We start from the raw sequence: 57,671 nt of genomic DNA, 5'->3' as shown, positions 1-57,671 counted from the left end.
GATCGACTGGTAACGCTCGACGCGACCCGGACGATAACGGTCGAGGGCGTGTGGAAACTGTTTTCTTATCGCTCAACACAAGCCCACCGGCCTGATCGATCGAGTTTGATAGATCGGGCGCACGCTAACGTAACGTATTGAGCGCAACAAAGCCCCTCGGGGCCTTAGCTTTCAGCCATCCTCATCGCCTTTATCGCCCCGTCAACCCCAAGTATATTCATGACGCGCTTCAGGTTGTAGGCCAGTACCTGAAGACTCATTTCAGTGCTCACCCTTCCGAGCGTCCGGGTCAGGAAGTGCGTGGCGCCCATCCAGTGCTTGAGCGTACCGAATACGTGCTCAACGGTACTTCTGCGGATGATCATTGCATCTGGCTTCCGCTCAAGCCGACGCTGCATGGCTTCCAGCACGTGTTCGTGTTCCCACCGTCGGATTCGACGATAGTCGCTGGGAGAACATCTCTCCTTGAGATGGCAACGCGGGCAGGCACTGGGCCAGTAGACCTGCAGAGTCATGTCATGCTCAACAGTCGTGAATCGACGAATTGCACGCTCGCCTGCGGGGCATTGATATTCATCGCTCCTCGCAACGTAGACGAAGTCTCGCTTGGTAAAGAGCCCCTTCTTCCCTTGATGCGGAAGTGAGCGGTTTAGGGACATACGTTTTGATGCCGGCAAGCTCGCACGCACGGATATCCGGGCCGCTGTAGTAGCCCCGATCAGCCAGGACTTTCAGCTTCGCCTTACCCATCGTGTTCTTCGTCGATAAAGCCATCCTGCTGAGTTGCCCGTGATCGCTTCCGATATTCATCACCTCGTGCTCAACAATCAGGTGATGTTTCGTGTCCACGGCGGCCTGAACGTTGTAGCCGACCGTTCCGGTTCTTTTGCCACCGCTGGTCATGGAACGAGAATCCGGGTCGGTAAGCGACAGCTGTCCGTCCGGTTCTTTCTTCAGCTGCGCTTTGATTTGCTCGATCTCACGCATCCGCTGGCGCAACAGAGCGATCTTCTCGTACAGGCGCACGGTCTTCACATCGAAACCTGTCGGACTGGTCCGGTCTGCGGTTTCAATCATGTCGAGATATCGCTGAACGCTTTCCTCAATCTGCTGCTGACGCTTGTCGATCTTGCCTGCCGTGTAGTTCCTGTCACGGCTGTTCACAGCCTTGAACTTGCTGCCGTCGATGGCCACCATGTCACTGGATAGCAGCTTCAACCCGCGACACAGTTCGACGAAACGGCGGCACACGTCGCGAATGGCTGGGCCGTTGTCGCGACGAGAGTCGGCGATCGTCTTGAAGTCTGGTGCCAGACGTCCTGTCAGCCACATCAGTTCGACATTACGCTGGCATTCGCGCTCAAGACGCCGGCTCGAAGGTACACGGTTCAGATACCCGTAGATATATAGATCTTGAGCATCACGCCAGGATGATAGGGCGGGCGGCCCGTGAGCGCCGGCGTGGTGCCGCTGAAACCAAGTTCCGCAGGGTCCAGTTCGTCGACGAAGGCATCGATGACCCTGACCGGATTGTCCTGTCCGATGTAGTCATCGACGGATTCGGGAAGTAGTGCGACCTGCTTGCGGTCATCGCCTTCAACGAATCGCTTCATGAGTCACCTGATCTCAGTGCGTTGATTCAGTTTAGGCGATCATTGCGTTTTCACACGCCCTCGGCCAGAGGGCGATTCCGGCGCCACTATCCCGCTCCCCCGGCCGGCGACAACTCAACGTTTGATCAGGAAATCGTCGGCCGTGAGTCTGACCACTTCGCCCGGATGCAGACGGACTTTTCTTTCGGCGACCGCGACAATGCGACGCCGTCCGTCAGCAAAAGCCTTGAGCATGCGGACCTGGTCAGCACCGGCGGGTAACCAGAATTGCGCTTCGAGCGCTTCCCGCGTGATCGCACAGGCAACCTCGCTGCGCTGACCTGCCAGGCGAAATGAGATTTCGCGTCGGTCCGCCGTCACGGCTGGCATCAACTCAATAAGGTCCATGATTAGCTCCCAAATCCAGCTGCGACCTTGCAACCTGCTGTCCCTTTTCCCGGAATGTAGCAGAACAGGCGGCGAACATGTGCCGCGCAGGCGCCCTGCCGTGTAGCCCGCTGCGGGCCTGATGGAAAACTGTAGTGGTCAAGCCTCTTTGGACACCAACAAAGGGGTTTTTCAATAAATCGAAGTTTCGTACCGCAATGGCGGCAGATTGTTTGCCGCCGAATGAATGCGCCGGTAGTTGTAGAAGTCTGCGATGCCGCCCTTGACCTGTTCGTCCACCGGACTGCAATGGTGCGAAGGATGTCTTCCGCACGTATCGCTAGTCTTAGGGGTTGTTCAATAACGAAGAAGCCGGTCGACCGCGTGTTGATCGGGTCGGCCCGACGCCGTCGTCATCGGTGGCAGCGTGCACAAACCTCATAGAAGCGCTCAAGGCTCGCAGCAAAGGACGAAACCGGCTCCCGATAGTATCCGTCCTCGGTGGCATACGCGCCGATCTGGAATAGCGCCTCATACTTCTGCTGTCGAGGATCTACTAACGCCTGATCGCCTCGCGGGCACTCGGAAACGTACCGCCCACCGTCGGTAAACTCCCACGTACTGGGTGGCTGACTCTCGTGCGGCAATCCGTCCTCGTCGTTGCATTCGAGGCAGGAAATAGAAATGGCGGGGTTTTCACAAAAAATAACTCCTGGGGCGGTGGTGTTAGCGTAGCTGACCGGAGAAGGGCTTGAAACAAAGAAGAAAGACTTTTCCGTCAAAAAAGAGGCCCGCCTTACGAGGTCGGCGGGCCGAAAATTCGAGGGATGGAGTTCGCCCTGAGAGATGCGGTCCCTCGAATGGCGTCGGAGAGTGTAACCAGCCGAATCCCAGTTTTCCTCCACCCGGCCGAATAGTTCCACCACTTGACGGAACCGCACAAGAAAAAGCCCACCGACGCGAGCTGGCGGGCTGAAAAGACAATTACATAGACCTGATGCCGAAGCCTGATGCAGCAATGGCCGCTCGCAATCTGGCCGTCGCTTTCGAGCATTACAACGAAAGGCATCCGCATAGCGCGCTGCGATACCGCTCGCCATGCGAGTTCCGGCGCAGGACCGATTCATCGACCTTGGTCTGAGGTGGTGCGCGGTATTACAGGGGCGACTCCAATCAGCTTCAGAGACCTGGTATGTTTAGACCGGTCTAGTCTGGCTACGCCCTTTTTCGTGTCCCCTTCGGTCAAGAGCATGACCGCAGCCGCCGCATGCGTCCGCCGCCAGCTCCGAACGACTAAGCTTAGCTTCGGTCGTTGGAGGCTCGCCTATCTCAAGCCAAGCCCACCCTCAATCTTTCAGCCTACTGATCCCTCGGGCGGCAGATTCTTCCTCGTGGACACCTTCAATATCGCGCGTTATGGATCACGTCAGGGACTACTCGTGTGAGGATCGGGAAACGCCGCAGATACCGTCGCTCCAGAAGCTAAATGACAGCCCCGCGCATGCTCCGGTCCATCCACGATGGTAGCCGCGGTCCACCGCCGTGGACGAAATAAAATTCCGCTACCGACGGACAATCACTTGACGTTTGCGAGGAAATCATGCCGTTACCAAAGGTAGACAATTTCATCAAAAACCAGCGAAACGGCGTCACATACAACATCTGCGCCTATCGCAAACTTTCAGCTGAAGAGATGACGCGCGCAATGCAAGTCTTCATTCAGCAACAAGGTGAGCGTCAATCGAAGCAAGGATCAGTCGTCAAGATCTTCTCGCTGGTCGGTCTTTTCGACCATTAGTCGTGGTGAAGCCCCAGACGCAAGTTAGCGGAAGTCGGGCAGAACGAGCGGCCGGTTGTGCCGCTAACTGTCAAAGCACCTGAGCGTCGCATGATGATGCATCGTTTTTGCCCATCCAATCAGGCTCCGACTGCATCTGAACGTACGGCGCCCGCTAGTCGAGCATTGAAAGAAGATCTGCAATGCTCGTGTCAGGCAATCGCTTGGCAAGCATGTCCCAAAAGATCACAGCGTGCATCGCGCTGGCATCTTCGGCCGTTTTCCACTCGCGCGCTCCGACGATAGAATCGGCCGTTTCGCGAGCGGCGGAAACAATTGTCTGAATGTCTTGTTTGTACATGAACTTGTTAACGTTCGTGCGCAAAGCTTTGTTAGCCTCAAGCACATTCGTTTGCTAAGATTTTTTCTACCTCAACCCTGCTTGAGACAACCCCTGTGGGCGAACAACAAGCTGAACGAGGCGCTTTACATCATACAAGCGCGCCGCGTGCGCAAAAAGGCAGGAAACTTCTTACTCGCAAACCCGGGCAAATCGCGCACGAACACCGAATGAACGATCGCAGAAGGCACGCGCCCAAAAGGGCACAATGCGTTGGTTCGCGTGGCTCCCTATCGTCGGTTAGTCCGGAAGGCGATCGACAGGTTGAAAGCGTGAGCCCATAACGACGCTCTGTCCTCCTACCCGTAATCGCCAGGTTCCGCGCCAACGGGGAGAGTCAAGTCGGCTCGCAAGTTGTCACATTGAATCAATGCGCCGGCGACCGTATCCCGGGACGCATCTAGCTGCAGAGTCTTTGCAATACAGACAAGGCACCAGACTAAGGTGGGCAGGCGAAGATGTACGCGTGCACGCTTCTGCAAGCGCATCTCCTGAAGGACCGGACATCATTCTAACTCTTCCAGTGTGCCGGGTCGCTTTACGGCGGTTATCGGGAAGCTTTTGTCGGAGAAGACCAAGTCGTTGACTTGTCGCGTGCTCCAAATGGCTTCGTATTACAGCCGTGTGCGACACGTGTCGCACACGGCTGTAATACGAGGAGGCCCGTTCAAAAATAACCCTGAGGGTTGTTTGCTTTTCCGTAAATCGGCTAATCTTGGGCGCCTGAACAACGGACCAAGGAATCCCAGCACCGATCATTGATGACGAACTGCGTGCACTGATCGAAGCGCTACATTCGCCGGCCAAACTGCGACGAAGGCGATATCCGGGGCGCCTCCCAGCCTCGGACCGCACAGCGCTCAATGGCATCCTGTTTGTGCAGAAGACAGGGATGCACTGGAACCATCTACCGACCCAGTTGGAATCCGCTCGGAAGTGACCTACTGGCGTCGGCTGCACGACTGGCCGCAGGCTGGGGCGTGGGACAAGTTGCGCGAATCTGGCCAGCTCGATCTCTTATGCGCGCTCGTCGGCTCATCGTCCGAGCGATCCCGACCGGCGCGAACCACAAAGATGTTACGCAATTGCCGCCGCTGATCGATCCCATCCCGCCAGTTCTCGGCACACGCGGCGGCCGCGTCGCAATCCCTAAGTCATCTACGCCAACCGACGCTTCGATTCCGTTGCGCATCGCGCCGCCTTCGCGATTGCGGCATCAGGCCGATAATCGCAAGGCGCCGCACCGAACACGGAAGCGGCTTCGGAAAATGCCGTTGGGTCGTCGAATGAACTCACTCGCGGCTTCATGGTTTCCGTCGTCTTCGCATTCGCTTCAAACGTCGCGTTGACATTCATGACGTATTCCTCAAGCTAGCCTGCGCGCTGATTTGCTGGGACATCTTCAGCCGCGCTGAGCTGCCTTTTTTAACTCACTTCTAAGTGAAAAATATATGCGCTATACATTCCGTCTCGGTTTTGTCGAGACGTGCGCCAGTGCATTGGAAATTTACCTGTTCACAAAGGCCGAATCAAACGGCCTGCAGGCTATGCGATATCTGGCCGCCCTGTGTCGTCAACAGCCAATGTGTTGGCCAATTCGGCCATGAAATATTGCGGCGAGAATCAACCGTATAGCATGCGGCAATAAGAAAAATACAGGGTCTTGGGAGAAGACTTTGCAGACCACACATTTCCGGGGAAAAGTAAAATGGACTTGGTACATACTCTGCCGCACAGCTCGCGGCAAAGTGCCGCGCCGGCGCGAACGAGCTCTCTGACTCGCGTCGACATCGCGCTGTTTAACGGATTCGCATTGCCTACAGTCGCGGCAATTATCGAAATTTTCCAGAAGGCGAACTCCCTCGCCGCGGCGCGATCGGGCCGCGCACGTTACGACGTCTCGCTGCTGTCCGCCGCAGGCGGCCGCATCGCAAGTTCGTCATCGGTATTTGTCTGGACCGACGATGTCCAGTCGCACCGAGGCACGAACGACACGCACCTGTTGTACATCGCCGGCGGCGTCGGGGTAGAGCAGGCATCCCGCGACGAGCGGTTGAGCAACTGGCTGCGCCGCAGGCATCCGTTCAGCGAGATCGTACATCCAATCGCGGAAGGTCAACTGCTGCTCCAGACAGCCGGGCTGCCCGGGCGCTACTGCCCGCTACTTTACGACGGCAACGAAGCACACGGGCGGCATCCGGCGCGGTCGCTGACACAAGCGCCGGACGCCGTATCGACGGCGCTACGGATCGTCGAAGAGGATCTCGGCGCCGATTTGGCACAGCAGGTGACCGAGTCGGTCGCCCCTCAGGCCAAGGCGCCGGTTAGCTCGTCAATCAAGCTTGGCGTGACGCCGCAGATCAGCCAGAAAATCCTGGCATCGGCGCGCTGGCTGGAAGCGAACGTCGATCGCCCCATTTTAATCGACGATGCAGCACAAGTTGCGGCGATGAGCGAACGCAACTTCCTGCGCCGCTTCAAGAGCGAGATCGGTATGACGCCTTCCGACTATCTGCTTCGCGCACGTCTGAATATGAGTTGCCGGATGCTCGTTGAGTCGCGTCTGCCAGTCGACAAGATTGCGCGCCGCTGCGGCATCGGCAGCGGCGCGCAGTTGTCGAAGCTGTTCAGAAAATATCTGGCGACGACTCCGACGGACTATCGGATTCGTAACCACGTGGCCCTGTAGCAGCCTCAAGCATACGCATCGGATCAACGACACGAGCCCAATCCAAGGAGCACCACTGCCGTACCTTACTTTGACATCGCACTGCACGGCGCACTGAAATTCCAAACAGGTTTGCTTACTGAGCAGGCACCCCACAGCTATCGCCGACCTTGAGCCTGCAGACCGATTTGTTGATCGACGAACTTGCTTATGACATGGCGCTTACACGATGGGTGACGATATCATCGAGCAGCGTGCCGAAATCAGCGCGCTACTCGTCTCTCCGCGTCGACCGAGAACACCGCCCTTTACGTACACGGTACGCCGTTGTCGAAGTACTTCGCCAAGCAGCTAGTGCGTATCGGTGTTGTTTGACGCTATTTTTCAACGAAGCCGGTAAGCACTGCGGCAGCCCCCTAACATAAATGGGCGCCACAGATCCCCTGCTCGATTACTGCCGGCGACAGTCTGCCGAGACTAAATAGAGCCTCTTCACATTCGCGTTGGTAACCAAAATCGGACACGGTCAACACGTCCGAGAAGCTTGCACAAAGGGCGCATGCCGTCTACGGACGGTAGATATTGATTATATCGGCCATTATCGTGGTTCATTCAGCCGAGTCGTCATTGCACGGATACGATTTCGGTAACATCAAAACCAGTCAACTCGTTCGTCGACCCAAAGAAGGATCGTCCTACACGGTCCGCCGTCCGATGGCAACGTTCGAATCGGCGGCTTTCAACTTCAGGCTGATTAACCTATCAATGTGCAGGGAGTTATGGGCGAATTTATTCCAGAGTATCTGGTCCGCGAACAGGCGGCTGTTGGCGCGATGGTGTTGTTCAGCATTCTACGCATCGTCGCCGCTGCTGTCGGTTTCGAGAAGGGCTGGCGTTTGGCGATCATACAAGGCTATTGCATCGTGATCGCCGTACTCTACTGCCTGCCTCAGCTATTTGACCTCTTCACATACTCGTATGGAATGCAGGCCGCAGTTGCGGCCGCGGAGCTCGAGGGCAAGGCTGCGGGCTCGGCGATGGCGCTCTTTTTCGCGCCCATTTTGAGTCACAAGCTCGGCTACGAGTAGTTAGCTTTCATGTCTCAAACCTATGTGACTCCAGCTTCCTATCAATATGCCGCACCGATCGTTCAACCAACGCTGGCCAACAGCGATGGATACGTCGGGCTCAGTCTGCAAATAGCATTGGCAGTGGGGTCGCTCCGTATGCGCCTTGTCGTGACGCTACGCATCAGATCAAAGATAGCGTTACCAAACTCATCGAGGGGTTGTAAGTGGTCGAAAATTTTATGCAAAGACATTTCAGAATGTTGAGCGCACGCAGCCGCACACTTTCGAAGGATAGTTCATGATTCTGGTAACGGGCGGCGCCGGTTTTATCGGCGCCAATTTCGTGCTCGACTGGCTCAATGCGTCGGACGAAGCGGTACTGAACGTGGACAAGCTGACGTACGCCGGCAATCTGGGTACGCTCAAGTCGCAACAAAACAATCCGAAGCACATTTTCGTGCGCGCGGACATCTGCGATCGCGCTGCGCTCGACGCGCTCTTCGCTGAGCACAAGCCGCGTGCCGTACTGCATTTCGCCGCCGAGAGTCACGTGGACCGTTCGATTCATGGCCCGGCTGATTTCGTGCAAACGAACGTGGTGGGCACCTTCACGCTGCTCGAAGCGACTCGACAGTACTGGAGCGCGCTCGGCGAAGCCGACAAGGCCGCGTTCCGCTTTCTGCACGTTTCCACCGACGAAGTATTCGGCTCGCTCTCCGCAACCGATCCGCAATTTTCCGAGACCACGCCGTACGCGCCGAACAGTCCTTACTCGGCCACCAAGGCAGGTTCCGATCATCTGGTGCGCGCCTACCATCATACGTATGGCCTGCCGGTGCTCACCACGAACTGCTCGAACAACTACGGTCCGTACCAGTTCCCCGAGAAACTGATTCCGCTGATGATCGCCAACGCGCTCGGCGGCAAACCGCTGCCGGTCTATGGCGACGGTCAGAACGTGCGCGACTGGCTATACGTCGGCGACCATTGCAGCGCGATCCGCGAAGTACTCGCGCGCGGCACGCCGGGTGAGACGTACAACATCGGCGGCTGGAACGAGAAGAAGAACCTCGACGTGGTCCACACGCTGTGCGACCTGCTCGACCAGTTGCGTCCGAAGACGGGCGCGTCGTACCGCGACCAGATCACCTATGTGAAAGATCGCCCGGGCCACGACCGTCGTTATGCGATCGACGCGCGCAAGCTCGAACGCGAACTCGGCTGGAAGCCGGCGGAAACGTTCGAAACGGGTCTTGCCAAGACGGTCCAGTGGTATCTGGACAATCAGGAATGGTCGGACGAGGTCGCCTCGGGCGACTATCGCAAGTGGGTTGAGACCAACTACGCGCAGCGCGCGTAAGGGCACGGCAATGGCGCGCAAAGGCATTATTCTCGCGGGCGGTTCGGGCACACGCCTGTATCCGATCACGCACGTGGTTTCCAAGCAGTTGCTGCCGGTTTACGACAAGCCGATGATCTACTACCCACTGTCCACGCTGATGGTGGCGGGCATTCGCGACGTGCTGATCATCTCCACGCCGCAGGACACGCCGCGCTTCGAAGCGATGCTCGGTGACGGCAGCCAGTGGGGCATGAATATCCAGTACGCGGTTCAGCCTTCGCCGGATGGGCTCGCGCAGGCGTTCATCATCGGCCGGGATTTTGTGGGCAACGATCCGTCGGCGCTGATTCTCGGCGACAACATTTTCTACGGCCACGATCTCGCGAAGCAACTGGAGCGCGCCAACGAGAAGGCCGACGGCGCCACGGTCTTCGCGTACCACGTGCACGATCCTGAACGCTATGGCGTGGTCGAATTCGACAGGCAGTTCCGCGCGCTGTCGATCGAAGAGAAGCCGGCCAGGCCGCGCTCGAACTACGCGGTCACGGGTCTGTACTTCTACGACAGACAGGTCTGCGACATTGCTGCGGACATCAAGCCGTCGTCGCGTGGCGAGCTCGAAATCACGGACGTCAACTCGCGATATCTCGCCAACGCCGCGCTCAATGTCGAGATCATGGGCCGTGGTTTCGCGTGGCTCGACACTGGTACACATGATTCGCTGATCGAAGCCGCGACCTTCATCGCTACGCTGCAGAAGCGCCAGGGTTTGGTGGTCGCGTGTCCGGAGGAAATCGCTTACCGGCAGCAGTGGATCGACGGCGAGCAGTTGCAGGCGCTCGCCAGACCGCTCGCGAAGAACGCTTACGGCAAGTATCTACAAAACCTTCTTACGGACCAAGTGGCATGGCCATCCAAGTAACCGCAACCGCGCTGCCTGAAGTCAAGATCATCGAGCCCAAAGTGTTCGGCGACGCGAGAGGCTTTTTCTTCGAGAGCTTCAATGCGAAGGAATTCGCCGAGCAGGTCGAGCCGGGCGTCGAGTTCGTGCAGGACAACCATTCGCGCTCCGCGAAGGGCGTGCTGCGCGGGTTGCACTACCAGGTCCAGAATGCGCAGGGCAAGCTCGTGCGCGTCGTCGAAGGTGAAGTGTTCGACGTCGCGGTCGACATCCGCAAGAGTTCGCCGAATTTCGGCAAGTGGGCGGGCGTGGTTCTGTCGGTCGACAACCATCGACAGTTGTGGGTCCCGCCCGGTTTTGCGCACGGTTTTGTGGTGCTGTCCGAGTCCGCGCAATTCCTCTACAAGACCACCGACTACTGGTATCCCGAGCACGAGCGCAGCATCGTCTGGAACGATCCGGCCATCGGCATCGAGTGGCCGATCAAGGAAGAGCCGCTGCTGGCGGCGAAAGACGCGGCAGCCAAGCCGTTAGCCGATGCTGCCGTGTTCGAATAAGGTCCCAGAGCGTGAGTCAATATCATATGGCGAGGACGGCAACACAATTGCAAACTGGAATGAAATTCCTGGTCTTGTCAGGAGATGTAATGAGACTGTTGCACGCTTGGCTTTTGTGTCTTTTGGCGGTGTCCGCCTCCGGCTTCGCTCAGAGCACATCGAGCCGGCAATCGGCTCTGTCGACTTACTCCACCGGTGATGCGAGCGCATTGGACTATACGTCGGTTGATCCAGCCACATTGACTTCTTACTCGTCGACTGGCTTGACAGTGTCAGATGATTCGGACACGTCGAAATTGGGGCACTACAAACGTCGCTACGCCGGCCACCAACGTCGACGAGACCTCGACGACAGGAAGGAGGCCAGCAGTTCGCCTTACGAGCCACCAAACCTGACCAAAGAAGCGACCCTAGGGAAAGATTTGATAGACGAGCCAGATTACCTCACCAACATGATGCTTGAATCCACATCTGAGACTGGCGACAATCTTGCCCTTGGCGAAAAAAACAAAAAAGGGCGCCAACTAAGGTCTCAAATGTCAAAGAAGCAAGCGCTTAAGTCGTCTCTTCTATCCCAAGGCCGCTCCGCAGACACGAATAACGTTAGCTCCTATTCCGAAGCGACTTCATCACTTGACACCACTGAGGCGTCGCCCAGCTACAAGCGCTTCAGGCTAAGCCCCGCAATGAAGTCCTACAAAGGCATGCTAAGCGGTGCGGATGCCAACTGACAGGGTGTTTACAGGTTCGTACATACCCCCATTTCATCTCCGCATATATGGGGACAAGCGGATCAATACCGCTTCCTTTGGTATCCGCAATCGCCGCTCGCAACGACCGGCCTTCGGCCTGAAGGCCCAATGTTTCGCACAATAGTTTGCTGGGGCCTTGTCGAACGCTCGGTTCCAAACTGGTAGACTATGGCGCTGCCTGCTTTGGAGCCATCGTGCGAGATTTGCCAAGACTGACACGCTTAAGAAACATCGGCGAGAGTCTCGCCCTCGTGTTCCTTGCCATTGCCGTTTGCATTGCCGTCTTGATCAGCAAGATCTGCGGCAGCGTCGGCGCCGTGTGGGGATACCGTAGGCATCGCCACCAACAACAGAGCGGCGAGATGGACGGATATATGCGGTCGCTGCATGAGGCGCACACCAGTAGCACGTCTGAGAATCGGGCAGAACATCGTGTGAGAAAACGTCACGAATCCAATCAACGCCTCGAGCGCCGTGCTAGCGAGGAGAATGCCTCTGCCCCTCCCTGCCCGGCAGAAGACGCTCACAGCCGAGACTGAACGCGAGACCACAAGCCCGCCCTGCGCGTGCCGACGCCGGAAGCGAATCTAATTATTTAGAGTCGGCGCGTCGCGTAGATCCTGAACAACATTATCTTCCACAGAAACCCTCATTGGATTATCGGTGCGGATCCAGGCATTGATTCTCGCCACGTTTTCCTGTCCCGTTTCACCAGAAAGGAAACGCACAGACCGGGACGTGCCAGTCGAAACAAAAATCCGGTTCCTTGTGACCTGCCATTGTCTGGACAGGCTTCCCGGACCAACCCAGATCGCGTAATAGCAATCGCCAACCAACTCATTCTCGTAGATTCGACCGAAATTCCATCCTTTGCTCGCCGAGTTGGCACCGGTTACAACGTGACTGCCTCGCCCCAGCATCTGCTCTTTTCTCACCCTTCCGCCCGCGATCCATTGGGGAGAAAAACTTTTATTCTCGTATATTTCAGCATTCCCAGCGCAATAAAAATGAATATTATTGCATTTATTCAAAATATTATTCATTACGCGGATGCCGCGATTTCGCTCAGATATCCAGATCCCGCCCACCTCTGCATATCTGCTATTTGACGCAATAGCGCATTGATTCAGCGAGTTATGGTGAATATCGACGTTCAGATTCGAATTATTCACACCGTGAGCATAAAAGAATTCGGAAAACTGGTCCACAGTATCTCTGGCTAGCAGAATGCCAATGGCATCGGTTCTCGAAATTTTGTTGAAGGAAACTTCACCTCCCGACACGCCGCCCAAGAAAATTCCTCTAGCGGCACCATCCTCGCAAGTGTTATCCGAAATTGTGACGTTCAAGCTATATCTCTGGCCTGAAGTATTCCCAACGTATGATTCATCATTTCCCGTGAACCAAGTTACGGCAACACAATCGTCCCCCGTGAAACTCACGCGATTTGAAATGATTCTTATGTTGGCTCCGCAACCCTGACAAGTTATGCCGTCGGCTTTGGTACGATGGACATAATTGCCGTGAATATAAACATTGGTCGATTTTTGCACCCAGATCCCGGCCGACCAACTTCCATCGATCTCCATTTCTGAAATTTCTATCCCTTGAACTCCCTCCGCATATATTGCAAAATTATTGTCGATCCGTGTAGCGGGCGCCGATACGTAAGCAATTTTTCCATTTCGCAACTGCAGATTCTGGCATCCGCCTAGCCCGGACGAAGATTTGAATGTGAGCCCCGACGGCGAAGGACCTGTCGGGGTAGGCCGGTCTATCAGGAGGGTTGAACCATTCAGATCCAATGCGGCGTTCTTTAGATCAACGAATACGAGGGGCTGGACGCGATAGACCTTTCCCTTTCCCGCAACGACCTCGACATTGGAATGCAAGGCTCGCGTGAAATAATCGGTATCGTCGTCAACTCCGTTACCCCTCGCACCCGTCTCGTCGATACGAACGATAGTTTCGTTGCCGTTCAGCCCGGAAATGCCAGACGAAACAGCTAAACCGTTTTTCGCAGTACGTCCCAAGGATGGCAGCAGAAAAGACATGCCGCTCAGGATAGCTTTCACAACGGAGCGTCTTTTCTCCGGGCGATCAACCAATTTCATCGGCTCTCCCCCGACCGCGAACCAAACGTCTCCGCCGACGGAACGGCGCCGTCGCCCGATCCGTCAGCTCGCTCGTCCATCGTCGGCGCTACTGCGTCATAAACCCTTTCATGTTGGGCCGCTATCTCGTCCCAAGTAGGCGCAATATTCCTTCGTACCGGTGGGCTCCAAGGCCCGGTCCAGTCCAGAATCCTTGCCGCTATATTTGCAGGATCATCGTCCGCGGCAACCAGGAGCACACGCTCGTCACTCGAAGGCTCATACCCCGTTCCACACTGCTCGAACTCGTCCTCCGCGTTCGGAAATGTGGAAAGAACCCGCGTTCCCAGTTCCGCGGAATACCAGAAACTTCCTCGTCTCGCTGAAAGACCGTCAGAAAATAGCTGAAGAACCATGTCACACGCAGAAAGCGTTAAAGCCAGTTCATCCGCCCGCTCGATATAACCACATAATTCGACATTGCTTTCCAGCCCATACTCCGCAATTTTCCCACGAAAATTTTCCCGTTTCTCGTCGTGCCCGTCCGGAAAGTCGCCGCACATAACCAGTTTCACTGCGCAACCTTTGCTGAGCAGTTCCTTGACGATATGCAGCATTTTTTCCGGCTGCTTCCATTCATAGACGAATCCGAAAAAGCCTAGCACTAACTGCCGAGTGCACCCGCTATCGTTATGCCCGCTTTTTTCGACGCACAGGCGCGACAGCGCATTTTCACGTGCTGCCAGAATACCGGCTGCTTCAAGTTCTGGAATATCGACATTCACGGCGATCGGAATGACAAACTGCTGTTGAACACGTCTTATATACTTCGCGATTCGTGAACTCAAAAACGCTTTCCGCTCCCGTTCAGAGGCAAAGATGAGAACGTCTGCCAGAAGAATGGTCAAGCAAACACTTGCACGACGCAACACATGCATGCTTCTCCATTCGTGCAATGTGACGGCCAGGCGGCTCGATCGAAAAAACATCCGACCAATGACCGGCATAACACCTGGCATGACAGATGTTCCCCACCCTTCAACCGGATATTGAATATGCACGATATTCGATCGGCTAAAGAATCGAAGAAATCCAAGCCATTCAAGAATATTCCCTGGTTTGAACCTTGAGTGAACAAAGCCAATCCTGGTGCCAAGAGGTGCTCGTCGGCCTAGAGCTGCTGCCACCTGTTCCGCATAGTCTCCGATACCGTCACGATCAATTGCGGGGTCGTGACCAACCACGTAGTCGACATGAATCATATAATCCTCGATAAATCTGGCCAACTACTCCATAAACCCCGCGGTGCCCACCGCCTCTGAGTCCGGAATTACTGCCTGATACATCTGCAGCATTTTTTCGTTCATTGCCTGCGATTTAAAAACGCTGGTATAGCGGTCACGCGCTGCGCGCCTCAAGAGGGTCAGGTTTTCAAGCTCCAGGTCCGAGAAAAAGGCGACCGCCTTCTCTCCGTTTTCAAAATCGAGGTGATAGCCGCTAATTGCGTGTTCCACGATATCCGGCAACGCTCCAGCCACATTGCATATCACCGGCGTGCCCGCTCTGAGTGCTTCAACGGCAACGAGGCCAAAGCCCTCCCAACGCGAAGGCACCACAAGAGCGTCCGCGAGTTCATAAAAAATCTGCAAAGCATCTCGTTCCTGCCAGCCGATGATTTGCACGTTCTCAGGACACGATCCACGGACCTGAGCCCACCAGCCGGAATTGACGACCGCCTCCCCTACCACCGTCAATTCGATATCTTTTCGTGCAGCCAGTCGAAGCGCGTTGAACAACAGATCGACACCCTTCTGATAGTCCAGCCGACCGACGAATAACAGCCGTATTACGCGGCTTTGGGATGAGACACACTGATTCCGCGGCGCGTCCGACACGACATCGGAGATCCCGCTTACGATCAGTTCAAGCTTCAGTTTCGGCAAGCCGGCGTCGAGTGCAGCGTTATACTCGTGTTCGGAAATGCAAACGATCTTGTTACACGCCAACGCGAGCATAGTTTCGATCTTCTTCCACAGCCAGTTCGTGCCCTCGGCACCCTGGCGCAGATACGACCAACCGTGCGGACAATAAATTACCTTCGTCTCCTTCCGTACTGCCATCAACACAACACGACCAATGGCGCCGGCAAAAGAGCTGTGCAGGTGGATGACGTCCGGCCTTTGTGTCCTGACGATCTTGAGAATCGCGAGGCAGAGATTCAGCATCGTAGAGAAGGAACGCCCCTGTCTCCTGAATTCCCAAGCAACGGCTTCGTGGAACTCGCTTCGCCTCTCATCTCCTTCGCGCGGGACGATTATGTGGACATTGTCCGCTCCGTACAAACCGACCTGGTACGGAATAATTTCCGCCAAATACGATTCGATGCCGCCCTTCAGGGTCTCGCACACGTGCACTATTTTCATTAGGTCCCCCCGATTGCATCTCGAGCCAGAATCAAACTCACTTGCTGGTCAATGTAGTTTTTTGAGGTCAGCGTTTCGTTGCGCGCGCGATAGAACGCTGCGCGCTGATAACTCCTTCGTGCCGAGACATCCGTGGCAAATTTCCTGACTTGCGAACCAAGCGATTCGGCACTTCCGGTCTCGTAGTACATGATTTCGCCTTCGTCAAAATAGTCAGTCAGTCCTCCGGTATTTGCCGCGATAACAGGCACGCCCAGGAACGCCGCCTCCAGTACACATGTAATGCCGGACGCATGCATGTTGCTTTTAAGCGGCACGACGACGAGGTCCGCCCAGGCATACGCATCCTTGACTTCAGCCAGCGAATTCGCGGACTCTATTTCCCAATCGTCTGGATATGACGCGACAGATTTCTTGAAGGTGCGGCTAAGCACCCGGATGCGGACGTCGCGCGCCTCGGACAGAGCAGCACAAAACGTCTTCCAGTCGCGATGTTCGTCGTTGCCAATTGCTAAAATTCTCAGCGCCGAGTCGTCCCGTACAGCCGGGAGTTCCTCAGCCGAAAAGCTGTCATGACAAATGCCGAATTTCACCGACCTTGCGTTGATCCGGCTGTCGAGTTGATTCAGCCAGTCCTGGTTCTGGCTCGACAACGTTATCACCAGATCTGCCTTCCTCAAAACGGCTCCGAGGATCCTTGCGCCGAACTTACTTTGCTGTTTCAGTAGGTCTGGGGACCAGATAATCTGGCATACCGTCTTTCCTTTTATCAGCCACGGGAAAACTGTCCTCAACAGTAGAACAGAGAACGTTTCTCTATCCGTGTGTGTAAAGATGTAGTCGGCCTTTGCCATGCCTCTGATATTTCTCACAGCATGCACAAGATCAGCCCGAAAAATTCTGGAGATACTTTTTCTTATAATCCTGGAAAGGTAGTTTTCGTTAACTGATTGCGAGTAAAACACATCGAATCCAGACTCCTCCAGATAATGATATCCATAGGGAGATCTGTCCGGTCGAATGCCTTCTTCGAAGGATTTCTTCCAGTTCTCAACGGAAATCTCGGCCCAAAGCAATACGAATGCTTTTCGCACGACTCACGCTCCGTTCTCAGCGAGAACCACATTTGGGAGCGCCTTCGTCCAGCATTCGTAATAACCAGAGTTTTTGCCGTACGAGTTATCAATCAAAACAATTTGCTTGTCTAGCAAGGCACCGAGAATATGCCCATGCAATCTCGACGTCACAACGCGCTCATATTTCGAGAAGAAATTCACATTCGCTTCGATGATTGAACGCACCATCGGCAAGTACATTTTCCACGGACGAACTAGCCTGACCGGAGCCATCCCGGCAACCCGATGAAATTTGCTCGACCATTGCTCGAGAAACGGTGCCGAAAACTTTTGCAAATCGTTCCAATCCCCTTGGAAATCCATTGCATGAACCGGCAATTCCGAGACAGGTGAAGCCTGCGGCTGCTCTTTGTCTCCACGAATGAGCCAGAGCGTCCCTTTCGCGGCGCCCGGCATTGCAGGTTTGAATGGCGCTGACCCGTAAAGCCAATGCGCCATGTCCGGCAAGAGATAGACCTTGTCGCTCAGAAAGTCCAACGCAAACTTGTGGCTTTTTTCATCTCTAACGCAGATGTGCAGATTTTTATGACTTCGGAAAATTGCCGCCGACTCCTTGGCCTTGGCAATATCAGAAAAATGAATCGTCTGCGGCAAGAGAACAATTTTATTATTGGAGAATCGCGTCACGATTTGTTCACGGAACGATTGATGCCACGGATAAAGGTCGCCGAAATTACCTCCTCCCTGCAATACGATAGTTCTGTTGCCAACCGCGCTTCTTGAAAGTTGCGACTTCTCCTTCAGACTAAATCGGTCGTCGATCACAATATTGTTATCTCGAAAGAAATTCTCACTTCCCTGAAATATCAAAAGATCCCCGATATTGAAGTAAACGGGATAGTCGGCAAATATTATGTGCTCGCCCTGCGGAATGATTTCCAGCAACGACGTCAGTTTGCATTTAATTGAATTCATTTAGCCTACCCGTTTAAAAAACTCCAAGGCCCCACCCCAGTCGGTTCGTGAAGGCATCCAATTTTCAGATCCGGTCTCAAAAGCACTCTTAAACATCACCCACGCTACAGTGAGTTTTAGAACGGAGGACATCAGAATCCCGGTCGCGACGCCCACGACACCAAGCTGCAACCCGAGAAAATACGCGAATACCATCGCGGACAAACCGCCCACCAACTGGCGGATCGCCCCCTTATGCGGTTCGCCTACCGCACTGAATGCCTGAGAAACAATCAGGCTTCCTCCGGCCACACAGGAGTCCATAGACAGAATGCACAGCACCTTGACAAATCGGGAAATCTCCACGTTCGCGATAAAGAACGACGACAGCATTACCGGAGCCAGGCAGCCCACCATTAGCACAGACAAAACCGTGATATATCGGAAATTAACCGCGGTTTGTGCCACCACTGCACTTCTAGATTTTCCGATTGCCTTTGCCAGAAGCACTTGACTCAACGAAATTGGGATCTGGCCGACGCCTCGCGCAATTGCTGCGACGATCGTATAAACGCCCACCTCCCGCATTGGCATGGACAGTGCAATCAGCGCGATCTTATCCACCTGCCAAACCAGGATATTCATTACATCGCCAATCCAGTACAGCGAGGCCAGGCGGCCCAGCTCGCGAACGTCCTTGCGGCCCACCACTCCTCTACTTTTGTATTCCTTGACGCAGATGAGCATCGCATACGCACTGCTTACCAGCGATCCTGCGGCGTAGGCAGCGAGATAAGCTTGCGTTTCCACCACCGAAAAAAGACCGAAAACCAGAATTCCCAGTGCCGTCACTGCGGGCGACATCAATCGCGAGACACTAAATACATGGAACAGCTTTTCGGTTTGGCATGCTCCCGAAAACAGCGCGTAGAGGATCGTCGAATCGGTCAGAACGATTGTCCAAATTGTTACCAAATTTCTATCGGCCGAAATTTTGCTGGCGATATATGGCGCAACTTTCAGGCTTAGGAGCGTACCCGCACCAATGGAAAAAATGGCACAGACAATCAAACATCTAAAAAGACTTTCCGCGCGCTCGGGGAATCGTTGCGTCAGGTAAACGAAACCCAAATGAAGACCGAAGCAGCATATCGAAGCTAATAATGGCGGATAGGCCATGATCGCCGTAACTGCGCCGCGCGTGCTTAAACCGGCGAACAGTGACGTAAGGGCCACGTTCCCGAAATTCAGCCCCAATATCGCCACGTTCGATCCCAGCGCCTGGCGAAAGAGTGAGTTGAAGTGTCGCGTCATATCCGCACTCTCATTGAGTTCCCGGTAGCTATTCGTCTGGAACCGCGGTTAAACACCCACTCAATCAAGGCAACGAAAATCACCAGGAATAAGTACCGGTTGGTATAAAACACCGCCAACACCGGGTCACCGTTTCTAAATAAAAACCAGCAATACATGATAAAAATCATGTAAGCGCTCAGGAAACTCCAGTTTTTTCGCGTTCTGCTCTTCAGCCATCGATCAACCCGGCCGATAAGGTATCCGAGCGCAATCCCATATGGAATCAGGCCAAGCCACCCGAACACGAGAAAGGCGTAACCAAAAATCGTCGGCGGAATTCCCCAGCCCGAAATTCCCATCGATCGCTCAACCAGAATGTGGTCTAGCGGGACATATGAGTCGAACGGCATGAACGGCGAGACAAGCGCCGTGACGTGAAGCCAACCATAATCGTAATCAGTCAACGCGATGCCCTTCTGGTACACATTCATGATCTGATCGAGTACCCAGAATTCGGACGTGTCGAGTAAAGCCAAAGGAACGGCGGCAGCGTCGCCAGGCTGAAATCCGGATCTGACGAGAAACAGCAGGAAGAGCATTCCCGCCGCTGCGAAGCCGATTAGTGCGAGCCTTTGCAGTCTAACCACGGACTTCCTTGCAACCAGCGTGACGATAATCGCCATCAATACGTCGAACGCATACTCGCGCTTGATGAAGCAGACCGCCATCACCAGCGAACTCCCGCACAAAACGGAATAGAAAATCACCATTTTTCTAGATTTCTCGAGCGCAAACAGCGCTGCACTTACGATAGCGAATCCCGAAATCAGCGTGTAAATCGACCCGTTCTTGCTCGCGGAACCCACCTCGTCCTGAGTCGCCGCGAAATAAGTCTCCGCGTTGTAATTGGCGATCAGTCCCTCCACCCCACCGACAGCCTTTAAATAGCTGACAAAGAACAGGATGGAACAGGCAATCATGAATAGACTGAGGATGACCGCCAGCTTCGAACCCTTTGCCGGTGCACCAAGGGGAACGCTATCTGTCCCACTAAGCTTGGTCCCAGACAAAAACGCGTAGACAAATAGAACTGTTCCAATGATCCATTGGTTGTCGTCACTGAGATCGAAACCCGAAAATTTGTCGATCGCACCCAGCAAAACCAGGGCGGCGCGCGGCAGCACGTAAAGACTAAATACAATGAGCATCACAAACGCCGGTCCGGCGAGATTCTTCTTGGTCGCCTCCAATAGCGAACACGCGATCGTCACCAAACAAATGATTCCGAAAACGGGATAAATCTGAGCCCCAAGCGCGGCAAAAAGCGCGCTCAAGCCCAATAGCAAATTTAAGGGGAGTGCCCTTCGCGGTGTCGAATATGTTCCAAAGGTTGCCATAGCGGTTCGTCAGCCGGGACGCCGAAGTTGACCTGACAGGCCATGTGCCACCCCGGTCGCAATCGCTACGGCTCCTGCGTAATTTCCCCTTATGACACGGCGAGCGAGCCTGCCCGACAAGGAGACGAGTAGCGGAACGACCCAGTGATATTTGAAGTGGCTTCTAAGGAAAATGACCGAGCCGCGAGAAAAGAAGTAGTCAAATCGAGGGCTTCCTTTGCCGACTGTGTTCGACTCCGCATGCATGACGATCGACTTGTCGGCAAAGGAAATCGACCAGCTCTTTTTCGTCAACCGGAAACAGTAATCAGCGTCTTCCCAGTAGAGAAAGTACTTCTCTGAGAGCGGCCCGATGTCCTCGTACGCATCCCGGCGAATCAGACAACTTGCCCCACACAGGTAGTCCAGCTTTGTGTCGGCCGTAAAATTTTCAACGTGCATCGATCGACCGGTAATACGGTTGATTACTCCGCCGCCGGCACAGATAGTCTTTTCGACATCGTGCAGATGGACAATCCGCGATCCGACCGCGCCTATGGCATCACTCTGTTCTGCGACCGACACGAGCTCCGACAGCGTGTCTTTGCGAACGATGGTGTCGTTGTTCAGCAACCAGAAGTATTTGACCGCCGAGTCCCGCAACGCATTCATCGCCAGATTGCATGCAGCGGCGAAGCCGTCGTTGGAATCCGAGTGTATAGCCTTGACCGACGGTTCAAGCTCCATGAATCGTTCATAGGAGCCGTCGCCCGAACAATTGTCTACAACGACTATGGAATAAGAGCCATAATCGAGTTGTTCAAGCGATTCGATACAGCGCAACGTATCCTTGGCGTTTTTATAATTCACAAGGACCACAGCGACGTGATGAGCGTCGGCCAACGTGCTCGACGGAGGACTTTTTCCGTCGTGACGACGCGTGCTGATTGACGAGATCTTGTTCATTTCGTTAGTTGACCGTATTCATACGCGTAGTACCGCCCATATCTGCGACCGTAGCCGAGCGCGGTGCGAGGCAGATCGTTAAGCAATGCGCCCTTCAGTGCAACCCCGCCGTGCTGCAGTCGCCGAACGGACTCAATGATTTCATGCAGCGGATGCTGCGCATAACGCAACGCCAAAAGTGTTGTCCCGGCATGCTTTCCGATAATCGCGGCATCCGTCACAGCGAGGACTGGCGGACTGTCCACGATCACTAGGTCGTATGAAGTACGCAGTTTCTCCAGCATTTCCCCGAATCTCGCGTTGGTCAGCAACTCGGACGGATTCGGCGGCACGGTTCCGGTCGAAATGAAATCGAGCCCCGGAAGAACGTCCCGCTGAATAACTTCGTCCAGACTGATCTCGCCCAATATGCAGTCACTCACTCCTGGTTCCCGTGCCAAACCAAAGCAATCGTGCACGTGTCCACGACGCAGGTCACAATCTATTAACAACACCTTCTTACCGGAGGATGCCAGTATCGTTGCGAGGTTGGCGACAATGAACGATTTGCCCACGCTAGGGCTCGGACTCGTGACCATGGCGACATTGTTCTCAGCTTCGAGCATGGCGAATTGAATTGCCGTTCTCAGGCTGCGCAAACTTTCGACTGTCGTATCCGCGGGATTCTGGTGAGCAAGGATATGAAAGCCTTTTACGCGCTGACGAACCGCATCGTCCAGCGCGCGTTGCTCTTCGCTGTGTGGAATCGTTGCAAAGATGGGCAAACCAGTAGCGCGCTCAATCGCATCACCACTCTCAACGCCACCAAAGAACGCTTTCCGCACAAACGCGCTCGTCACGCCGAAAATGGCGCCCAACACAACACCCATTGCGATCACTAAAGCCTTCTTCGGCTTGATCGGCTCTTCCGAATCCTGTGCAAAATCGACCACGCGCACGTTGCCGACTTTGCCCGCCTTCAAGACACGGAGCTGCTGTGCACTATTCAGAAGGCCCGTGTAGAGATCCGTATCGACAGCAACATCGCGCATAAGACGCAAAGCGCCCTGCTCCAGGTTGGGCAAGCGGGAGATTCTGCCGCCGAGCGACTCAGTTTGACCCTTTGCGGACGCAATCTGCTTATCGAGCGCAACGACACTCGGATGCTCCTCCGTGAAACGCTGCCTCAACTCGAGCCGTCTTTGCTGCAACTCGAGAAGGGCGGTGTTCGAATCCACGGATTGTTGCAATATGAGCTTCGCTTCTTCACTCAGATTGACAGTGCCTTTCTCATTTCTAAAACGGTTGTACTTGGCCTCCGCATCGTCAAGCTGGCTCTTCAACTGAGGGAGCTGGCGGTCGAGAAACTCGATGGTTTGTTGTGCTTCCGCCGATTTCAACGCAACGTTTTGCGTCACGTACTCGTTAGCGACCGCATCCAAAATACTTTTGGTCTTCTTTGGATCCGGTCCGTTCAGGGTGACGCTGAGGATACCGGACTGCTTGCCCTTTTCTTCTATCTTGAGATCGTCCTGAAGATCCTCCACCGCCTGAAGTTCGGAACTGCGCTTGAGAATGAACTCAGTTCCTGGACGAGCAGCCAGCCTCGCTACGAGCAGCGTGACTTCACCGTCGTCGACCCGGCCTCTGGCGACACGATTCAACTTTCCTTCGAGCACGAAGTCGCCCGAACTCTTCAATATGTAAGAGTCACGACCGGTAGTTACCAGCGTGAATTTTCGCTTCCAGTATGTTTTTGGAACGTCGAATTGATTGACCTGAATGCTCTCACCGCCCCAGGCAAAGCGGTTCAGACCGAGAAATGACGGCGCGATTTCGGCCGGCTCGGGCCCCGACATCCTGCTCTCGTAGCGATTGCTCACCCATCCGCCAATGATCGGAAAATGCCTGGGCGTGGCGTCGATAAAGAGCTTCAAACTCGAAACCGCGGACCCAACCACAAGTCGTGATCGCAGAAGTTCGATCTCCGCGGTGGTTGCAGATTTGGCGTCCAGGAGTGGCGCGAGATCGCCAAGCAGATTCTTTTCGGAGAGGTCGGATTCTTCGACCTGAATCAGAATATTAGCTTCGTAGATGGGGCGAGCGCCGAAGGCGTAGATGACGCTGAGCGAGACCACAAACGCCATGATTCCCGCAATGAGCCACCGCCCTTCGTATATCAACGAAAGGTAATCGGCAAACGAAACGTCGTCATCGGCACTGGTAGCGTCAAGCGACGCAGGTAGATTAGCAGCCATTTGTTACCTATATTTATACGTTCAATTCTTCCAGCGCGTAAGACCAACGCCTCAAGCCGGTTTCGATCGACGCAAACGCATTCTCAAACTCAGCTTTGCCTTTCTGGTAAGGGTCAGCCACGTCGAATTGTTGGAAATGGCCCACTCGATACGTTCGGCCTGTTGCGAACCTGTAGGTGTCCTCAACCCTCTTCTTCTGGTCGGCGGACATGACCAGAATCATGTCCGCAGCCTTAACCATGGACCAACTTAGTTGTCGGGCCACGTGCATCTCCAGACAGAGCCCTCGTTCTGTCATAACCGACACGGCAAACGGATCGGCCTTTCTTCCAATCAGCGCGTTCAATCCCGCGGAGCTAACATGGAGTTGTGGAAACAGATCATTAGCCAGCGCCTCGGCCATAGGGCTTCGGCAGATATTCCCCTCGCAGACAATCAGAATGGAATTGACGCTCATTTCGTCACAATTGCAGTGGTTAGACCGGCGTTGATCGCTGGCAAGAGCAGGCTCAGAACACGGCTGAATCGGACAAGCCCGCTCCCATCCACATACACCACGTCCTTCGGATGCAAGTGGAACTCGTTCGCCAGAATCATTGATACGGGCGAGCGGGCGTCCAGGTGGAAGACTTCGGGCTTTGCACCTCCGGAACTGCGTATTACGTAGAGTTGCGCTGCGTCGGCAGAATTCGCGTTGATACTTCCCGCCTGAGCCAGAGCTTCACTAAGCGTCAGCGCGCCGTTTCTCGACGGATAGGCAGTAGACGGTTTATTTACTTCGCCCATGACATAGACGCCGCTTTCGTCTCGCGAGACGACTCGCAGCAGATCACCGTTCTGCATCAAGATCTTTGAAGGGTTCTCTCCGCGAGCAAGCATCCTCGCGAGATCTATCGGATAGGAGACACCGTCGCGCACCAATAGCAATCGGCTCTGGTCAGCGCTGTCAGCGAGTCCACCTGCTCGAGTGATCGCCTCGTAGAGCGTCATCGGAATGTCGGTTATGGATACGGCTCCCGGATTCCTGACCTGGCCGTCGACGTAGACCTCTTTGGCACGGTAGGACGCAACCCTGACCGTGACCTGTGGATTCTCGAAGACTCGCCTCAAGGCGGCGGCAATGCGATCCTGGGCCTCCCCAACTTGAAGGCCGCGGACAGCAATCTTTCCAGCGTACGGAAACCGAACCGTACCGTCTTTTTCGATAACGAAACCGGCTGCCGGATCCGTACTGCGTTGTACGTTTGTCTGGGTCTGCTGCATGCCCTGTGCAACTGCAAGTTCAGGATGATCCCAAACCGTAATCTGCAGTACGTCGCCTACTCCAAGCGTATATCCGGAGGTGTATGCGAAAAGCTTGTTGCTTTCAACCGCGGTCGGTTGCCCCACTTCATCTCGCATCGTCCTGATCAATGCGGTATTGATGTCGACTATCGGAACCTGAAGATCGACTGGCGGAGTCTGCGCGTCGCCACTAGTCAGCGGTAACGTTGCAGGTGTCGTCATTCGCATTCCAGGAGCGACCGAGCAGGCCGACAGAATTACGCTTGCAGCTACTCCGGCCAGCAATTGAAAACCGCGACGGCAATCAGTTCCTTTACAGCCAACGGCCCACTTCCACAATAATGCCATCAGATAATCCTTCAAATGCTTTTCATTGATTTCGAATTCGGCGGCAGCGTCAATTGCAACAAATCGCACGATCTCCCCGTGAATCGTGTATGAAAATGCGTTGCCCATTTCCGCCTGCGGTTCGATTGACCGGTAGATTTCCGCACAATCGACACGGTAACCGTGCCGAGGGTCCGCACACGCCCGGCGGCTAATGCTTCTGTGCGCCGACTGAGGATCACGCGCGGACTTATATGGAACCTGCTCGGGTTGCTGATTCGTTAATAGGCGTTGCTGCTCACCAGTCCCTTAACCATCGTCGCAATCACAATTCGCATGTCCAATCCAAATGACCAGTTCTGCAGGTAATAGAGATCATGTTCGACGCGCTTCTGCATCTTCTCAAGTCGATCCGTCTCCCCCCGGAACCCGTTTATCTGCGCCCAACCGGTAATGCCAGGTTTAATCCGATAACGATGGATATAACCATCAACAACCTTTTGATATATTTCGTCATGCTCAATCGCATGCGGCCGTGGCCCAACCACCGACATGTCGCCGCGGAGCACATTAAAAAACTGCGGCAGTTCATCGAGACTTGTCTTGCGCAGGAGCGCGCCTGCTCGCGTGATGCGTGGATCGCCCTTGGTCGCCTGAGTGACCACGCCAGCTTTCTCGGCATGAGCACGCATAGTCCGGAACTTATAGATCCGGAACACCTGCCCATCTGCACCCTTCCGATACTGCGTAAAGAAAACCGGACCGCGCGACGAGCACTTCACCGTGATCGCGATTACCAGCAGCAACGGCGTCAACGCGAGCAGCGCCAGCGCCGCGAACAACCGGTCGAAGATCTCTTTCTGCACCATTGCCCGTGCGGGCAGTGGCGACGCAACCAAGCTGATTGCCGGCGCGCCGATCAGATCCACCACGCCCGCGTCGAACAACGCCATGCTGCGCACATCCGGGATGAAGCGGATGTTCACGAGGTCGTCGCGGAATTCGTTCACGAAACGTAGCATGGTCTGCGCTTCCGACAATGGCAACGCCAACCAGATTTCCTGAATCCCGCTCTTTCGTACGTGTTCGGAGAACTTACCGAAGTCCTCAAAAGTGGGAATGCCTTTGGGTGCGAAAACTTCCCCCGCGCCAACCTCGAATAGAGCCGACATGCGGAAGCCGCTCGCGGGTGCGGCCAGCACCTTGCTCACGACTTCCCTGCAATGAACTCCGCCGCCAACTACGGCGACGTTGCGCAAATTCATACCAACGTAGCGCACGCTACGCAGCACCGTATGCAGCAACAGACGCGATCCGATCAAGCCACCCGCGCTAGTAGCGGTCCAATAAATGAACCAGAGGCGTGAGATCATATCCGTGCGATGCACGGAGAACATCAGCACGAGCCCGCCCGCCTGGACCAGCAGCCACGCCAACGAAACCTGCCCGCTCAGACGCAACAACGAGCGACCGCGCCATGATTCATAGAGGCCGAATACCGGAAACGAGACCAGAGCAAGCGCGACCGAAAACGTGATGAATGCGCCATCCACCCGAGTCTGCGCCAGATCCTCAAAGCGAATGTTCGATGCCAGAAGCGCACCGGCCACGATGACAATCACGTCGACAAGCCGCGCCAGTAACCCTTGTATTCCGAGCATGTTGCGATTTCCCCGCCAGAAGATGGACAACGTGTTGCGCCAAAGCGTCACGCCCGCCCGTATGTATCGTCCAACCGAATAATGTCGTCTTCACCGAGATATGAGCCGGACTGCACTTCGATCAATTCGAGCGGCAGCTTTCCCGGGTTCTCGAGTCGATGCGCCACCCCCAACGGAATGAACGTCGACTGGTTCTCGCTCAACACGAATTCCTCATTGCCGCGTGTGACCAATGCCGTGCCACTCACCACTGTCCAATGTTCGGCACGGTGGTGATGAAGTTGCAGCGACAGGCGTCCACCCGGGTTGACCACAATCCGCTTGACCTGGAAGCGCTCACCTCGGTCGATCGAATCGTAGTAACCCCACGGACGACGGACCTTGCGATGAACCTCCGCTTCAGGCGCCTGCAGTGCCCGCATCCGGCTAACCACACTCTTCACCTCCTGGAGGCGGGAACGGTCGGCTACCAGCACGGCGTCGTCTGTTTCAACCACCACCACGTTGGTCATGCCAACGCACGCGATCAGACGCTTCTCGGAATGAGCGAAGCTGGAAGTGGTACCCTCAAAAACGACACGGCCGCGAGAAGCGTTGCCATCATTGTCTTTCTCGAGTGCATCCCAGACCGCGTCCCACGAACCGAGGTCGGACCAGCCCGCGCTGAGCTGCACCACGACACCTTCCGCCAAGCCTTGTTGCGATCCGAGGTGTTCCATCACCGCATAGTCGATAGAGTCGGTCGGGGATGACTTGAACGCTTCCGCGCCCGGCCGGAAAAAAGAAGAGTCGCTGTGACCCTGCACCTGCGCCTGCAGACACGCGTCATACATTGCTGGCTGAAGCCGCTTGAGCGTCGTTAGCCACACGCTCGCGCGCAAAACAAAGATGCCGCTATTCCACCAGTGCTGGCCCGACGCCGCGTATAAAGCAGCGACTTCTGCCGCCGGCTTCTCCACGAAGTGCTCAATGAGATGCGCACTGCCACTAATCTCATCACCGAGTTTGATATAACCGAAACCCGTATCGGCACGCGTGGGTGGCACACCCAGTGCGACGATCGCGCCTCGATCGGCGTGCTGTGCGGCCACAGCGATTGCCGCCTGGAAGGCCGCAACGTCGACGATCGCATGATCCGCAGGCATGACCAGCATGATCGCGTCATCCCCATCGGTGCACGCCATCGTGGCCGCCAACGTCAGTGCCGGCGCAGTGTCACGGCGAGCCGGTTCCACCACGATACGTGCCTCGAGCCCCTGTTCACGCAACTGCTCCGACGTCACAAAACGGTGCTCGTTTCCACAGACGACAATCGGAGTAGCCACCAATCGCCCTTGCACATTGAAGCCTTTCACCCGCTGCACGGTAGCTTGCAGCAGCGATTCCGACCCGAGTACGTCAATCAACTGCTTCGGATACTGTTCACGCGACACGGGCCACAGCCGTGAGCCAGCCCCGCCGGCGAGCACCACCGGGACGAGCCGGACGGGCGCAGCGGAGAACCCCTGTTCCGTCGAAACCGCCTTGCGGTCGTCAGCGTACGCGACCGTTTCATCCGTCGATGTGTTCTCCATATGCAGTCCTGTTTGTGGTTCCAACTTGAGCAGCCTTCGCAAAGCAGTGTTTTGCTCTATGCTATTTATTTCATGTGGCGCAACTGTTGATCCCAGCCCATTTTGATGGACTTTGGTACACGGACAGTTGCACTGCCGAATCAGAAAAAACAATGCGGTAACCCTTCGGCCACTGGTCGACATGATCCAGCAACCGGGGTCGTTCGTGACTCTCAATAGGACTTGCCCATCTATGCAACATCATCTTTGATGGACTGAACCGATGTGATATTCGTGGCGTCTCCAGCCACTTTCGACTTTCGCCCGCCGATTGCGTGAGCGAATTCAAAATGCAAATCGCATCCTTCTTAGAAGCCATGCGCAGTTTTTGACTCAACCGTATTCCGGTGTCAATCGGTCCACGCTCACTTCCGTCCCACTGGTAACGCTATTGCTACTCGTTGCCCGCGTAAAATCGCGCTTTCTCTTTCGTATTTCGGTTGTAGTCGTAACCGCTAACCTGAAAAATGCACTGCGACCTCAGTTGCAGTGCATCATACATAGGCCGCCTTCTCACGTTGTATGACTGACGGAAAACGCCAATATGTTGGCGTTTTAGCCCATTCGGTTATCACGCCTCGGAACGGGCACCCTTTTGAGCCGATGGGGTTCGCCACTTCGAGTGGCGCGATCACGCCGTCAATTTATAGCACCCTCGCGTAGATGCGTCCCGCGCCGAATTCAGTGGTCTGATCGTCGCCTTTCCCGCGTACGTCTGGACGAAATCTGCAGATACCACGCTAGAGGGCTCCCAACAGTTTTGCTCGATTTGGCTTGCAGCAGACGCAGAGGCTTGTCACGTCAATCGAATTCCGCCGTTCGGGCGTTAGTTTAAGTGCCGACAATGCACCGTTCAACGAAAGACAGCTATCGACTTTTTCGAGATCGAAAACGCACTCAGCGCCGTCTCCTGATTTGCCAAAGATCCCTGGGCTTGGCGCGTCTTGGCAAATGTCCATGGCAGCTACGCCACCAATCTGTCCGCCCTGCGTCGGTTTGGTTGCCGATTGCAGACAACAGCCGGCGAGGTGGCGAGCGCTGTCGGAGCCACGTCCAGCCGGCTCTCGACGCATTTTCTTGCCATGTACGACAAAGACGGAACTGGCGGCCTTCACGAGAACAACAGATATCCCGTAAGAGACGCAATTCCAACCAACAGGCTAAGAATTGCCCACAGCCGCAAGCGCATCATCAGTTTGGCACGTGATGCTTCCCAGGTTCCACGCGCCCGATGTGGCTGAAACTCGAGAAATATCAATGGCCGGTCGTGCCGCTTCCCAACCTTCAAGGCGGAGAACACGCTAAAAGCCAGATAGACGAACGCCCATCCGAAGCAGAGGTGTGCGAGGACAGAAAGATGAATTACCATATATTTCACCGACTTAGGACGAACGATAGAGATTCTTCAAGACTGCAGGCCGCCACTTCACGTTTCGTGACAAACGTTTGGCCGTATCCGTCTAATTCATTGATAGTCGGAATACCATTTTCACTCCCTTGCACAACACGACCTGCCCTCCCTGCGTGAAAGCCGCGCCGCATCTTTTTGGCAAACGTATCCGTCAAAGATGTAGCTCAATCCGCCACCCTAAATACGGATTCTCAAAGTGATGTCCACAGCACGGCTAGCCAACCGGTCCATATGAGAGGGCGGCATGTCGGATGTTGAAAAGCAACTATTGAAATTTTCAGTGCAACATAGATTGATCGCACTTCTGCTCGCGAGAGTCAGCCGTACGACTCAGCCCCGTGGACGACATCTACCAGAATTTCTCGCACGTCCGCTCCAGGAGCAATCCTTGGCGCTGGATGCCATCTCGGCATCCACACTGCCGCAACGGACACGAACCGATCTCGCGCAGCGATAATCGTCGAATCGAAAATCACTAACAAGCTCGTGGATGACTTTCTCATGTGCTGACCGGCCCGCCCCAGACCAGAGGCATAGCCAGCTCATCACGATTTCAAAGGCACCTGCCTAGCCGCGTTTCCACCGCCTAGAGAGAGTCAAATTTTAGAACCGTTATCGACGCCCTGCACGGTCCGACCCTCGCTCTCCTTTCGCAGCTTTCAAAGCTCCTTTCTCGATGTTCCGCCCGTCGAGCAACGTGCGATTCTTACCGACGCATTCAGTTCGTCCGTGGAAGCAGGTCGGAAGAAGATGACTGCGCACGACAACAACCCCGATGCATGCCGCCAAATCTGGCGCGCCGGGGAATTGAATCCAGACATGAGGTGCACCATGCAGGCGTGGTGAATCTCGGCCACTGCGGGAGACCGATAGTCGAGATGCCCGGAGTCAACCAATGTGCCCGCCAGGGCGTTTGCATCGATCGTCACCGTCGACACACGTAGCATTTGCGCTGCGAGCGCTTCCGCGCGACTGCCCAACGATACGCGCGCTAGCAGATCAAGTCGGCCATTCACAGACATCCAAAGATGCGCGGATTCAACAGTGTGCTCTGCCGTCAGCCATTTTCCGGTTAGACGATGTCTTACCAATTGCGACACGACGAGATAGGTTAAGAGGTCGGCGCGAGAAAGAATATCGGGTTGAGTTGACCAGGGCATATCGAGTCAGTGGAATTAGCTGGGTCACACATGCGGCGCGCAACGAGTTGTTGTCAGCGGCCCTCACTACGAAGACGATCTCTCCTGGTAAATTGGCCACGCACGTGACGAAGATTTTTGTCACCGCCCGGAAGCGTGAATCCATCCTCGCACCGCCAAATAACATTCACGCCAGACTGCCTCCGTCGCACGTCTTCACCGAGGTTCGCTTGAGTTGCTCAGTGAGCCTTTGTGCACGGTATTCCAATGTCAGGCGCTGCATGCCAGACGGCGCGACAGCCGTTCAGGTCCAAGCAGAGTCGAGTGGATTTGACCGACTGCGCAGGCTTCAACGGTTGGCGATTTCGCTGGCGCACCACCAGTCGGGACGCAACCAGATATTCGAGTAATTCCGTACATGCGTGAAGATCAAATCCGATGAGCCGATCCATCATTGGCGACGCAAGTGGACGCGATCATACGGTCGCGTATTTTTGGAAATGGCGGTGACGTCCCCGTGCATATGACCGGTGACGCCGATGCAAAGCTCCGCCAGACGGTACATGTCTAACGCCACGCAAGATCTGTAATCCCCCGACGTATTGTCCTGTGGGCTATGTGATTTGGTCCGCCAAAACATTGAAGGATTCCGCCCCTCATCGAAATCCACGGACGGGCAACAGAGGCCACCGCATCGCACGCGATCCCGAACCGTGTCACGGATCGGTGTACGGCGCCACGGATGATCTCGGTAATGGCGGCAGTTGAAAATAGTGTTGGACGCGGACCCGGACGGCCTCAAGAAGGCGGTTGCTTGCTGGATTTTGCAACGCCGATTTAGCCGGTTTCGCACATCGATTTAGCCTTGAAGAAGCTCAAGCCTTCAATGACGATGCGGTAAGCTTCGGCAGCCGGTTGAGGTTGAAGGCTTCCAGTGTCTTGCCTAGCCCGAAGCCGGCACGCACGAGACGCGCGCTGAGCTTCTTCTGGTCCCGCTGCGCGACTTCTTCATGCAGGAGCCTGGTGGGATATTTCGGTGTAAGCAACCTGACCGTCGATCGCCTGACGGTTGCGCTGCTCAAGCGAGTCGAGTACGCCGGACAGGTGCAGTTGCTTGAGGACCATATTCAGTTCAGGATTGGGATTCGTGAGGTTCAATGCAGGAGAAGGGAGCGGACGTCACGACCGAAGCGGCCGCCGTTCAGATAGGTCAGCAGGCGCCGCCGACGTTTGCGCGCTGCTGCTGCGGGCTCGCTGTCCAGTCTCTTGTCGAGAATGGCCTTGACGGTGCGGTACTTCGGGCTCGCAGATGCAAGCACTCGCTCGCACGCGGCGTCCAGTCGCTGATCGCCGAACTTCTTGCGCATACGGACGATGCCCTGCACGCTACGCAGGTTCACGAGCACTGTGTCGTGAACACCGCGAGAGCCAGTGTGTGACGGCGTGGCCCGACCTCATTGGCACGAGCCAGGCACCGCTGCCGATCGTGTTCGAGCCACGCCTGCGCCGTCGGCGGCTGGCGGCCACGCACTGTGTGGCGCTCGCCAGGCTTGCGCGGCCGCGGACGGGATCGCAACGAGTTCTTGCTGGTGGAAAGTTGTACGACCGTACCCATCTGGAAAGTTCGAATCGCGTTCAACGCCCGGCGCCCATGGCGCCTATACGCCGATCCCGAAACGGCTCGATAACGCCGATCGTTGACACAACGCAACATATAGGCCGACGTTCTGCCGCTCGAAACCACGAGTGGCGTTTTGCGCCAATCTTTTGGCGATCAAGGATAAACCGTCGTTAGTGACATTCACGAACCGCTAGCGGTATTCTTCGAGAGTTTTCGGAAGGCTGCCAAAGTCGGCTTCCGTTAACGCCGCAGCGATTCCGCAACGGCGCACCGAAGACCACGCCCGCAGCCGCTCCGGTCAGAAACCGATCGCCCCTGGCGCGGTGCTGGCCCGTAGATCGCGAACGACCACCCGCAGCACACTATATCGAGAGTCCTCGATCCTTCTTCATATTCGTCACACATGACAATTCAGGTTACACACACGGCAATTCGTGATGTCAAAATGATTGAGCCGCGCATTGTCTCGGACAGGCGCGGCGTTTCATTTGACAGCTTCGATCAGGAAGACTTCGACGAACATGTGGCGCGTGGTTATCGTTTTGTCCAGGAGCGTCACTCTGTGTCGGCGCACAACGTTTTGTGTGGGCTCCACTATCAGATTCAGAGGCCGCAGGGAAAGCTGGTTCGGGTCGTAAACGGCGAACTGGTAAACGTGGCGGTCGATCTGCGGCGTTGGTCGCCCACCTTCGGGCGCTATGTTAGCGCGCGGCTGTCTGCGGCGAACTGTCGTCAGCTCTGGATTCCGCCGGGCTTCGCGAACGGGTTCCTCGTACTCTCCGACGTGGCGGAAGTGTTGTGCAAGACGACCGAAAAACGTCTGCCGGAGTACGAACGCACGCTGCAGTGGGATGACGCCGATATCGCCATCGAATGGGACCTGAGAGATGTGCCCATCACGTCCGAGCGCGACTCTGTGGGTACGCGCTTTAGCATGGCCGAGGTGTACTGAAAAGGGGCTCCATTCGCGCGACAATGACCCTCCTCCGCTAACCGATGAAGCTCCCCCAACCGCCGCCATCACGAACCAGCAGGATCTCCTTAGCCGTGTTGAAAGAGCGCTTGCTACCTATTAGCGTGACGTCAATATACCGGTGAATACATCGAAAGCTGACCGCCATCGCCCATACCACAACGTCGACGATTTCAGATCGGCAGCAGAGACAAATGCTCTTCAAGGTATGCACGAAACTCGACACGTACCTCAGGATGCCGCAGCGCAAATTCCACTGTCGCCTTCAAATATCCGATTTTACTGCCGCAGTCAAAACGCGTACCGCGATACTTGTATGCTAGCACTTGTTCATCGGCAAGCAGCGACTCAATTGCATCCGTCAACTGGAGTTCCCCACCGGTACCCGGCTTTATTGCGCGCAGATGTTTGAAAATGCGAGGCTTCAGCACATATCGACCCACAACACCGAGATTTGAAGGCGCCGCGCTCGGCTCAGGCTTTTCAACAATACCTGACATCTTGATGATCGACTCCTCCCATTCCTTGCCGTCGACGATTCCGTACGATTTGGTATCCTGCACCGGGATCTCCTCAACGCCGATCACCGAGCTATGGTAGTGATCGAACACCTCGATCATTTGCGTCATGACGGGAGGACTGCCATACAGAAGGTCGTCTGCGAGAATCACGGCGAACGGATTATCACCTACCAGCTTCTCCGCGCACAGTACTGCGTGCCCGAGGCCGAGCGCCTCCGACTGGCGTACGTAAAAACAGTCGACATGGCTCGGCTTGATGCTGCGCACCAGTTCGAGCAGCTTGTCCTTGCCACGCGCTTCCAATTCCGCTTCAACTTCGTACGACTTATCGAAATGATCTTCGATGGCCCGCTTGCTGCGGCCCGTGACGAAAATCATTTCAGTGATACCGGAGGCCATGGCTTCCTCGACGGCGTATTGAATCAGCGGTTTATCGACAATCGGTAGCATCTCCTTTGGGCTAGCCTTCGTGGCGGGGAGAAATCGAGTACCGAGACCCGCTACTGGAAATACTGCCTTTGTAACTTTTAGCATGAGGAACTCCGAAAGTCATTAAATACGGTCATGTCGCGATCAGGTCACCCCTGCACTAGTGATTAGCACGCAATGCTAGGCGCAGCGATGGAACCCGCTAAGCCTGTGGGAGAGGTTCAACGCGTCAGACTTGAGACCGGTTGGTCGGTGGCGACCACCTAGATTCAGCGGATGTCGCTCACAGCAGGCAAAACATTGGCGCGAGAGCATAATGCCTTAGTTGTTAACGTCGCCCCGAACGCATAAGCGTTTCAATTTTGGCTGAGCCAGCCCTAATCACTACATTTTCGTTAGCCCAGCTTCCCCCTCGCCCGTGATCTTCGCTTCGGTGCCGAGCCGTTACCGCAACTTCCATCCATTGTCCTTTCTCCAGTAATTAACTGGTCCGAATGAGTAACCTGAACATCTCCTTATCTACCAATCTCTCTGCGAGCTGACCGAAAAATCGCCGATGAACCATGATAGACAGATCGTCTGATCTACAATGCAGCAGATCGGGAATGATCGAGACCTCAACACCTATGGTCACGACACTTTTACATCAGGAGCCCGAATTTATAATTCTTCTGTCAATGGACATGTAGAGACCGCAAAGCTAGCTACGTTTCCCAATTGCAATGTCATGGCATGTCTTTAAAACGGCCGGAGAACCGCCTTTCCTGTTTAAATCTGCTTGCTCATACGATACTCAGTGGGCGTTGTCGTCAGATGCTTGCGAAAGAGTTTCGCTAGCCGACCGCCACTTCCAATACCGCAATGACGCGCCACCTTGTCGACTGGAAGGTCCGTTTCGACAAGGAGGCGACAGCTCATATCAAGCCGCACGTACAGCAGGTACTCAGACGGTGTCACGCCCATCTCAATCTTGAAACGCCGGAGGAAATTTCGATCGCTCATACCAACAATCTGCGCTGCCTCCTCGATCGATATAGGACGGTGCCCGTTCGTTTCCAGCCATTTTGCCGACGCCTTGATTTTCTCGCTCACGCCAGCCGAAGTATTCTTGCGCACAATCCCCCTAAACGGGGAACCTGTAGACGGAGCGACCCGGTCAGCGATCTTTCGAGCAATTTCAACCCCAAAATCGTCCTCAATCACCGCAATGGCCGTTCGAAACAGACTAGCGGAAGCGCTCGAAGAGTCGTTACCTGAACCAGTCCGCACGGTTTCCCACGTGCGGTCGTCGTAGCGCTTAACACCATCATCGACTGCCTTCCCGAAGCAGGCAGCGTCGACAAGCGCCCGCCCTTCGCCGATCGGGAATACGAGATCGCCGCGCCAATGCGCCCGACGAAGCCACGCAATCAAGTGTTCATCGCGCAGAGCATCACTCACCCCTCCGCCACCGGCAACAAATAAAGCGTGAAAGCGCCCAGAGTCGCGCTGTGCTTCGATACCCTCGGTCCAGACGAGGACCGATGAAGAACTCGCGATGCTGCCTCCCCCTGCCGATAACAAAATGACGTCGTAACTTGTCGTGCCGCACGGCTCGACCACAGTGAGTCCATTCGCCGACTGGAATACCTCCGCGATCGATGCGGCGTCTGGAAGGGCAAAGCCACTGAATAAAACGATGCCTATACGCTTCGTCGCGCTACAGGTCTCTGGCATGATGTGAGGTCCCATTGCGCTTTTGCGGCTGGCGACTGAAGAATGCTCCATCGGATTTTCCCCGGAAATTGGTTGCCCGCTCAGACTTGCTTTGAGTCAAATTTGGGGTCTGGACTGATCGTACATAAGGATGGACTGCGACGCATTTTTCTGGCCGAATCGATCAATATGTTGGCGGGTATGATCAACCCTTTAGGCGACATGTACGGCGCGGCGCGCTGCGGCGGGAAATTCTTCGGTTTTAGCGGGAACGGGACTTCAGGCAGAATGGGCCGAAGTCGTCGCCCACGCAGTAGTAGTAGTTCGCCATCGCGCAACCATCGACCGCCCGCGGATACCTAACGCCGGTGCATGCATATTGGCGCCGCTCGGTGCGCACACCCGCGCCTTCTCGCGGACGCGCCCGGCGTACAGAATCCCTTCGTCGGCGTCGAACCGCGACTTCCAAAGTTGGAGTGGCATTTGAACTTCGCCACCGGGCGCCGGCTCGCAGCAAGCTTGCAACGGCCTCTCTCCTTTCCTGTCGTGCCAATCTTCACCAATTTCGCATTGAAGCTCGTTGACCCGGTCTAAGCTGAAATGGCAGGAATCACCGTAACTCACGCAGCGTGTCACGGATGCCGCTTCCCGGGCAGAAATTACGCCGGCGTCGAACATGCACTCGTGGTTCACGCGACGTAGTGCAAAAGAGTAGAGAGTGCTCGGATCCGTCTGGCGCTGAACTCATCGATAGGAGAAAGGTCGCAAACATGCACGTCACGTCCGCCCCAAAAGAACCGGCGATTCAGCGCCATGCTCGCATCGGTTGAGGGTGGTCATTCAGCGTAACGAACACTCTCACGGACATGCTGGCTTGCAGCGAGCGATGTGAAAGGCGTATGCAAAGCACGTCGCTAAGCTTATCTCGTCGGACATCGGGACATTTCCATCGGGCACCACAATGTCGTAGTTGAAAAATGGTGCGTCAATGTTGTGCAGACCAACTGATAAGACAATGACAGTGATTGCTCGAATTCGATTTCTTCGTCGTTATCTATTCGCGCCGCCGTTGCATGATTCCACAGAACGAAATGCCGACTATCTGCATCACCGACAGCGGCGAGTAGCCCGCGGCTACGAGATCAGTGCCACATTTGAACGTCTTAGTGGCTCTTGTCCGGACGACACCTTTCCATGTCACGTTCAGTCAACATTTTGACTCAATCCGCCACGAATGTCCGCTGTCTACTTCGAACGATTAAACTCCATTTCGGTCTTTCGAGGAGGCGCCTCTCTGAGGCAACCCCGCCCCTCGATTTCGCCTGCCGCCCCCTCGGACGGCAGGCATTTTTTCTTGAACCGCCAGATTCGGTTCGCTACCATAACGTCAACGATGTATAAGTTCATATTGCGTACGGGTACATCAAAACCCTACTTTCGAGCTTCCAATATATAAGTTACGCGCAACAGGAGGTTGCCATGAAAATTTATTTGCTGCCCGGCAGTGATCAAATTTGTGAACCACCCCGTCGTACCTTTCGCTTTTCGCGCCGACGTATGAAGTCCGGCACGCAGATCGATTTCGCTGCTCAGTACGATCGTTCCCATCTGACTTCCTGCAGATGAGGCATTTCATTCTTTCCCCATGTCTCGTCGGGTCGCAACGGTAGGATCGCTGTCACTCTCCGTTTAAAGTGAAAGCGCGGCCGTAGTTGTGCGACACTACTCAGTAGAAAAATTGTTTATATAAGCGAATAGGGCACGTATGGACGAGAAAGTGACGTATGTGTACGAGTACACTGGCGGCTTTGGCATATACCGTACTACCGGGTTGCGGATGATACATCTGCTTCCCCTTGTCGGAGACAACGTTATCATGGCGGTCGACGAACCGGGGTTCGATAGCGTTCTAAAGGTGAAGTCACGGCTCTTTGAGTACGACAAGAGGGGTTCATTGACTATCACTTTTAGTCTGTCTCATACGATCGCTTAAGATTGCCAGGGAATCCCCCGAGCCGATCGGCGCGTATCATAGTTCGAAAAGTATTAGGCGCGATGAAAAGTGGCGGACAAGGCCACGAAATTGACCGAATCCGGCAATGAAACGGGCCGGCGTGGGCCGCCGATAGCCACGCAAAGCGCCAATATTGAAGTATCGGAGTGAAGGAAAGGCCGTCGGGAGCGGGGAAGACACCGAACACACTGAACTCATGCGCTTCGATAGAGATTCCCAAAAAACAACCCGAAGAGTCTTCGTATTGGAGGCCGCCGGACGGCGCGCAACTCGGTTACGGCTTGTGCGTGGTCATAGAACGCGCAGTTCACCGCCACCAAGTCGCACTCGACGGAATCCGCCAACATTTTGACGGAGGCAATCAGATTTGAGGCTAAATACTCTCCCTTGAGATCTTCGATCCCGCGTGGCGTTAACTCGATGCGACCGCCTGCGCGACAGGGGCGGTCAATCTTTTTGCGCTTCTGTCAAGCCACAGCTCGCCTACTAAGCATTGCGTGTCGAAATCCGTCTGCGAACCCAATTCCCGATGACCCAGCCACTCGATTTTGGCCTGCTTGGGTCCGCAAAACTATTGACCTATCTCGTCGTGTCACAATTGAAAGAGCATCACGCCACCGGTAGAAGGCTCAGGGTTGAACACCTGCTCGAAGCTGGGCGTTGCTGGACGCGATCCAACGGCGGCGACATTAACTGACCGCAGCGTTTGACGCTAGCCAGGCGGGGCAGTAACTGGGAACATGTAGCACGGATATCGGAGATGACATTTGACGCGAAGGCCGTAGCGAGCATGTTTGTCGACGTGTATCTCGACTTCCGGTCTCCAGCCGTAGCCGAGATTTGCCCTAGTCAGGCACTGAAGTCGTCGAATAGCAACGCGGTAGGATTGTCCGGCGTGGCGCCTATCGCGAATATAACACCCACTTCCTAACCAATCATCTCGCGCCCACCGGTATTTGAGCATAATGTGGAATTCACTCAGCAACTTTGGCGACGCCGCAGTAACTCTCCCGCTGGCAATGGGCTGCGCAATGTGGATTGCCATGTCTGATCGGCGAATGGCTGCTTACTGGCTGATTTCTCTGGCAGTGGGCATGGCGATCGTCGGAGCAACAAAGATCCTCTACGCCGGATGCGGCATAGAAATCAGGGAAGTCGGTTTTCGCGTGGTCAGCGGACACACGATGCTCTCGTCGGCCGTGTGGACGACTTGCATCGCGTTGTTTCTGCGCCGTGCGGGGCGTTCGTCCATCGGCGTAACCCTAGGCCTCGCAGGGGGTGCCGTCATAGGCGCAGCTCGTGTGTTCGAGGAAGCCCACACGGTGTCAGAGGTCATCGCGGGTTGGGCTATTGGCTCGGCTGTCGCTTTGTTCTTCGTACGCTCGCTGGCCAACTCGCATGTTCAACTACGAGGAACTATTGTCGCAGCCGTGTCACTTCTGCTGGTATCGGGGATAGCTTATGGACATAACGCGCCTTTCCAGTCCCTGATCGACCAGTACTCACCTGCCATCTGCAGACGCTTCCAGTAAGTCATCCTGGTAGCACGTTTCATTATGCACGGGGGCTACCGTCGTTTCTACTGCTCAAGAAAAAATCGGCCAAGGCGGTTTAATCGGGTAGCGAAGAGCGTAGAAAACTCGCCTGATCGACGGTCTTTGTTATGCGCTCGACAGACGAGAAGTCAAATTCTTTCTGACCGTCACATCACTCATTCAACTTCATATCTTGCTCTTCGCTCGTAGCCGATGATCCGGTAATCTTAAGAACGCGGTCGATACGGATTCCCAGCGACAGTACCGAGTTCCGCCCGAAACTGACGCAGCTTTTCGTTCTGTCGCCCTCTTTTTAAGCTTGCTTATATGCATTAGCTCGAGGAGTTTCTCATTGCTCATCGCGAGCGGAAAGGAGATATTCTTCAAGCTGGGTCACCTGAATTCCCACGGACAACCACGGTCGAACTTGGGCAGCTCTTACAGTTTTTGGCACAAGTCGCACAACTGCGACCGGAGCCTTTTATGGTACCCCTCCAGCCTCTTGCTGAACATACAGTTTGAATGCGGGCGCAATCTATCGAATTTTCCGACTTACACAGGAGCCGAGCCGGATAACGACGGCCGTCGCATCAAAAATGGGCGCATCATCGGTTTGTCGAATATGCGCTTATGATCTGCCGATCCCATGCCGTAGTCACCGCCCGCGTCGAGGAAGCGGGCAGCGGCTACGGCATGGTTTGCCCGAAACCGCCTGCCAAACCTCCGGCCTTATGCAGCGCGTCCCTGGATCGAGAGCACGTCGGCGGTACAGATGCTGGGATTGCTCAACGAGCATGTCCGAGAAGACCCAGTCGTGCATCGCGTTGGGGTCTTCGGCCATATTCCGCTCGCGCGCACCGACGACGGAATCCGCGGTTTCGCAGGCGCTGTCATCAATTGTCTGATGTCTTGTTTCTGCATGATCGCGCTAGCAGCAAACTGGCAGCGTATCTAGGTCTGAGGCATGTCAGCCACCCTCCACGTGGAACAATCAAGCCTCCGTCCCACCTCTCGTAATAAGGCGGAAAGCGCTAGCGGCAAAGTACCGGCATCAACGTTCCGATGATTTCCTTTAAATCATTCAACATATAAGCTAATTCAAAAGACGCCCTATACACTCCGTCTCATTTACCCAAATTTATGCCTCGCTAATACTCTGTATCTTTCCGCACCATACCACGACTCACCCGACATGAATACGCACCATGTTCATGCGCCTCCTAGCCGCTCAGTTTCTTAAATTTCCAATGCTCAGCTCGATCACCATGTAATAATGACGTCAGAATCATTTGTGTAACATGTGTTATCAAAAATAAAGAAAGTTTCGAGAGAAAGGCCTTTGCAGGTCAAACATTCCGAGGGAAAAATGGAATCAGTGCATACTCTGCCCCGCTGCTCGCGGCAAGGTACGGTGACGACGCAGGTAAACGACATCACTAGCGTCGACATAGCGTTGTTCAATGGTTTTGCTCTGCCAAAGGTTGCAGCGATTATCGAGATCTTCCAGAAGGCAAACGCACTCGTTGCAGCGCAGCGATCGGCCCGCACACGCTACGACGTTTCATTGCTGTCGGCGTCAGGTGGTCGCATTGCGAGTTCGTCGTCGGTGTTCGTCTGGACAGATAGCGTTGACTCGCACCGCGGCACAAATGGCACGCATCTGCTCTTCATTGCGGGCGGTGCGGGCGTGCAGTTCGCGTGCCGCGACGAACGCCTTGGCAACTGGTTGCGCCGGAGGCACCCGTTCAGCGAGATCGTTCATCCGATCGCGGAGGGACGGCTGCTTCTGGAGGTGGCCGGACTTCCCAGCCGGTATTGCCCTCTTCTGTATGGCGGCACCGAAGCGCACGGTCTTTATCAGACAAGCCAGCTGAGTGAAGCGCCGGCCGCCGTGGCGACAGCACTACGTGTCGTTGAAGAGGACTTAGGACCAGAACTGGCGCGGCTGGTTGCCGAATCCGTCGCGCCGGGGCACAGGACTTCCTTTAACTCGTCAATCGCGCGCAACGCGAAGTGGCAAGTCAGTGAAAAAATCATGGCCTCCGCGCGCTGGCTGGAGGCTAATGTCGAACGCCCCGTCTCTATTGACGACGCAGCTCAGGTCGCAGTAATGAGCGAACGCAACTTCCTGCGGCGCTTCAAGAGCGAGATCGGTACGACGCCTTCCGACTATCTGCTTCGGGCACGTTTGAACTTGAGTTGCCGGATGCTGCTCGAATCGCGTTTGCCTGTCGACAAGATAGCCCGGCGCTGCGGTATCGGCAGCGGCGCCCAATTGGCCAAGCTGTTCAGAAAGTATCTGGCGACGACACCGAGCGACTACCGGACGCGCAAAACGACCCCTCAGGGTGGTTCGTCCTGAGTGTCTGCGGTGCGCTCAACTTGAATTCGACATGAAGGCGCATTGTGCGAAATTTTCGGTTTAGTCTCGAGCGGTGCACTCACAATTGCGCATCACGGTGCTCACTGCCGTTGGGTTCGAGAGGCGCGCGTCACGCACGGCTCAGGATGTTACACCTCTAAAGTCGGCGTGTTCGCTTTGGCCAGAACAAGTAGTTCTGCCGTCCTCTCGCATCAGGCGCCAGCTTGACCTTTGCATATACCCGTCATCCAAACGATGATCTGGTTGACTCGCGAAGCGCGGCCCGGTCATCCTCGGAATAAAGCCCTCCTCGTCCGGTGGGTGGGCACGTTCTTTCCTCGGCCATCTGATCCTCCCCGGGGACGAAGCACCTTGTCGCTGCAACGTCGAACCGTTCGGCAATGCATTAGCCGAGAGGGTATCGAGCATCTCTTGTCGCTGCAGAGTGTCTGATAGTGTCGCCGGCGGCGGTCACCGGCCACGCCGCAGAAAGGTCGTATTTTCACCTGACGATGGCGCAGGATGGCTTAGTAGACCGCGCACTAGAACCATGAATGAGCTACCAATGGGCACTACACCGATTGTCAGCACTGACGATTCGCGGACCTGTCGCTCTCATATATGGCTGCATTCGCCAACATTGGGTCTCATTCCGACACGCGGTGTCGGAAATTCAAATTGTTCTATAGGATCGACCCCGGTGGCTAGATCTCTTCAGTGAGGGCACAGACATTTCAACGTTAGAGATCTGAGGGGAGCCATAGATCGGGAGGCGGAGACGAGTGGTGGGCGACTGTTGAGATTTTTGCTACAGAAAAGCGCCAGGTTGCGCTCGTGCGTTTGACAAGTCCGCAGCGTCGAGGCGGCCTACAAATCGATTGGCTGCTCGCACGTGCCGAGCAGGTCAGTTGCAAATTCACAAGAAGCGACGTGTCGATCGACTCTGCGTTGCCGGGGCTCGCGCTCGTTAGATACGCTTGACGCTCATGACGACGTTCTACTTTTTCAGCAGGTTGGACCCGACACCGTTTATGCGGATGCCGTTGGTATCTCGCGCGGGTACCGAAATTCTTACGCAGTCCGACATTGGTCTGTTTGCAGTGTGAAAGCCACGCGCGGCCATATTGCGCACCTTCGTGCCTACCGACGAAATTCTCTTAGTCGTCGAAAGAAGTTAATCGCGTGGAAAACGCAATGGGTGGATCCGTTCTGTCGTGTGATCCCAGCTTTGTTGCTACGTCCGTCAATGGCTTGAACATGAAAGGGACTCTGCAGATTGCGCATATATCGACCTCAATCCGCGCCGCAAGCGCTGGCGCTCGGCGCTGTACTGGCATTTTCTGCGTCGGCGCACGCTGTCGACCCAGCCCTGAGCTCCCTCGGCCAGGCAGGCGGTCTGGTAATCCCCTATGCGTTCCCATTGCCGGAGGGCGTCGGCGAGGGGCAGTACAACAACTACATCGACCCCCGCTACGGTACGCAAGCAACAGGCTCTCAGATCTATTGGGGTGCCGTCGGGCTCTTGCCGTACATTGAGGTGGCCGGCGGATTGGCGAACTATCCCGCGGATGTGCCGACCAGATACGCCGGACAGGATCATTTTATCTTTCGTCATTTGATGGCCGATGTCAAATTGGCAGTCCCGCAGTTTTTCAAATATCAGCCGGCCATCGCGTTCGGCATGACCGACATCGGTGGTCAAACACATTTTTTTCGCTCGAAGTACGGCGCGGTATCACAGCCCATTGGGCCGCTCAACCTGACAATCGGCTATGGACAAGGCGATCGGCTTGATGGCCTATTCGGAGGTGCCCAGTTGTCGCTCTGGCAGACGGGACTATCGCTGCTGGCTGAACATGACTCGAAGACGCCCTACATAGGCGTGCGTTATCAGTCGCCCCGCATCACCTGGCTAGCCGATGCCAACGTAATCGCTACGATAATGCGTGCGGTCAGGTCGATAGACGGCGTATCGCCGCGGACATCGATCTCGGTGGGCATCCAGATCCCGTTCGGCGAGCGGTTCAATTCACGGCGCTGCACAGACGGTCTGTGCGATGGCACCAACGCTCAGATGCAGCAGGGACCAACCGATGCGGACGCAAGCGAAGCTATCGTGCCGCGTAGCATGCAGCCGCTTCTCGAGCCACGAGCTGTGGAGCAGCCGGATCGCGCTGCCGGAGAGGCGGTTCCATTTGTGCCGCCGCTGCGATCCTATGCGTCGGTCGTCGTAGCCAATACAACCTCTGCGGTGTCTACTGAGCACGCGCCGGCCATTTCCGAGTCGCTGGACACGTCCGCGCTCGATTCGATTGCCACGGAATTGTTTGCCGCAGGTCTCGAACGCGTGCGCGTGGGAATCAGCGGCCGGGATCTCATCGTCGAATATGAGAACCACCGGTACAACCAGAACGAGGCTGACGCGCTTGGCATCGTGCTGGGAGTGGCGAGTATCAATGCACCGCGTGACATCGAGCGAATACGCGCAGTAGTCAAGAAGGCCAACGAACCGCTCGCCGACATCGCCGTCGATCGTAAAGCCTATGCACATTTCCTCGCCGGCGGGGCACCTTCCGCGGCAAGTGCATCGATGACGATGCGAACGCGGCCGACTTATGACCCGGACTCGATTGCATGGCATGGCGATGATCGGCGTCATGGACTCACGCGCATTCAGATCTCGCCCGTGACGAGTTATCTGTATGGCACCGAGTACGGAAACTTCGATATTTCTTTCGGGGCGAATATTCAAGGATTCGTTCCGCTGTGGCGTGGCGCTGAACTGTACGCAAGCTACATCGCCCCGTTGTACAACACGGCGAATATGGACAGTCACCGGGTGTTCAGCCAATACCGCCTGCGCGGCGGCCTGGCCACTGCGGCGTTGGCTCAAAGTTTCTGGGTCATGCCGGGAGTCCTGAATGTGGCCGCCGTAGGTAAGTTCAACTACCACTACATTGGCATCGAGAACGAAACAACTGCGTTCGTCCCTGGCCGGCCGGATGTCGTGCGAGTACGTCTCGCCTATCTGCATCAGGAGCCCGGTGAAGATACGCTGTCGCATCAGGAAAACGCAACGATCACCTACCGATGGGTCCAACCTTCGTGGAATCTATGGGTCGAAGCTGGGGTGGCACGCTACGTGGGGGGCGACAAGGGTCCCCTTATCACGCTGACCCGCTGGTTCGACGATGTGTCTGTCAGTGTTCATGGCGAACACAGCGGCCGGGGAAGCTTCCTCGGTGCAAGCATCAGCTTCCCTCTCACGCCGCGTCAAGGTATGAAACCGGGTATTACTCAAGTAGACGGGGCCCAGGCGTTTGCGCTGGATTTCCGTACACGCGTTGGATCGACCAACTACCTGTCGCCCGGTGGAGCAGAGAACCTCAACTTCCCGTATAGCACCGGCCAATATCTGCTGAACCAGGGACGTTTTAGCGCGGCATATTTTTCGACGCAGATGTATCGCATGCGTGACGCGTATATCCGCTATGCGCGACCGGACAATGGGCCGCCGAAGCTGGATTGACATGGCAAGCCAACCGGTTCCTCGACAGCTACAAAAATGGCGTTGTGGCTTGACCGTGAAAGCAGTTAGCAAGAGGTAGCGACAGTGCAGGCTTATCCGCCTGCGAAATTATGAGTGACTTTCTCTCGGAGAAGTACCATGAAACTAGTTGATACCCGCGCGTGGCGGGCGCTGCAGTATGGATCGATTGTGCTCGCGAGCAGCACGCTCGTCGCATGCGGAGGAGGCGGCGATTCGCCACGTTCGACTATCAAAGGAACGGTAGCAGTCGGCGCTCCGGTGGCCAACGGGGCCATCCAGATGAGCTGTAAGAATGGCTCCAGCAACGCGACTTCAGATTCGAACGGAGCATATTCGAGTACGTTTCACTTCGACGGCCCATGCCTGCTTACGGTCACAAGTGGTTCAATCGTCCTCAATTCATTTGCCGCCGGTGCGGGGACATACAACATTACGTCGCTTACCCAGCTACTCTTGAGCTATCTGGCTGGACAGCTCGGCACGACGCTCAACGGTCTGATTGCCGGCATCACGACCAATTCGACCTACCAGAGCGCGCTGACGAATAGCACGGTGATAGCAAATGCAGAAAACGCGGTGGCGCGACTGATCAAGAGCATGTATGGCGTAACGTTATCAACAAACTCGTTCTTGACTGTATCGTTCACCCCGGGCCAACCAGGGGCAGACGCGGATCTCGACGCCCTGCTGACCGCCGGTGCAATTACGAGTAACGGCCAACCCACCGCAGCGCTTGCCAGCGCGGCGCTTGCTGCGGGCGCTGCGGCACCCATTTCAGGCACCGGTGGCTCATCTACCCCGACCGGCGGAACAGGCGGAACGGGCGGAGCCGGTGGAACCGGGACGTAGAAAAGATGGTGCGCGATGAGGCTTGCAAGCTCGTTCCCACTCGGGAGTAAGTCGAACGGGGCCGCGGGCTACGCTCGATTTTTGACGAGCGTACGCCCGCACAGTACGCTGCGAAATGTTGACCTGCTGTTCAGTGGCGACGCACTTCAATCGCGAGTTCATCATCCTGCTCGTGCGTTGATAAGCGCCCGCAACTGACGCCGTCGCGAGCGAGTTGCCTGACGTCAGTTCCGGCGCTGGGCAATCGGACATACGTTTCGACGAGAACACTTTGCCTTTGCCGGTCAAGCTTAAGCAACGATTCAGGTTCGGGCGCGCATTCGTGGTTGTACTTTGCCATGATGCGAGCCCTGTGTGGACAGCTCGCTACAACCGATATCTGGCGGAGCATTGCAGTTCAGCTTGTCCACCCGCGCCAGGACTGCCGATCATCCCGGACGAATAGATTCGATGGCAGCAACTTATCGGCCCTCGCCATACCAGACCGTCAATCAGGCTGACATGCAGACGTCACTATTTGCGTCACAGCCCTTCAAGGCAGATTTGCAATCGTCTGTTCAATTTGTTATGATTTTTATAGTGACTTGCGTGGCAAAACCGTCGCAAGTAGAAGGGGGCCGGTTCCAACGGGTCGTACCGGCAGGAGGCATCGACAGGCTACCCCGTCGCCGATAACCGACACGCGCGGCGCGTACGTGATGATAAAGACGCAGGCTAAAAAGTACTGTAAATGCACAACCCGCAAACGAATGGGAAAGCCAGCCGATTCGTGGCTGCAATCCGACCCGTCAAGAGTGGTAACGGACAGCTTTGGTTCCGCATGCCCCTGCGCGAATCAGTCAGATCTGTTTGCGCCGCTCGCTCGGGGGCACCTCGTCTCCGTGGTCGACTATCGAGTCGGCTTGTCGTGTCGTTGGCAATACCGCTAGCATGCCTTTCATCGTGTAGAGCATGATTAGCGCGCCCGCGAAATCGCCTACGAACATGGCAAAAAGACGTTCGGCAATGTTCTCCGTGTCGCCTTGCAGAGCAAACCAGATGTGGTGCAGAAGCGGATTCACTACTGAATATGCGAAGGCAAGAACAAGAAGCCGCTTGGGCGTGAGATTCGTCAGCGACGCACGTAGTTTATAGCGCTCCAGCGCAAGCCGGTAGACCGCATACGGCGCCACCGTCGCAATGATCCCCCCCGCAAATGAGCGAACGGGGTCTTGCGGAAAGAAGTAAAAGAAGTCAACCAGCCAGCTCGCGATGAGCAGGCCGATTGCGCCGTCGCCGCCTAACAGCAATATGCTCAGAAGCCGGACGCCAGATGGCAAGTAAATCCAGTTCACACCACGCACGAACTCAGTGTGCGTGAAGATTTCCTGATTGATCCATAGCGACAGCATGAAGACGACCGCGGTGCCGACCACCGACCAGAAATGCAAACGTAAGCTAGACATCGAGGTAGAATAAAGATCGCCCGGATCGACTGAGCAGCATCATAGCCCATCCATCGGTCAGCGTGCGACCGACCCTGTATTTGAGCGTAATCCATGACGCGCCCTGCCGACCTCTACCTCCGGTTTCTGCAACTTGCCGAAGCGCTTCGCGGCCTGCCTTCGCTGCCGTTGCTCGACCCGCTGGAAGAGCGGATTCTGGAATTCGTCGCCCGCGCTGCCCAAACCAAGGACCGGCTATCCGTCAGAGACCTGATGGGGGTGAGCGAACTCGGCTCGCCGGCCACTTTGCATGCCCGTATTACATCCATGCGCGACAAGGGCTGGATCATGCTGTCTGACACCGAGGACGCACGGCGCAAACAGATCGAACTTACGCAAGCCGCTCTGCGCCATTTTGACAAGCTGTCAGAGTGTCTCGTGAAGGCCGCAAAGAACGCTTAGCGTTCTGTCTCCTCTAGAAGTCTTCGGTAAATTGCACACGGGCAAGCCCTGATACCACGCCAGGTCTAACTACGGACGCTCGTTGGTGCAGACAGCTATCAAAAAATATCACGCAGGCCCGTTGCGAAACCCGTCTGATTGCTCCGACCCGGTAATGCAATTGTCGGCGCCGCTCACTTTGTTGAATCGATGGTGCCGCATGCTTCCAGGGGGTTGCAATAGCGAATACTCCGCACGCACCGCCATCATATAGCAGCTACTCGAGGCAGGGGTGCAGCCCGTAGTCGTTGCATTGCGCGTGCATCCAATAACTCGAATATTGCCGCAACAAAAAACCCGCCCGCAAGCACGCATATCTTGCAAGCTCACAGCGACATCGTTATACTTTTTATAACATGAACCTGAGAGAGCTTACACAGATGGAAAGCACCGCGCCGACCGGCATATTTGTCGCGGCACCGCGTATTGGCAGTCGGGTCGCAGGTCGGTGGCTAGCGTCTTATCCAACATTTCAAGACTCCTTGCGGCGCAGCGAAACATCATTCGGAAAACTTCCGCGACACGCAAGAATGGCAGCACTCAAACGCACTACGGGAGACGCAGTGCGGGACCCGACTGCTGCGACAGTGCTCGATGACATTGGTGCGTCGTATGTGGAATTGTCCACATGCCTCGTAGAAGATGCCGTTGAGTGCTATCTCGCAACCCCAGACAAACAGTGCAAACTCGCATACCGTCCGGAATAACGAATTGCTTGATGACGTCGTCGAACAGATTGTAGGCATAAGCCAGCCTCACGTTGCGAGGCCGCCATGCTTACTTCTACCGGGGCAGGGTGTTTTCCTTGACGGCTGGATGCGATTTTTCTCATATCGCGCGCGAGGCGACAGAACTATTCCCCTGCTTGCCATCGACTGGAAAAGTTTCCAGGAATGTCTCTGTTCCATTCCTTCAAGAAGCGTAGGTGCATGAATTCAAACGCCGTTTGCAACGGCGGCACACTCAAAAATCGGAATGTCGACTCAGCTGTTAATCCGGCCAACTACGCCTACAGCCGAACGATTACTCATAGATCGCTAGCAACGTCCATCGAGCTCGAAATCGCTCTTCCAGGCGTTAGCGTATTCGACCGCGTGATAGTGACGCCGCCGTCATTTGCGTAACGCACATCCATAACAAAACGATAGGGCCTCGAAACAGGCTTTGCGGACCAAAACATTCTGGGGAAAGATAAATGGAGCTGGCACGCACACCGCCGCGATACTCGCGGCAAACTACCGCACCGACGCAAGTAAGAGCGATGACTCGCGTCGACATCGCGCTGTTCAATGGATTTGCACTGCCAGAGGTCGCAGCAGTAATCGAGATCTTCCAGAAGGCAAACTCGCTTGTTGCCGCGCAGCGGCCGGGTCGTGCACGCTACGACGTCTCGCTGCTTTCGGCCGCGGGTGGGCGCATCGCCAGTTCATCATCAGTATTTGTCTGGACCGACGATGTCCAGTCGCACCGCGGTACGAACGACACGCACCTGTTGTTCATTGCCGGCGGGGCTGAAGTACAGCAGGCGTCACGCGACGAACGCCTAAGCAACTGGCTACGTCGCAGGCATCCATTCAGCGAGATCGTGCACCCCATTGCGGAAGGCCGGCTGATTCTGGAGGCGGCCGGCCTTCCCAGTCGCTACTGTCAGATACAGTACGGCGGTCACGAGCCATACAGCCCGCATCCGGCGCAGTCGTTGACAGAAGCGCCGGGCGCCGTATCAACGGCGCTGCGCATCGTGGAAGAGAATCTCGGGTCCGATCTGGCGCGGGAGGTTGCGGCGTCGATCGTGCCCCAGCATCACTCGCCGTTCACTTCGCCTAGCACGCCCAGCGTGGCAACACAGATCAGTGAGAAGATCATGGCATCTGCACGCTGGCTGGAGGCGAACGTCGATCTTCCCGTTTCAATTGATGATGCGGCGCAGGTCGCGGCGATGAGCGAGCGCAACTTCCTGCGCCGCTTCAAGAGTGAAATCGGCATGACACCCTCCGACTATCTCCTTCGAGCGCGTCTGAATATGAGCTGCCGGATGCTCCTCGACTCGAGTCTGCCGATCGATAAGATCGCGCGACGCTGCGGTATCAGCGGCGGCGGCCGGCTGGCCAAACTGTTCAGGAAGTATCTGGCGACAACACCCACCGACTATCGGAATTTGCAGGCACGCGCCTACGGGCCGCCTGTCCCAGCACGCACGACTCGGTCCGTCCCATCGGCGGGTAACCGCACATGACACTGTCGCCTCAAGTGTTCGCGACGCGTTGCCAGAAAGGATTTGCATTTTGATTCAGGACCAGCAAACTGACACGGCGTCTTTGTAGCGTCGCCTATTCAATGTGACAAACCCACGCTTGCAATGAATCGAATGCCGGTAGGAGCTTGACCGCAGTCGCCGGCAATGTCCGCTCACCAATAGTAGGTCACCTTCACGCCGAAGGTTCGCGGCGCAGCGAACGCATATCGATAGGAGTCGTCGAATGAGTATTCTTCAGCCGCCATATACGTAAGTGTGTTTGTGACATTGCGCACATAGGCAAGCACTTCGAAGTCCTTGCCATTCGGGACATAGGTCGCCGAAAGGTCTGCGGTCAATCGGGGTTTCTCGTAGTCGTCGCCGTAATTGAATACCGTGAAATGCTGGCTGCTCTGAAATTTTGCATCCACCCGTCCGATCAGGCGGCCGGACGGCACTGGCCAAGCGTGCTCGATACCGAGACCGACTGACCATGTTGGACTTTGCGGTGGTGCGTTGCCAGCGAGCTGCACATTCTGCCCTCCATCACCTTCCACAAGAAAATCCGTGAAGCGCGCGTGCAGCCAGGCCACGGAAAGATTGATCTTGCCGATCGGCTCAATCAACGCCAGCACGTCGGTATCCGCGCCATAAATTTGCGTGCGTCCGGCATTGACGATCTTCGTGCCGACTTGCCCGTTCGCAAACGGCACCAACTGCGAGATCTGTTGGCCGGTGTAGTCGTAATCGAACGCGCTGGCATTGATTTGCAGCCGCCCGCTGAGCCAGCGCGTCTTTGCGCCCAGCTCAACGCCCTTGACCGTTTCGGGTGCGTACGGTCCCGCCGATGAAAACCCGCCCGCCTTGTAGCCGGTGTCGTATCGCATATAGGTCATCACCACAGCACTCGGCGACCATTGTGCCGCAAGATGCACCGTCGGCTTCGACCACGAACCGGAGTTGTCCTGCGACACATGGGTGTAGGTCAGCGGCTGCGCGCTTGAATCCGCGAAAAAGTACTCGCCAACGCGACTCTTTTCGTCCCAGGTCATTCGAAGGCCGGCCGTCAGCTTGACCTTATCCGTGAGCTCAAACGATGTCTGTCCGAACGCGGCTGTTGAGGCTGTATGCAGGTCGTAGGCGAATGCGAGTGTTGGCAGATACATGCCGCCCGCGAATGGTGCCACGTTCGCGCTGTAGAGGGACGACGACTCCTCGAAGTACGACGCGCCTGCCTGCCACGACCAGCGCGTGTCGCCGAGGGATGCCACCCGCAATTCGTGATTCTGCGTTTTCGGATATTCGTTCTGCTGATACGACACCGGTGCACCAGGGCTCGCGCTGCTGTCACCATCGTGGTGGTACGCCAGGCTGTCGTACCCTCCTGTGTAACTTAGCTCAACTGCGGGAAGGTCGTAGGTGAAGCTCCACCGTGCGAGCGTGTCCGAAATATTTAACGACTGCGGCGTAGCGTATGTGAACGTGCGCGGATCATCAGGAAACTGAGGTTTCTCGTGAGACACGCTCTCATCGGCATTATAGACGTACGGGATGTCGAGCGACACCGGACCAACGCCCCTCATCGTGGTCTGCTGCACGGTAAACAGCACGTGGAACTCCCGGGACGGTTCCACGGCAACGGAGAGGCGGCCAGAACGCGTGTTTTCGTCGTCGCCATCGGACTGCGGCGCATTGTTCAGATACCCGTCGTGTCGACGCGAGACCACTGCGACTCGAAACTGCACGGCATCGTTCACAGGAACATTCAACATTGCGGCGAGATTGCGGGCGTTGTAATTGCCGAGGTCAATCGACGCGCTACCTTCCACATCCTTTGCAGGCTTAGCCGTGACGATGTTAATCAGCCCGCCGTTGGCGTTGCGCCCATAAAGCGTGTTCTGCGGTCCGCGCAACACCTCGATGCCTTCGAGGTCGTAGAGTGTTCCGCTTAGCGCGTACGGACGGTTGACTGAACTGCCGTCGGTCACTACCACCACCGCGGGATCGCCGACCTCGGTCACATCGCGGCTCGAAATGCCACGGATCGTGATGACCGGCACCACCGTCTGCACCTGTGCGAAGTTTACGTCCGGCGCAATTGTACTCAGGGACTTGAGGTCGCTCACACCGAGACCCTCGAGCCTGACTCCGCCATATACGCTCATGGCCACCGGCGTCTTCTGTTCCAATTCAGGCTTCTTTTCTGCCGTCACGACGAGCGGCGGAAGTTGGTCCATGGCTAGCTTATTCTGGTGGTCAACGTGAGCCTCGGGTGGCGGCGGAGCGGTGGCGGCCTCTGCCCCCGACGCCCATGACTGCCCGCCCAGGCAAAAGGCGATGACACTTGTCACACCGCAAAGCAGGCGCGGTAAGCGGCGATGCTCTCTCGTTGGATGAATCAGTGGTGGTCGCAGATTTTCTGAAGATATGAATACTTTCGTCACGGGGCCACATACAAACATCATCATTCACAGTCATTGGAGGCAAGGCGCGCACATTCGGCACGCGGCAAAGCGGGAGGTGCCCAAGGTAGTGGAAAGATCAATATGGTGTTCGCACAGTAACGACAAAGAACTCCGGCTGACCTGCCCGTCTGGGCTGCGGATTGTCTCACGGGATTGCCATTCGATACCGGGACGCCGACATGTTTAACAAGCGCGACATTGAGGCCGCAGGCGTCAGCTCAGGGCGACGCCGCGCGAAATGCACATTGAGAATACGGCAAAGCTTATCCGAATATGAGTTGACCGGCGTGCGCATCTATTGATAAATCTATATTAATCAACAGAATAGCGCTTCACTTCACTCCGCGGATAGCGGACTACACGCGCACATGTGCGAACTCAGAGAATCACTCTGCGGCCGGGGCGGCGGCATGCAAATAGCTTGTCTAACTCCTTCCACGCGCATTAACGACCTCAAGTCGTTCAGACCTATATTCGGCCGATTCGACATCGCTTATCGCACCAGAATCGCCAGGATGACCATGTCTTCATGTCCTGCTCAGTCGACATTTTGACCCTGCGCCGCTTGCGTCGGTCGCATATTCCAATCGCATAGGCTCGCCTTGGGCCTTTCGAGGAGCACTTCTTTGAGGCAATCCCCCGCCCCCGCTTGACGCCGGGCATATCCGCTCACGGCAGGTTCTTCTTGGAACGCACCCATTTGTCTCCCAGCGGATGGTCTATCGCGCATAAGTTGGCGTTGCGGATAATAGCAATCGACATCATTTTGAACTCTCGAAGTTAAATTCCGCACTCCTCGGCAGATCCCCAGATCCCGTTGCGCAATACTGCGAAACATATAGCCCGTTGCGCCGTTTTTTCGTTTTTTCGGTTAGTTCGGACCAATGCGTACAACTTGGCCAACGCTACGTGCGCTTGAAACATTCGCGCCTGCACCTTTATGCACCGGCCTTCCCACTCCCGCAAACCCTCACCTTTCCTGTGGTCAGGATAATCCCGATTACAAGGCCGCCCGAGTCCGCAAGTGCACGTCAGAGCGAGACATTCTGTTACCGATGCGGCGTACCGATGTGAACCGTCTTTGCGTGCCAGTTCATGTCGCGCTCGATGCCATGCAGCGCGGCAAGGCAAGCTAAACGCAGTCGACACTATGCCAGGCGATGATCCTGAGCGGGCTGCTGGCCGGTGCGTGCGGCGACGTCGTCGCCTTCGCACAGTTGCGTAGCGCCGAAGATACCTTCTCCGCCGCGTTTGACCGCAGTCGTGCGTCAGGCGTCTCGCTAACCGATGACGACGGCTTCGGGCAGTTTGCATTGACCCGCGCGACAAACAACGACAGCTACAGCGTATAAGGCTCGCCGCGATCAATTACGTCGCCGACAGACTCTAATGCTGCCGGGCATGGCTTTAAACTGAATTCCACCTCTTCCGTGTCCCCTCCTGATATGGAGTCAGCCTGGGAACGCACGGGCTTTTTTCTGCCCGAACCGCTGCTCAAAACAGAAGAAAGATAGTCGACTGCGAGGCAGGACCCTCTCATTTGCCGGGTGCGCCGCCATTGGAGGATTTCGGCATTTTGAACAGCAATTTGCCGGCCGCGGCGCAAATGAAAATGCGGTCGCAGTGGGTTCAAAAAACGACGGGCCGCGGCAGCTCGACATTTTCGTCTGGCCAGGTAATGTGCGGCTCACAGCCTGCGCAATCGGCGGGCGGTTTGGCGTTGAATGGAAGGCGCCAACCACTTGGCAGGCAGTGCAATGTCACCTGAGTCGTCGAAACGCACTGGGCGCTGGAGACAGATGCAAACATATTCCGGCTTACCGGTAAAACCAGGTCAGGGCCGCAGGAAAGTCTCCCATAATTGAGAGGGACCCTGTATGAGGACAAGGACAGGCATCATCGTGAAATCGTGAACCAACATAGGGTGAACAGGGAAGCGCAGTTTCCTCCCAGAAAGCGATTCGAGGAAGCTTAACCATTGAAGTCGGAGTCAGGGAGCGCAGCCCGGCGGTCGCATTGAGCCACAGGCCGCCTTGAAAAATGCCCAACGACCCCCGGCGTCTATGTCAGATCAGGCGTTCATGGAGATTGGCGAACTGGCGTTCCCCGCGAGGAACGCTCTCAGCTTCCGCTCTGCCGCAAGTACCTCGTGTAGCGGTACACCGGCCAGTTGCGAATCATAAAGGGCAACAAGCGCTTCGAAGTCATCAATCGTGTCGCCCGGCAAACGCCACTCGCCACACTCGTGAGCGCGCGCCAAAGTCGCTTCAACGGCGTACTCGGCGATCCTGAACTGCTCCACGGGGCGACTTCCAAATCCAGCACGCTGCAGGAACCAGCTCAGATACACCGCGCGCATCAATTCATTGATCAGGTGTCCATTTCCGTGACCGCTCCGACACGCGACGAGAGCAAGATGAATGGCAAGCGACTGCTCGCTCGCCGAAGCGCGATCCATTGGCAACAAAAGCGCCTTGGTCAACGGTCTATGGCCGCGGGCACTGCGGGTTTTGTTTCGTCTGGAAGACACAGATTCGAGGTTACAAGGAGCGTTTGGTGAACGGACGAATTATAGCTGGATAACTCGCGACATGTTCAACAGCCGCCCCGATGACTTCAGTGCGAGACAGCGAGAGCGCGGCGTTCGCCTTGCGGCCATACTCGCAACGGCTTTCCCCCGACCTCGGCCCGCAGCGCACCCGGCGCGACGTGTCGATCACACCCACAAAGTCGCGACGAAGTGGGCAGCGACCGGGCGCGATTCGCTGGGCAGTCCTGCCGTTTGATTCGCAGGCGGCATTTCTCGCAATGTGCCGCCGAAATACCCTCTAGCAGAGCGCGTTCGCAGCCTGAGGCTTTGCGAGGAAGTCGTCGTGGTCGAGCGAACTAGACCAAATGCGCCAACGCATCGTCGGCAACTGGAAAGAGCCGGCTGCACTGCTTCGTGACCGACTGAATTCCAATCGATGTGCCTTTATCGCGCGCCACCACGGAATGTTCTCTCTGGTCGGATTCAACGCGCGGCAAATCTCGACCTTACGCAAAAAGCACTCTGTCTATATCGCCTGATTCAAGACTGAATTTCGCAAGTCGATTTGCGCCAAGCATTGAGGATGTTGCAGGAGCGTTTGCCCACGTCGTTCAGGCTTCTACTAGACACCTCGCTCGCGCTGCCGGTCGGCCAGTCACTCAAGCCACTCACGCGCGCCGCGTTGCACCGGATCGTGAAGGACGTCTTCAGCGGCGCCGCAGACTCGTTGCGTTCGCGTGGCGACGACCATGCGCAGCGCGCTGACCACCTCGAGTAGGCATCGGCACACTGGCTACGTCACAGTGCCGGGTCACATATGGCGGATCAGCACCTCGATCTGCGACTCGTGCGCGATAACCTCGGGCATGCCTCACTGACGACAACCAGTCAGTATCTGCACATGGACGATGATCGCCGGCATCGCGAAACCGACGAGAACACCGGATCGACTGTGACGCTCGACGCGACCCGGACGATGACGGCGAGAGGTCGACTCCGGCGCCACTATCCCCTCCCCCGACCGGCGGCAACTCAAGGCTTGATCAGGAAATCGTCGGCCTTGAGTCTACCACTTCGCCCGGACGCAGACGGATCCTTCTTTCAGCGACCGCGATAATGCGGCGCCGTCCGTCAGCAAAAGCCTTAGCATGCGGACCTGGTCAGCACCGGCGGGTAACCAGAATCGCGCTTCGAGCGCTTCCCGCGTGATCGCACAGGCGACCTGCCGTGTAGCCCGGTGCGGGCCTCATAGAAGACCGGGTGGCGGGCACGCGACGGCGAAAGACGGTTAGTTGCATCCTTTCATTCAAGCCGGACCGCAAAGTGAGCCTTTACGGGAGAGCAACCGCCTTCTGAAGGCAATCAGCTGTCAGGCCCGTGGATTTCTCCACAAACGCGCGCGTTCGATTCCGCGGATAAAGAGAGGCCGCCCTTGACCTATTCGTCCACTGGACTTCACTGTTGCGAACAATGTCTTCCGCACGTACTGCAAGTTGCAGGTGTTGTTCAATAATGAGGAAGCAGATCGACCGCGTTCTGATGGCTCTGTCGCGATAAGGATGGCAGGACGAGAAAGTGCCGATATGATAAGGATGACTTAGATGACCAGCGAATAGAATTGCTCTGCAGCAGTCAACTGGATCCCAGCGGGTTTCATCTGCCCC

The 57,671-nt window shown here is 55.8% G+C and carries 39 protein-coding genes and 5 pseudogenes (1 of these 44 running past the window's edge); 19 read left to right on the top strand and 25 right to left on the bottom strand.

What is annotated here, in order from left to right; all coding sequences use genetic code 11:
* Positions 1–13: pseudogene (locus B0G75_RS33330) on the top strand (tyrosine-type recombinase/integrase); it begins 1,126 nt to the left of the window's first position.
* Positions 14–164: 151 nt separating this feature from the next.
* Here B0G75_RS33330 and B0G75_RS33325 read toward each other — a convergent pair.
* Together B0G75_RS33325 and B0G75_RS33320 are read right to left on the bottom strand one after the other, a co-directional pair.
* A pseudogene (locus B0G75_RS33325) lies at positions 165–1,613 on the bottom strand (IS1182 family transposase).
* 114 nt (positions 1,614–1,727) lie between these two features.
* Positions 1,728–2,033, bottom strand: a complete 306-nt coding sequence (locus B0G75_RS33320; RefSeq protein WP_308705942.1) for a DUF1488 family protein — start codon at positions 2,031–2,033, stop codon at positions 1,728–1,730.
* Positions 2,034–2,955: 922 nt separating this feature from the next.
* Here B0G75_RS33320 and B0G75_RS33310 point away from each other — a divergent pair.
* Positions 2,956–3,120 (top strand): annotated as a pseudogene (locus tag B0G75_RS33310) (integrase core domain-containing protein); the annotation flags it as partial.
* A 459-nt stretch (positions 3,121–3,579) separates the two neighbouring features.
* The gene (locus B0G75_RS33305; RefSeq protein WP_106285603.1) at positions 3,580–3,777 is read left to right on the top strand and encodes a hypothetical protein; all 198 of its coding nucleotides are present in this window, start codon (positions 3,580–3,582) and stop codon (positions 3,775–3,777) included.
* Positions 3,778–3,931: 154 nt separating this feature from the next.
* On the opposite strand, the gene B0G75_RS33300 is transcribed toward B0G75_RS33305, so the two are convergent.
* Positions 3,932–4,117 carry a hypothetical protein gene (locus tag B0G75_RS33300; RefSeq protein WP_106285662.1) on the bottom strand — a complete coding sequence of 62 codons (186 nt, stop codon included), beginning with the start codon at positions 4,115–4,117 and terminating at the stop codon, positions 3,932–3,934.
* Between the two features lie 781 nt (positions 4,118–4,898).
* Between B0G75_RS33300 and B0G75_RS33295 the strand changes: the two are divergent.
* The 7 genes and pseudogenes from B0G75_RS33295 (at position 4,899) to B0G75_RS33265 (ending at position 11,425) form a co-directional block, all read left to right on the top strand.
* Positions 4,899–5,596, top strand: a pseudogene (locus tag B0G75_RS33295) (transposase).
* A 268-nt stretch (positions 5,597–5,864) separates the two neighbouring features.
* Positions 5,865–6,845, top strand: coding sequence for a GlxA family transcriptional regulator (locus B0G75_RS33290; RefSeq protein ID WP_106285602.1), 981 nt, complete (start codon positions 5,865–5,867; stop codon positions 6,843–6,845).
* Positions 6,846–7,603: 758 nt separating this feature from the next.
* Positions 7,604–7,912 (top strand): hypothetical protein, encoded by a 309-nt coding sequence (locus tag B0G75_RS33285; protein WP_106285601.1) that lies wholly within the window; start codon positions 7,604–7,606, stop codon positions 7,910–7,912.
* Between the two features lie 280 nt (positions 7,913–8,192).
* Entirely contained in the window at positions 8,193–9,254 is a 1,062-nt protein-coding gene (rfbB, locus tag B0G75_RS33280) for a dTDP-glucose 4,6-dehydratase (RefSeq protein ID WP_106314157.1), read from the top strand.
* 10 nt (positions 9,255–9,264) lie between these two features.
* Entirely contained in the window at positions 9,265–10,158 is an 894-nt protein-coding gene (rfbA, locus tag B0G75_RS33275; RefSeq protein ID WP_106314156.1) for a glucose-1-phosphate thymidylyltransferase RfbA, read from the top strand.
* The gene (rfbC, locus tag B0G75_RS33270; protein WP_106286079.1) at positions 10,143–10,694 is read left to right on the top strand and encodes a dTDP-4-dehydrorhamnose 3,5-epimerase; all 552 of its coding nucleotides are present in this window, start codon (positions 10,143–10,145) and stop codon (positions 10,692–10,694) included. The genes rfbA and rfbC (B0G75_RS33270) overlap by 16 nt, the downstream gene beginning before the upstream one ends.
* Positions 10,695–10,783: 89 nt before the next feature.
* Positions 10,784–11,425 carry a dTDP-4-dehydrorhamnose 3,5-epimerase gene (locus B0G75_RS33265; protein ID WP_258194818.1) on the top strand — a complete coding sequence of 214 codons (642 nt, stop codon included), beginning with the start codon at positions 10,784–10,786 and terminating at the stop codon, positions 11,423–11,425.
* Between the two features lie 608 nt (positions 11,426–12,033).
* On the opposite strand, the gene B0G75_RS33255 is transcribed toward B0G75_RS33265, so the two are convergent.
* From B0G75_RS33255 to B0G75_RS33170, 15 genes are all read right to left on the bottom strand, one after another.
* Positions 12,034–13,560: a right-handed parallel beta-helix repeat-containing protein gene (locus B0G75_RS33255; RefSeq protein WP_106286081.1), complete on the bottom strand. Its 1,527-nt coding sequence runs from the start codon at positions 13,558–13,560 to the stop codon at positions 12,034–12,036.
* Entirely contained in the window at positions 13,557–14,801 is a 1,245-nt protein-coding gene (locus B0G75_RS33250; protein WP_106286106.1) for a glycosyltransferase, read from the bottom strand. Before B0G75_RS33250 ends, B0G75_RS33255 begins: the two co-directional genes overlap by 4 nt.
* 24 nt (positions 14,802–14,825) lie before the next feature.
* The gene (locus tag B0G75_RS33245) at positions 14,826–15,962 is read right to left on the bottom strand and encodes a glycosyltransferase (RefSeq protein ID WP_106286082.1); all 1,137 of its coding nucleotides are present in this window, start codon (positions 15,960–15,962) and stop codon (positions 14,826–14,828) included.
* Positions 15,962–17,056 (bottom strand): glycosyltransferase, encoded by a 1,095-nt coding sequence (locus tag B0G75_RS33240; protein WP_106286083.1) that lies wholly within the window; start codon positions 17,054–17,056, stop codon positions 15,962–15,964. Before B0G75_RS33240 ends, B0G75_RS33245 begins: the two co-directional genes overlap by 1 nt.
* Positions 17,057–17,059: 3 nt before the next feature.
* Positions 17,060–18,013, bottom strand: coding sequence for a polysaccharide pyruvyl transferase family protein (locus B0G75_RS33235; protein ID WP_106286084.1), 954 nt, complete (start codon positions 18,011–18,013; stop codon positions 17,060–17,062).
* Entirely contained in the window at positions 18,014–19,306 is a 1,293-nt protein-coding gene (locus tag B0G75_RS33230) for a hypothetical protein (RefSeq protein WP_106314155.1), read from the bottom strand.
* A complete protein-coding gene (locus tag B0G75_RS33225; RefSeq protein ID WP_106286086.1) occupies positions 19,303–20,685 on the bottom strand; it encodes an O-antigen polymerase in 1,383 nt (460 codons plus the stop codon). The genes B0G75_RS33230 and B0G75_RS33225 overlap by 4 nt, the downstream gene beginning before the upstream one ends.
* A gap of 9 nt (positions 20,686–20,694) precedes the next feature.
* A complete protein-coding gene (locus tag B0G75_RS33220; RefSeq protein WP_106286087.1) occupies positions 20,695–21,630 on the bottom strand; it encodes a glycosyltransferase family 2 protein in 936 nt (311 codons plus the stop codon).
* Positions 21,627–23,867 (bottom strand): polysaccharide biosynthesis tyrosine autokinase, encoded by a 2,241-nt coding sequence (locus B0G75_RS33215; protein ID WP_106286088.1) that lies wholly within the window; start codon positions 23,865–23,867, stop codon positions 21,627–21,629. Before B0G75_RS33215 ends, B0G75_RS33220 begins: the two co-directional genes overlap by 4 nt.
* A gap of 13 nt (positions 23,868–23,880) precedes the next feature.
* On the bottom strand, positions 23,881–24,324 hold the full coding sequence (locus B0G75_RS33210; protein ID WP_106286089.1) for a low molecular weight protein-tyrosine-phosphatase: 444 nt from the start codon (positions 24,322–24,324) through the stop codon (positions 23,881–23,883).
* A complete protein-coding gene (locus tag B0G75_RS33205) occupies positions 24,321–25,379 on the bottom strand; it encodes a polysaccharide biosynthesis/export family protein (RefSeq protein WP_106286107.1) in 1,059 nt (352 codons plus the stop codon). The genes B0G75_RS33210 and B0G75_RS33205 overlap by 4 nt, the downstream gene beginning before the upstream one ends.
* Before the next feature lie 380 nt (positions 25,380–25,759).
* Positions 25,760–27,139: an undecaprenyl-phosphate glucose phosphotransferase gene (locus tag B0G75_RS33200; RefSeq protein WP_106286090.1), complete on the bottom strand. Its 1,380-nt coding sequence runs from the start codon at positions 27,137–27,139 to the stop codon at positions 25,760–25,762.
* A 47-nt stretch (positions 27,140–27,186) separates the two neighbouring features.
* Positions 27,187–28,713, bottom strand: coding sequence for a mannose-1-phosphate guanylyltransferase/mannose-6-phosphate isomerase (locus B0G75_RS33195; protein ID WP_106286091.1), 1,527 nt, complete (start codon positions 28,711–28,713; stop codon positions 27,187–27,189).
* 3,464 nt (positions 28,714–32,177) lie between these two features.
* Positions 32,178–32,348: a hypothetical protein gene (locus B0G75_RS33175; protein ID WP_308705940.1), complete on the bottom strand. Its 171-nt coding sequence runs from the start codon at positions 32,346–32,348 to the stop codon at positions 32,178–32,180.
* Positions 32,349–32,456: 108 nt separating this feature from the next.
* Complete coding sequence (locus tag B0G75_RS33170) at positions 32,457–32,702, bottom strand: hypothetical protein (RefSeq protein ID WP_146142562.1); 246 nt, start codon at positions 32,700–32,702, stop codon at positions 32,457–32,459.
* Positions 32,703–33,326: 624 nt separating this feature from the next.
* Here B0G75_RS33170 and rfbC (B0G75_RS33165) point away from each other — a divergent pair.
* On the top strand, positions 33,327–33,875 hold the full coding sequence (gene rfbC, locus B0G75_RS33165) for a dTDP-4-dehydrorhamnose 3,5-epimerase (protein WP_106286093.1): 549 nt from the start codon (positions 33,327–33,329) through the stop codon (positions 33,873–33,875).
* A gap of 194 nt (positions 33,876–34,069) precedes the next feature.
* Here rfbC (B0G75_RS33165) and galU read toward each other — a convergent pair whose 3' ends face one another.
* From galU to B0G75_RS40895, 3 genes are all read right to left on the bottom strand, one after another.
* Positions 34,070–34,951: a UTP--glucose-1-phosphate uridylyltransferase GalU gene (gene galU, locus B0G75_RS33160; RefSeq protein ID WP_106286094.1), complete on the bottom strand. Its 882-nt coding sequence runs from the start codon at positions 34,949–34,951 to the stop codon at positions 34,070–34,072.
* 663 nt (positions 34,952–35,614) lie between these two features.
* Positions 35,615–36,613 (bottom strand): GlxA family transcriptional regulator, encoded by a 999-nt coding sequence (locus B0G75_RS33155; protein ID WP_106286095.1) that lies wholly within the window; start codon positions 36,611–36,613, stop codon positions 35,615–35,617.
* Positions 36,614–37,972: 1,359 nt separating this feature from the next.
* Positions 37,973–38,149 (bottom strand): hypothetical protein, encoded by a 177-nt coding sequence (locus B0G75_RS40895; RefSeq protein ID WP_181309408.1) that lies wholly within the window; start codon positions 38,147–38,149, stop codon positions 37,973–37,975.
* Between the two features lie 1,371 nt (positions 38,150–39,520).
* Here B0G75_RS40895 and B0G75_RS33145 point away from each other — a divergent pair.
* The 4 genes from B0G75_RS33145 (at position 39,521) to B0G75_RS33130 (ending at position 46,851) form a co-directional block, all read left to right on the top strand.
* Positions 39,521–40,087, top strand: a complete 567-nt coding sequence (locus tag B0G75_RS33145; protein WP_106286098.1) for a phosphatase PAP2 family protein — start codon at positions 39,521–39,523, stop codon at positions 40,085–40,087.
* Between the two features lie 1,369 nt (positions 40,088–41,456).
* The gene (locus B0G75_RS33140) at positions 41,457–42,452 is read left to right on the top strand and encodes a GlxA family transcriptional regulator (RefSeq protein ID WP_106286099.1); all 996 of its coding nucleotides are present in this window, start codon (positions 41,457–41,459) and stop codon (positions 42,450–42,452) included.
* A 1,276-nt stretch (positions 42,453–43,728) separates the two neighbouring features.
* Positions 43,729–45,981 carry a YjbH domain-containing protein gene (locus B0G75_RS33135; protein ID WP_106314154.1) on the top strand — a complete coding sequence of 751 codons (2,253 nt, stop codon included), beginning with the start codon at positions 43,729–43,731 and terminating at the stop codon, positions 45,979–45,981.
* Positions 45,982–46,119: 138 nt separating this feature from the next.
* Positions 46,120–46,851 (top strand): hypothetical protein, encoded by a 732-nt coding sequence (locus B0G75_RS33130; protein ID WP_106286101.1) that lies wholly within the window; start codon positions 46,120–46,122, stop codon positions 46,849–46,851.
* A 130-nt stretch (positions 46,852–46,981) separates the two neighbouring features.
* Here the strand turns inward: B0G75_RS33130 and B0G75_RS40355 are convergent, their stop codons facing one another.
* Together B0G75_RS40355 and B0G75_RS33125 are read right to left on the bottom strand one after the other, a co-directional pair.
* Positions 46,982–47,191, bottom strand: coding sequence for a hypothetical protein (locus B0G75_RS40355; RefSeq protein ID WP_146142561.1), 210 nt, complete (start codon positions 47,189–47,191; stop codon positions 46,982–46,984).
* 499 nt (positions 47,192–47,690) lie between these two features.
* Positions 47,691–48,296: a hypothetical protein gene (locus B0G75_RS33125; RefSeq protein ID WP_258194156.1), complete on the bottom strand. Its 606-nt coding sequence runs from the start codon at positions 48,294–48,296 to the stop codon at positions 47,691–47,693.
* A 93-nt stretch (positions 48,297–48,389) separates the two neighbouring features.
* Between B0G75_RS33125 and B0G75_RS33120 the strand changes: the two genes are divergently transcribed.
* Positions 48,390–48,737, top strand: coding sequence for a MarR family transcriptional regulator (locus B0G75_RS33120; RefSeq protein WP_106286102.1), 348 nt, complete (start codon positions 48,390–48,392; stop codon positions 48,735–48,737).
* Positions 48,738–49,971: 1,234 nt separating this feature from the next.
* Positions 49,972–51,012, top strand: coding sequence for a GlxA family transcriptional regulator (locus B0G75_RS33115; protein ID WP_106286103.1), 1,041 nt, complete (start codon positions 49,972–49,974; stop codon positions 51,010–51,012).
* A 173-nt stretch (positions 51,013–51,185) separates the two neighbouring features.
* Here the strand turns inward: B0G75_RS33115 and B0G75_RS33110 are convergent, their stop codons facing one another.
* Positions 51,186–53,249: a TonB-dependent receptor gene (locus tag B0G75_RS33110; RefSeq protein ID WP_181196751.1), complete on the bottom strand. Its 2,064-nt coding sequence runs from the start codon at positions 53,247–53,249 to the stop codon at positions 51,186–51,188.
* A gap of 1,388 nt (positions 53,250–54,637) precedes the next feature.
* Here B0G75_RS33110 and B0G75_RS33105 point away from each other — a divergent pair.
* Positions 54,638–54,829, top strand: coding sequence for a hypothetical protein (locus tag B0G75_RS33105; RefSeq protein WP_106286105.1), 192 nt, complete (start codon positions 54,638–54,640; stop codon positions 54,827–54,829).
* A gap of 719 nt (positions 54,830–55,548) precedes the next feature.
* On the opposite strand, the gene B0G75_RS33100 is transcribed toward B0G75_RS33105, so the two are convergent.
* The gene (locus tag B0G75_RS33100) at positions 55,549–55,935 is read right to left on the bottom strand and encodes a hypothetical protein (RefSeq protein WP_181196753.1); all 387 of its coding nucleotides are present in this window, start codon (positions 55,933–55,935) and stop codon (positions 55,549–55,551) included.
* Between the two features lie 697 nt (positions 55,936–56,632).
* Between B0G75_RS33100 and B0G75_RS33095 the strand changes: the two are divergent.
* A pseudogene (locus B0G75_RS33095) lies at positions 56,633–56,961 on the top strand (tyrosine-type recombinase/integrase); the annotation flags it as partial.
* Positions 56,962–57,671: the final 710 nt, after the last annotated feature.

The sequence above is a fragment of the Paraburkholderia sp. BL18I3N2 genome (genome assembly GCF_003001875.1).
Classification (GTDB): Bacteria; Pseudomonadota; Gammaproteobacteria; order Burkholderiales; family Burkholderiaceae; genus Paraburkholderia; species Paraburkholderia phytofirmans.
This window is presented reverse-complemented; position numbering and strand designations above follow the sequence as displayed.

Excerpts from the sequence above, each read along its gene's own strand:
- B0G75_RS33285 (WP_106285601.1), top strand. The coding sequence starts at position 7,604 with ATGGGCGAATTTATTCCAGAGTATCTGGTCCGCGAACAGGCGGCTGTT.
- B0G75_RS33225 (WP_106286086.1), bottom strand. The coding sequence starts at position 20,685 with ATGGCAACCTTTGGAACATATTCGACACCGCGAAGGGCACTCCCCTTA.
- B0G75_RS33115 (WP_106286103.1), top strand. The coding sequence starts at position 49,972 with ATGGAGCTGGCACGCACACCGCCGCGATACTCGCGGCAAACTACCGCA.
- B0G75_RS33140 (WP_106286099.1), top strand. The coding sequence starts at position 41,457 with ATGGAATCAGTGCATACTCTGCCCCGCTGCTCGCGGCAAGGTACGGTG.
- B0G75_RS33110 (WP_181196751.1), bottom strand. The coding sequence starts at position 53,249 with ATGGACCAACTTCCGCCGCTCGTCGTGACGGCAGAAAAGAAGCCTGAA.
- B0G75_RS40355 (WP_146142561.1), bottom strand. The coding sequence starts at position 47,191 with ATGGCAAAGTACAACCACGAATGCGCGCCCGAACCTGAATCGTTGCTT.
- B0G75_RS33200 (WP_106286090.1), bottom strand. The coding sequence starts at position 27,139 with ATGCTCGGAATACAAGGGTTACTGGCGCGGCTTGTCGACGTGATTGTC.
- B0G75_RS33215 (WP_106286088.1), bottom strand. The coding sequence starts at position 23,867 with ATGGCTGCTAATCTACCTGCGTCGCTTGACGCTACCAGTGCCGATGAC.
- galU (WP_106286094.1), bottom strand. The coding sequence starts at position 34,951 with ATGCTAAAAGTTACAAAGGCAGTATTTCCAGTAGCGGGTCTCGGTACT.
- B0G75_RS33290 (WP_106285602.1), top strand. The coding sequence starts at position 5,865 with ATGGACTTGGTACATACTCTGCCGCACAGCTCGCGGCAAAGTGCCGCG.
- B0G75_RS33220 (WP_106286087.1), bottom strand. The coding sequence starts at position 21,630 with ATGAACAAGATCTCGTCAATCAGCACGCGTCGTCACGACGGAAAAAGT.
- B0G75_RS33245 (WP_106286082.1), bottom strand. The coding sequence starts at position 15,962 with ATGAAAATAGTGCACGTGTGCGAGACCCTGAAGGGCGGCATCGAATCG.
- B0G75_RS33250 (WP_106286106.1), bottom strand. The coding sequence starts at position 14,801 with ATGATTCATGTCGACTACGTGGTTGGTCACGACCCCGCAATTGATCGT.
- B0G75_RS33120 (WP_106286102.1), top strand. The coding sequence starts at position 48,390 with ATGACGCGCCCTGCCGACCTCTACCTCCGGTTTCTGCAACTTGCCGAA.
- B0G75_RS33125 (WP_258194156.1), bottom strand. The coding sequence starts at position 48,296 with ATGTCTAGCTTACGTTTGCATTTCTGGTCGGTGGTCGGCACCGCGGTC.
- rfbB (WP_106314157.1), top strand. The coding sequence starts at position 8,193 with ATGATTCTGGTAACGGGCGGCGCCGGTTTTATCGGCGCCAATTTCGTG.
- rfbC (WP_106286079.1), top strand. The coding sequence starts at position 10,143 with ATGGCCATCCAAGTAACCGCAACCGCGCTGCCTGAAGTCAAGATCATC.
- B0G75_RS33195 (WP_106286091.1), bottom strand. The coding sequence starts at position 28,713 with ATGGAGAACACATCGACGGATGAAACGGTCGCGTACGCTGACGACCGC.
- B0G75_RS33100 (WP_181196753.1), bottom strand. The coding sequence starts at position 55,935 with ATGGATCGCGCTTCGGCGAGCGAGCAGTCGCTTGCCATTCATCTTGCT.
- B0G75_RS33205 (WP_106286107.1), bottom strand. The coding sequence starts at position 25,379 with ATGCGAATGACGACACCTGCAACGTTACCGCTGACTAGTGGCGACGCG.
- B0G75_RS33230 (WP_106314155.1), bottom strand. The coding sequence starts at position 19,306 with ATGACGCGACACTTCAACTCACTCTTTCGCCAGGCGCTGGGATCGAAC.
- B0G75_RS33155 (WP_106286095.1), bottom strand. The coding sequence starts at position 36,613 with ATGGAGCATTCTTCAGTCGCCAGCCGCAAAAGCGCAATGGGACCTCAC.
- rfbA (WP_106314156.1), top strand. The coding sequence starts at position 9,265 with ATGGCGCGCAAAGGCATTATTCTCGCGGGCGGTTCGGGCACACGCCTG.
- B0G75_RS33130 (WP_106286101.1), top strand. The coding sequence starts at position 46,120 with ATGAAACTAGTTGATACCCGCGCGTGGCGGGCGCTGCAGTATGGATCG.
- B0G75_RS33210 (WP_106286089.1), bottom strand. The coding sequence starts at position 24,324 with ATGAGCGTCAATTCCATTCTGATTGTCTGCGAGGGGAATATCTGCCGA.
- B0G75_RS33105 (WP_106286105.1), top strand. The coding sequence starts at position 54,638 with ATGATCCTGAGCGGGCTGCTGGCCGGTGCGTGCGGCGACGTCGTCGCC.
- B0G75_RS33300 (WP_106285662.1), bottom strand. The coding sequence starts at position 4,117 with ATGTACAAACAAGACATTCAGACAATTGTTTCCGCCGCTCGCGAAACG.
- rfbC (WP_106286093.1), top strand. The coding sequence starts at position 33,327 with ATGACAATTCAGGTTACACACACGGCAATTCGTGATGTCAAAATGATT.
- B0G75_RS33305 (WP_106285603.1), top strand. The coding sequence starts at position 3,580 with ATGCCGTTACCAAAGGTAGACAATTTCATCAAAAACCAGCGAAACGGC.
- B0G75_RS33145 (WP_106286098.1), top strand. The coding sequence starts at position 39,521 with ATGTGGAATTCACTCAGCAACTTTGGCGACGCCGCAGTAACTCTCCCG.
- B0G75_RS33255 (WP_106286081.1), bottom strand. The coding sequence starts at position 13,560 with ATGAAATTGGTTGATCGCCCGGAGAAAAGACGCTCCGTTGTGAAAGCT.
- B0G75_RS33235 (WP_106286084.1), bottom strand. The coding sequence starts at position 18,013 with ATGAATTCAATTAAATGCAAACTGACGTCGTTGCTGGAAATCATTCCG.
- B0G75_RS40895 (WP_181309408.1), bottom strand. The coding sequence starts at position 38,149 with ATGGGAACGATCGTACTGAGCAGCGAAATCGATCTGCGTGCCGGACTT.
- B0G75_RS33265 (WP_258194818.1), top strand. The coding sequence starts at position 10,784 with ATGAGACTGTTGCACGCTTGGCTTTTGTGTCTTTTGGCGGTGTCCGCC.